The 56,009-nt window shown below is 76.5% G+C and carries 64 protein-coding genes and 1 riboswitch (2 of these 65 cut by a window edge); of the genes, 23 read left to right on the forward strand and 41 right to left on the reverse strand.

Annotated elements, in window-relative coordinates; translation table 11 throughout:
• The 4 genes from AB8M62_RS09815 to AB8M62_RS09830 form a co-directional block, all read right to left on the reverse strand.
• Positions 1-287 carry the 5' end (the start) of a CARDB domain-containing protein gene (locus tag AB8M62_RS09815; protein ID WP_369069401.1) on the reverse strand. It extends 619 nt beyond the left edge of the window, so 287 of the gene's 906 nt are visible here — the first part of the coding sequence; it begins with the start codon at positions 285-287; its stop codon lies off the left edge, out of view.
• A 176-nt stretch (positions 288-463) separates the two neighbouring features.
• Positions 464-1,018, reverse strand: a complete 555-nt coding sequence (locus AB8M62_RS09820) for a hypothetical protein (protein ID WP_369051805.1) — start codon at positions 1,016-1,018, stop codon at positions 464-466.
• Between the two features lie 63 nt (positions 1,019-1,081).
• Positions 1,082-1,270 carry a hypothetical protein gene (locus AB8M62_RS09825; RefSeq protein WP_369069403.1) on the reverse strand — a complete coding sequence of 63 codons (189 nt, stop codon included), beginning with the start codon at positions 1,268-1,270 and terminating at the stop codon, positions 1,082-1,084.
• A gap of 9 nt (positions 1,271-1,279) precedes the next feature.
• Positions 1,280-2,047 (reverse strand): phosphotransferase family protein, encoded by a 768-nt coding sequence (locus tag AB8M62_RS09830; RefSeq protein WP_369069404.1) that lies wholly within the window; start codon positions 2,045-2,047, stop codon positions 1,280-1,282.
• 92 nt (positions 2,048-2,139) lie between these two features.
• Between AB8M62_RS09830 and AB8M62_RS09835 the strand changes: the two genes are divergently transcribed.
• The 11 genes from AB8M62_RS09835 to dhaK all read left to right on the forward strand — a co-directional run bounded on the left by AB8M62_RS09835 (position 2,140) and on the right by dhaK (position 13,882).
• Complete coding sequence (locus tag AB8M62_RS09835) at positions 2,140-4,875, forward strand: helix-turn-helix transcriptional regulator (RefSeq protein WP_369069405.1); 2,736 nt, start codon at positions 2,140-2,142, stop codon at positions 4,873-4,875.
• A 112-nt stretch (positions 4,876-4,987) separates the two neighbouring features.
• Positions 4,988-5,812 (forward strand): alpha/beta fold hydrolase, encoded by an 825-nt coding sequence (locus tag AB8M62_RS09840; RefSeq protein ID WP_369051809.1) that lies wholly within the window; start codon positions 4,988-4,990, stop codon positions 5,810-5,812.
• A gap of 80 nt (positions 5,813-5,892) precedes the next feature.
• Complete coding sequence (locus AB8M62_RS09845; RefSeq protein ID WP_369069407.1) at positions 5,893-6,717, forward strand: alpha/beta fold hydrolase; 825 nt, start codon at positions 5,893-5,895, stop codon at positions 6,715-6,717.
• Between the two features lie 5 nt (positions 6,718-6,722).
• Entirely contained in the window at positions 6,723-7,607 is an 885-nt protein-coding gene (locus AB8M62_RS09850) for an alpha/beta hydrolase (protein WP_369069408.1), read from the forward strand.
• 6 nt (positions 7,608-7,613) lie between these two features.
• Positions 7,614-8,402, forward strand: coding sequence for an MBL fold metallo-hydrolase (locus tag AB8M62_RS09855; RefSeq protein ID WP_369069410.1), 789 nt, complete (start codon positions 7,614-7,616; stop codon positions 8,400-8,402).
• 33 nt (positions 8,403-8,435) lie between these two features.
• Positions 8,436-9,188 carry an HAD family hydrolase gene (locus AB8M62_RS09860; RefSeq protein ID WP_369069411.1) on the forward strand — a complete coding sequence of 251 codons (753 nt, stop codon included), beginning with the start codon at positions 8,436-8,438 and terminating at the stop codon, positions 9,186-9,188.
• A 73-nt stretch (positions 9,189-9,261) separates the two neighbouring features.
• Positions 9,262-10,428, forward strand: a complete 1,167-nt coding sequence (locus AB8M62_RS09865) for a LuxR C-terminal-related transcriptional regulator (RefSeq protein ID WP_369069412.1) — start codon at positions 9,262-9,264, stop codon at positions 10,426-10,428.
• Positions 10,429-10,546: 118 nt separating this feature from the next.
• Positions 10,547-11,407, forward strand: a complete 861-nt coding sequence (locus AB8M62_RS09870) for a class II fructose-bisphosphate aldolase (protein WP_369069414.1) — start codon at positions 10,547-10,549, stop codon at positions 11,405-11,407.
• The gene (locus AB8M62_RS09875) at positions 11,404-12,198 is read left to right on the forward strand and encodes an HAD-IA family hydrolase (protein WP_369069415.1); all 795 of its coding nucleotides are present in this window, start codon (positions 11,404-11,406) and stop codon (positions 12,196-12,198) included. The genes AB8M62_RS09870 and AB8M62_RS09875 overlap by 4 nt, the downstream gene beginning before the upstream one ends.
• Positions 12,195-12,890, forward strand: coding sequence for a dihydroxyacetone kinase subunit DhaL (gene dhaL / locus AB8M62_RS09880; protein WP_369069416.1), 696 nt, complete (start codon positions 12,195-12,197; stop codon positions 12,888-12,890). The genes AB8M62_RS09875 and dhaL overlap by 4 nt, the downstream gene beginning before the upstream one ends.
• On the forward strand, positions 12,887-13,882 hold the full coding sequence (dhaK, locus tag AB8M62_RS09885; protein WP_369051818.1) for a dihydroxyacetone kinase subunit DhaK: 996 nt from the start codon (positions 12,887-12,889) through the stop codon (positions 13,880-13,882). Before dhaL ends, dhaK begins: the two co-directional genes overlap by 4 nt.
• Positions 13,883-13,905: 23 nt before the next feature.
• On the opposite strand, the gene AB8M62_RS09890 is transcribed toward dhaK, so the two are convergent.
• Complete coding sequence (locus AB8M62_RS09890; protein ID WP_369069417.1) at positions 13,906-14,316, reverse strand: hypothetical protein; 411 nt, start codon at positions 14,314-14,316, stop codon at positions 13,906-13,908.
• The gene (locus tag AB8M62_RS09895) at positions 14,313-14,750 is read right to left on the reverse strand and encodes an Asp23/Gls24 family envelope stress response protein (RefSeq protein ID WP_369069418.1); all 438 of its coding nucleotides are present in this window, start codon (positions 14,748-14,750) and stop codon (positions 14,313-14,315) included. Before AB8M62_RS09895 ends, AB8M62_RS09890 begins: the two co-directional genes overlap by 4 nt.
• Before the next feature lie 243 nt (positions 14,751-14,993).
• Between AB8M62_RS09895 and AB8M62_RS09900 the strand changes: the two genes are divergently transcribed.
• Both AB8M62_RS09900 and AB8M62_RS09905 read left to right on the forward strand, forming a co-directional pair.
• Complete coding sequence (locus AB8M62_RS09900) at positions 14,994-15,167, forward strand: CsbD family protein (RefSeq protein ID WP_369051821.1); 174 nt, start codon at positions 14,994-14,996, stop codon at positions 15,165-15,167.
• A 240-nt stretch (positions 15,168-15,407) separates the two neighbouring features.
• Entirely contained in the window at positions 15,408-16,226 is an 819-nt protein-coding gene (locus AB8M62_RS09905) for a phosphotransferase (RefSeq protein WP_369051822.1), read from the forward strand.
• A gap of 44 nt (positions 16,227-16,270) precedes the next feature.
• Here the strand turns inward: AB8M62_RS09905 and AB8M62_RS09910 are convergent, their stop codons facing one another.
• A complete protein-coding gene (locus AB8M62_RS09910; protein WP_369051823.1) occupies positions 16,271-17,050 on the reverse strand; it encodes a phosphotransferase enzyme family protein in 780 nt (259 codons plus the stop codon).
• A gap of 65 nt (positions 17,051-17,115) precedes the next feature.
• Complete coding sequence (locus AB8M62_RS09915) at positions 17,116-17,490, reverse strand: hypothetical protein (RefSeq protein ID WP_369069419.1); 375 nt, start codon at positions 17,488-17,490, stop codon at positions 17,116-17,118.
• 89 nt (positions 17,491-17,579) lie between these two features.
• Between AB8M62_RS09915 and AB8M62_RS09920 the strand changes: the two genes are divergently transcribed.
• A complete protein-coding gene (locus tag AB8M62_RS09920; protein ID WP_369069420.1) occupies positions 17,580-18,080 on the forward strand; it encodes a GNAT family N-acetyltransferase in 501 nt (166 codons plus the stop codon).
• A gap of 4 nt (positions 18,081-18,084) precedes the next feature.
• On the opposite strand, the gene AB8M62_RS09925 is transcribed toward AB8M62_RS09920, so the two are convergent.
• The 3 genes from AB8M62_RS09925 to AB8M62_RS09935 all read right to left on the reverse strand — a co-directional run bounded on the left by AB8M62_RS09925 (position 18,085) and on the right by AB8M62_RS09935 (position 20,493).
• Entirely contained in the window at positions 18,085-18,960 is an 876-nt protein-coding gene (locus AB8M62_RS09925; RefSeq protein WP_369069421.1) for a hypothetical protein, read from the reverse strand.
• Between the two features lie 88 nt (positions 18,961-19,048).
• On the reverse strand, positions 19,049-19,660 hold the full coding sequence (locus tag AB8M62_RS09930) for a hypothetical protein (RefSeq protein WP_369069423.1): 612 nt from the start codon (positions 19,658-19,660) through the stop codon (positions 19,049-19,051).
• A gap of 143 nt (positions 19,661-19,803) precedes the next feature.
• A complete protein-coding gene (locus AB8M62_RS09935; protein ID WP_369069424.1) occupies positions 19,804-20,493 on the reverse strand; it encodes an SDR family oxidoreductase in 690 nt (229 codons plus the stop codon).
• 76 nt (positions 20,494-20,569) lie between these two features.
• Between AB8M62_RS09935 and AB8M62_RS09940 the strand changes: the two genes are divergently transcribed.
• A complete protein-coding gene (locus tag AB8M62_RS09940) occupies positions 20,570-20,986 on the forward strand; it encodes a MerR family transcriptional regulator (protein WP_369069425.1) in 417 nt (138 codons plus the stop codon).
• Between the two features lie 124 nt (positions 20,987-21,110).
• Here the strand turns inward: AB8M62_RS09940 and AB8M62_RS09945 are convergent, their stop codons facing one another.
• Complete coding sequence (locus AB8M62_RS09945) at positions 21,111-21,674, reverse strand: zinc-dependent metalloprotease family protein (RefSeq protein ID WP_369069426.1); 564 nt, start codon at positions 21,672-21,674, stop codon at positions 21,111-21,113.
• Between the two features lie 450 nt (positions 21,675-22,124).
• Entirely contained in the window at positions 22,125-22,694 is a 570-nt protein-coding gene (locus AB8M62_RS09950) for a GNAT family N-acetyltransferase (RefSeq protein WP_369069427.1), read from the reverse strand.
• Between the two features lie 127 nt (positions 22,695-22,821).
• Between AB8M62_RS09950 and AB8M62_RS09955 the strand changes: the two genes are divergently transcribed.
• Positions 22,822-23,913: a hypothetical protein gene (locus AB8M62_RS09955; RefSeq protein WP_369069428.1), complete on the forward strand. Its 1,092-nt coding sequence runs from the start codon at positions 22,822-22,824 to the stop codon at positions 23,911-23,913.
• Positions 23,914-24,052: 139 nt separating this feature from the next.
• Here AB8M62_RS09955 and AB8M62_RS09960 read toward each other — a convergent pair whose 3' ends face one another.
• The 7 genes from AB8M62_RS09960 to AB8M62_RS09990 all read right to left on the reverse strand — a co-directional run bounded on the left by AB8M62_RS09960 (position 24,053) and on the right by AB8M62_RS09990 (position 31,653).
• Positions 24,053-25,498 carry an LLM class flavin-dependent oxidoreductase gene (locus AB8M62_RS09960; RefSeq protein ID WP_369069429.1) on the reverse strand — a complete coding sequence of 482 codons (1,446 nt, stop codon included), beginning with the start codon at positions 25,496-25,498 and terminating at the stop codon, positions 24,053-24,055.
• The gene (locus tag AB8M62_RS09965; protein WP_369051834.1) at positions 25,495-27,135 is read right to left on the reverse strand and encodes a dipeptide ABC transporter ATP-binding protein; all 1,641 of its coding nucleotides are present in this window, start codon (positions 27,133-27,135) and stop codon (positions 25,495-25,497) included. The genes AB8M62_RS09960 and AB8M62_RS09965 overlap by 4 nt, the downstream gene beginning before the upstream one ends.
• Positions 27,132-28,016, reverse strand: a complete 885-nt coding sequence (locus tag AB8M62_RS09970) for an ABC transporter permease (RefSeq protein WP_373694902.1) — start codon at positions 28,014-28,016, stop codon at positions 27,132-27,134. The genes AB8M62_RS09965 and AB8M62_RS09970 overlap by 4 nt, the downstream gene beginning before the upstream one ends.
• The gene (locus AB8M62_RS09975; protein WP_373694903.1) at positions 28,013-29,050 is read right to left on the reverse strand and encodes an ABC transporter permease; all 1,038 of its coding nucleotides are present in this window, start codon (positions 29,048-29,050) and stop codon (positions 28,013-28,015) included. The genes AB8M62_RS09970 and AB8M62_RS09975 overlap by 4 nt, the downstream gene beginning before the upstream one ends.
• Entirely contained in the window at positions 29,031-30,665 is a 1,635-nt protein-coding gene (locus AB8M62_RS09980) for an ABC transporter substrate-binding protein (RefSeq protein ID WP_369069431.1), read from the reverse strand. The genes AB8M62_RS09975 and AB8M62_RS09980 overlap by 20 nt, the downstream gene beginning before the upstream one ends.
• A 79-nt stretch (positions 30,666-30,744) precedes the next feature.
• On the reverse strand, positions 30,745-30,897 hold the full coding sequence (locus AB8M62_RS09985; RefSeq protein WP_369051837.1) for a putative leader peptide: 153 nt from the start codon (positions 30,895-30,897) through the stop codon (positions 30,745-30,747).
• Positions 30,857-30,967, reverse strand: a riboswitch (SAM riboswitch). It overlaps the preceding gene by 41 nt.
• A 161-nt stretch (positions 30,968-31,128) precedes the next feature.
• Positions 31,129-31,653, reverse strand: coding sequence for a DUF6584 family protein (locus tag AB8M62_RS09990; RefSeq protein ID WP_369051838.1), 525 nt, complete (start codon positions 31,651-31,653; stop codon positions 31,129-31,131).
• Between the two features lie 113 nt (positions 31,654-31,766).
• Here AB8M62_RS09990 and AB8M62_RS09995 point away from each other — a divergent pair, with 113 nt between their 5' ends.
• Together AB8M62_RS09995 and AB8M62_RS10000 are read left to right on the forward strand one after the other, a co-directional pair.
• Positions 31,767-32,594 carry a nucleotidyltransferase family protein gene (locus tag AB8M62_RS09995; RefSeq protein ID WP_369069432.1) on the forward strand — a complete coding sequence of 276 codons (828 nt, stop codon included), beginning with the start codon at positions 31,767-31,769 and terminating at the stop codon, positions 32,592-32,594.
• Between the two features lie 79 nt (positions 32,595-32,673).
• Positions 32,674-33,132, forward strand: a complete 459-nt coding sequence (locus AB8M62_RS10000; RefSeq protein WP_369069433.1) for a PH domain-containing protein — start codon at positions 32,674-32,676, stop codon at positions 33,130-33,132.
• 33 nt (positions 33,133-33,165) lie between these two features.
• Here the strand turns inward: AB8M62_RS10000 and AB8M62_RS10005 are convergent, their stop codons facing one another.
• The 9 genes from AB8M62_RS10005 to AB8M62_RS10045 form a co-directional block, all read right to left on the reverse strand.
• Positions 33,166-34,587 (reverse strand): AMP-binding protein, encoded by a 1,422-nt coding sequence (locus AB8M62_RS10005; RefSeq protein WP_369069434.1) that lies wholly within the window; start codon positions 34,585-34,587, stop codon positions 33,166-33,168.
• A complete protein-coding gene (locus AB8M62_RS10010; RefSeq protein ID WP_369069436.1) occupies positions 34,584-35,708 on the reverse strand; it encodes an MSMEG_0565 family glycosyltransferase in 1,125 nt (374 codons plus the stop codon). Before AB8M62_RS10010 ends, AB8M62_RS10005 begins: the two co-directional genes overlap by 4 nt.
• Positions 35,705-36,586, reverse strand: coding sequence for a carbon-nitrogen hydrolase family protein (locus AB8M62_RS10015; protein ID WP_369069437.1), 882 nt, complete (start codon positions 36,584-36,586; stop codon positions 35,705-35,707). The genes AB8M62_RS10010 and AB8M62_RS10015 overlap by 4 nt, the downstream gene beginning before the upstream one ends.
• Before the next feature lie 27 nt (positions 36,587-36,613).
• Entirely contained in the window at positions 36,614-38,032 is a 1,419-nt protein-coding gene (locus AB8M62_RS10020) for an MSMEG_0569 family flavin-dependent oxidoreductase (RefSeq protein WP_369069438.1), read from the reverse strand.
• 9 nt (positions 38,033-38,041) lie between these two features.
• Positions 38,042-38,992, reverse strand: a complete 951-nt coding sequence (locus tag AB8M62_RS10025; protein ID WP_369069440.1) for a carbon-nitrogen hydrolase family protein — start codon at positions 38,990-38,992, stop codon at positions 38,042-38,044.
• A complete protein-coding gene (locus tag AB8M62_RS10030) occupies positions 38,989-40,410 on the reverse strand; it encodes an MSMEG_0567/sll0787 family protein (protein ID WP_369052081.1) in 1,422 nt (473 codons plus the stop codon). Before AB8M62_RS10030 ends, AB8M62_RS10025 begins: the two co-directional genes overlap by 4 nt.
• Before the next feature lie 29 nt (positions 40,411-40,439).
• A complete protein-coding gene (locus tag AB8M62_RS10035) occupies positions 40,440-41,546 on the reverse strand; it encodes an MSMEG_0568 family radical SAM protein (protein ID WP_369069442.1) in 1,107 nt (368 codons plus the stop codon).
• 9 nt (positions 41,547-41,555) lie between these two features.
• A complete protein-coding gene (locus tag AB8M62_RS10040) occupies positions 41,556-42,107 on the reverse strand; it encodes an MSMEG_0572/Sll0783 family nitrogen starvation response protein (RefSeq protein ID WP_369069443.1) in 552 nt (183 codons plus the stop codon).
• Between the two features lie 97 nt (positions 42,108-42,204).
• Positions 42,205-43,026, reverse strand: coding sequence for an amidohydrolase family protein (locus AB8M62_RS10045; protein ID WP_369051848.1), 822 nt, complete (start codon positions 43,024-43,026; stop codon positions 42,205-42,207).
• 164 nt (positions 43,027-43,190) lie between these two features.
• Between AB8M62_RS10045 and AB8M62_RS10050 the strand changes: the two genes are divergently transcribed.
• The 3 genes from AB8M62_RS10050 (at position 43,191) to AB8M62_RS10060 (ending at position 45,208) form a co-directional block, all read left to right on the forward strand.
• A complete protein-coding gene (locus tag AB8M62_RS10050) occupies positions 43,191-43,805 on the forward strand; it encodes a TetR/AcrR family transcriptional regulator (RefSeq protein WP_369069445.1) in 615 nt (204 codons plus the stop codon).
• Complete coding sequence (locus AB8M62_RS10055; RefSeq protein ID WP_369069446.1) at positions 43,802-44,368, forward strand: dihydrofolate reductase family protein; 567 nt, start codon at positions 43,802-43,804, stop codon at positions 44,366-44,368. The genes AB8M62_RS10050 and AB8M62_RS10055 overlap by 4 nt, the downstream gene beginning before the upstream one ends.
• 105 nt (positions 44,369-44,473) lie before the next feature.
• On the forward strand, positions 44,474-45,208 hold the full coding sequence (locus tag AB8M62_RS10060) for a TspO-related membrane protein (protein ID WP_369051851.1): 735 nt from the start codon (positions 44,474-44,476) through the stop codon (positions 45,206-45,208).
• A gap of 469 nt (positions 45,209-45,677) precedes the next feature.
• On the opposite strand, the gene AB8M62_RS10065 is transcribed toward AB8M62_RS10060, so the two are convergent.
• From AB8M62_RS10065 to AB8M62_RS10115, 11 genes are all read right to left on the reverse strand, one after another.
• The gene (locus AB8M62_RS10065) at positions 45,678-45,902 is read right to left on the reverse strand and encodes a DUF4287 domain-containing protein (protein WP_369069447.1); all 225 of its coding nucleotides are present in this window, start codon (positions 45,900-45,902) and stop codon (positions 45,678-45,680) included.
• 115 nt (positions 45,903-46,017) lie between these two features.
• On the reverse strand, positions 46,018-46,992 hold the full coding sequence (locus AB8M62_RS10070) for a bacteriorhodopsin (protein ID WP_369069449.1): 975 nt from the start codon (positions 46,990-46,992) through the stop codon (positions 46,018-46,020).
• Positions 46,993-47,106: 114 nt separating this feature from the next.
• Positions 47,107-47,667, reverse strand: coding sequence for a pyridoxamine 5'-phosphate oxidase family protein (locus tag AB8M62_RS10075; RefSeq protein ID WP_369069450.1), 561 nt, complete (start codon positions 47,665-47,667; stop codon positions 47,107-47,109).
• A gap of 78 nt (positions 47,668-47,745) precedes the next feature.
• Entirely contained in the window at positions 47,746-48,831 is a 1,086-nt protein-coding gene (locus tag AB8M62_RS10080; RefSeq protein WP_373694904.1) for a PDDEXK nuclease domain-containing protein, read from the reverse strand.
• A gap of 48 nt (positions 48,832-48,879) precedes the next feature.
• Complete coding sequence (locus tag AB8M62_RS10085; protein ID WP_369051854.1) at positions 48,880-49,218, reverse strand: hypothetical protein; 339 nt, start codon at positions 49,216-49,218, stop codon at positions 48,880-48,882.
• Complete coding sequence (locus tag AB8M62_RS10090) at positions 49,215-49,580, reverse strand: YciI family protein (RefSeq protein ID WP_369051855.1); 366 nt, start codon at positions 49,578-49,580, stop codon at positions 49,215-49,217. Before AB8M62_RS10090 ends, AB8M62_RS10085 begins: the two co-directional genes overlap by 4 nt.
• 101 nt (positions 49,581-49,681) lie before the next feature.
• Complete coding sequence (locus AB8M62_RS10095; RefSeq protein WP_369051856.1) at positions 49,682-50,350, reverse strand: GAP family protein; 669 nt, start codon at positions 50,348-50,350, stop codon at positions 49,682-49,684.
• A gap of 42 nt (positions 50,351-50,392) precedes the next feature.
• Complete coding sequence (locus AB8M62_RS10100; RefSeq protein ID WP_369051857.1) at positions 50,393-50,803, reverse strand: DMP19 family protein; 411 nt, start codon at positions 50,801-50,803, stop codon at positions 50,393-50,395.
• A 46-nt stretch (positions 50,804-50,849) separates the two neighbouring features.
• On the reverse strand, positions 50,850-51,449 hold the full coding sequence (locus tag AB8M62_RS10105; RefSeq protein ID WP_369051858.1) for a TIGR03086 family metal-binding protein: 600 nt from the start codon (positions 51,447-51,449) through the stop codon (positions 50,850-50,852).
• Between the two features lie 83 nt (positions 51,450-51,532).
• Positions 51,533-52,153 (reverse strand): L-threonylcarbamoyladenylate synthase, encoded by a 621-nt coding sequence (locus AB8M62_RS10110; RefSeq protein WP_369051859.1) that lies wholly within the window; start codon positions 52,151-52,153, stop codon positions 51,533-51,535.
• Between the two features lie 66 nt (positions 52,154-52,219).
• A complete protein-coding gene (locus AB8M62_RS10115; protein WP_369051860.1) occupies positions 52,220-52,930 on the reverse strand; it encodes a GNAT family N-acetyltransferase in 711 nt (236 codons plus the stop codon).
• Positions 52,931-53,060: 130 nt separating this feature from the next.
• Between AB8M62_RS10115 and AB8M62_RS10120 the strand changes: the two genes are divergently transcribed.
• Together AB8M62_RS10120 and AB8M62_RS10125 are read left to right on the forward strand one after the other, a co-directional pair.
• Positions 53,061-54,464 (forward strand): OFA family MFS transporter, encoded by a 1,404-nt coding sequence (locus AB8M62_RS10120; protein WP_369051861.1) that lies wholly within the window; start codon positions 53,061-53,063, stop codon positions 54,462-54,464.
• A complete protein-coding gene (locus AB8M62_RS10125) occupies positions 54,461-54,628 on the forward strand; it encodes an MFS transporter small subunit (protein WP_369051862.1) in 168 nt (55 codons plus the stop codon). The genes AB8M62_RS10120 and AB8M62_RS10125 overlap by 4 nt, the downstream gene beginning before the upstream one ends.
• Positions 54,629-54,668: 40 nt before the next feature.
• Here AB8M62_RS10125 and AB8M62_RS10130 read toward each other — a convergent pair whose 3' ends face one another.
• Positions 54,669-56,009 carry the 3' portion of a hypothetical protein gene (locus tag AB8M62_RS10130; protein ID WP_369069451.1) on the reverse strand. The gene runs 606 nt beyond the window's last position, so the window shows 1,341 of its 1,947 coding nt (coding positions 607-1,947); its start codon lies beyond the right edge, outside the window; its stop codon occupies positions 54,669-54,671.

Genomic DNA, 56,009 nt, shown 5'->3' on the forward strand with positions numbered 1-56,009 from the left:
CGCTGACCGGGCTGCAGGGTTCCGCGGAAGTCGTCGGACCAGGTGCGCAGCACCCCGTCGACCTGGAAACCCACGCCGTGGACCACCCCGGCGGGCGTCGCCGCGTTCCCGCGGTTCTCGATCGTGGCCGTGAACCGCACCTGCTGGCCGGCCACCGGCGCCGTCGGCGCCCACGTCACAGCCGTCACCACGAGGTTCGGCTGCGGGGCGGCCGCGCTGCCCGGCGCCGCCGCCACCACCGTGCTCGTCAGGACCGTCGCCGCCGCGAGCGCGGCAGCCCCCGTCACCTTCATCTCGTCCCCCCGGACTCGTCGGTGCGCGCACCCCCCGGTGATCGCGCGAGCGACACCGTAGACCCCCGGCTGCTCCGTCCGGGTGAAGATCAGCGATCCGGTGCGCCGGGCGCCGGCCGCGCGGGGGAGGAGCGCGCAGCGGGTTCCGGCACGCGGGCGCCGCTTCCGTCTCAGGGTTCCCCGTCGCCCCCGGTCGCCGGAACCCGTGCCGCGGGTCCCCCGCGCAGGGCCATGTGCCCGCCGAGGAACCCCGTGCCCGCCACGACGAGGTTCCCGGCGGCGGCGAGCCCCGCGCCCAGCCGGTGCCCGCCGCGCAGGCGGGCGACGAGGGAGCCGATGAACAGGAACGTCGCGACGTCCGCGCCGAGGGCGTGGACGGCGCCGGTCCGGCGGTCCCGGCCCGACGTGACCGCCCAGTCACCGGCACCGGCGAGCGCCGTCGGCACCGCCGCCACGACCCCCGCTCCGGTCAGCAGCGTCGCCGCCCGCCGCGACCCGGGCCCGCCGGCGGCGTCGAGCAGCGAGGTGCTGAGCCAGAACCCCGTCGTCACGTCGGTCAGCGGCGGGTGCAGCGAGTGGCCGAGCGCGTCGGTGCGCAGCGGGCTGCGCACCACCCGGTCGATGAGGGGGCCGTACGCCAGTTCCTGCGCGCGGGCGAGCCGTTCGGACAGCGGGCTCTCGCCGACCGCCCGCACCGCGCGCTGCAGGAGGGGCACCATCGCCACCCGTCCACGGTACGCCCGCGGCGCCCTCGCCGGGAGGGGCGGCGGAACTTCCTCCCGCCGGCGTCAGTGCTGCCCGGGCGGGCCGTTCGGGTCGCGCCCCAGCTTCGCGAGGACCACCGCGGCCGCGGCACCGGCCGCGACGGCCACGAGGATCAGGAGGGCCCGCGGACCGCTGCCGGCCACCGCCCCCGACGCCACGAGGGCGAGGACCGCCACGACCGCGAGCGCGTACACGTTCCTCCGGCGGATCATCCGCCGACCCTAGCCGGGCCCCTCGCGCGATCCGGCCGCGCGCACCACGTCGACCTCGCACCCCGGTGCGAACGGGTCGAAACCGTGTGCGAGCAGCCACCGCGTCGCCGTCAGGGCGCGCCACGCCCACCAGCCGCGGACCACGTGCAGGTCCACCTCGCGGTCGGCGACCGCGCCGTGACCGGTGAGGACGTCGCCGAGGCGGTCGGGGTGGCCCATCGTCAGGACGGCGACGTCGGCCAGGGCGTCCCCGCGCGCCGCCTCCGACCAGTCGAGCACCCCGGTGACCTCGTCCCCCTCGACGAGCACGTGCTCGGGCTGCAGGTCGCCGTGGACGAACACCGGTTCCCACGGCCGCAGGACGGCCTCCGCGACCCGGCGGGCGCGCGCGACCAGGTCCGCCGGCAGGACGCCCTCGTCGACGAGACCGCGGCACTCGGTGTCCAGGAGCATCGCCAGCTCGTCGACGGAGCGGCCGGGCCACGGCGGCAGCGGCGCCCCGTGCAGCCGGCGCAGCACGGCGCCGGCCGCGGCCCACGCCGCCGGCGGGGCGGTGGTCGGGTCCCCGAGGCGGCCCAGGGGCGCGCCGGGCACGGCGGCCAGGGCCAGGGCGGGCGGCCGGTGCCACAGCACCGTCGCCGTGGGCACCGGCGCCAGGGCCATCGCGGCGACCTCGCGCCCGGTGCGCGCCGGGTCGGCGTCGACCTTCAGGAACACCCCGCCCACGCGCAGGGTCGCGCGCTCGCGGTGCGCGACGACGACCTCGACCCCGTCCACACCGGTCATCGTGGCGGGCGCCGGCCGCAGCGTCGCCGGGATTCCCCGCCGGCCCTGGTCGCGCTCTCACGACCTGGCTACAGTCCCGGCCCGTGGGCAGCCCGGGGCTCCTCGGCCGTGACGGCGAGCTGCAGCGCGTCGGTGAACTGCTGGGACGGGCCCGCAACGGCCGCGGCGGTGCGCTGCTGCTGACGGGCGAGCCGGGCATCGGCAAGACCGCGCTCCTGCGCGCGGCGACCTCGAACCCCGCGGGCGCGCAGCTGCTGCGCGTCGACGGCTACGAGGCCGAGGCCACGCTCCCGTTCGCCGCGCTGCAGCGCCTGCTGACCCCGCTGCGCGCCCACCTGGCCGCCCTGCCGGAGCAGCACCAGCGGGCCCTGCGCGTGGCGGCGGGCACCGCGGAGGGACCGCCCCCCGACCGGTTCCTCGTCGGGCTGGGCGTCCTGGGCCTGCTCGCGGCGGCGGGGGAGGAAGCGCCGCTGGTGTGCGCCGTGGACGACGCCCACCTGCTCGACGAGGAGTCCGCGGACGCGCTGGCCTTCGTCGCCCGCCGGCTGCGGGCCGAGTCCGTGGCGCTCGTGGTCGCCGCCCGCGACGACCCGGCCCTCGTCGCGCGGACGGCCGGGGTGCCGGTGCTGCGGCTGGAGGGCCTGGCCCCCGACGCGGCCGCCGCCCTGCTGCGCTCCTCGCTGCCGCGGGCCATCGACCCGGCCGCCGCGGCGCGGATCGCCGCGGCCACGGGCGGCAACCCGCTCGCGCTGATCGACCTGGCCGGCGAGCTCGGCGTCCGGGACCTGACGGAGTCCAGCTTCGCCGAGGAACCCCTGCCGGTGGGGCGGCACCTGGAGGCGCACTACCTGCGCCGGGTGCGCGACCTGCCGGCGCACGTGCAGCGCTGGCTCCTGGTCGCCGCCGCCGACTCCACGGGTGCCGTCGACGTCATCACCGCGGCCGCCCGGGAGCTGGACCTGCCGGCCACCGCCGCGGAGGAGGCCGAGGCCGCCGGCCTGGTGGAGCTGGGGACCCTGGTGAGGTTCCGGCACCCGCTGGTGAAGTCGGCGGCCTACAACGCCGCCGCCGGGGCCGAGCGCCGCCGCGTGCACCGCGCCCTGTCCACGGCGACGGCGGTGAGCGGGCTGGTGCACCTGCAGGCCTGGCACGCCGCCCGGGCGACGCTGGGCACCGACGCGGCGGTCGCCGACCAGCTGGAGCGCGTCGCGGACCTGGCCGGTCGCCGCGGAGGGCTGTCCTCGCGCGCCAGCGTGCTGGCGCGCGCCGCGGAGCTGACACCGGCCGGCGCGCAGCGGGCGGCCCGGCGGGTCGCCGCGGCGGAGGCCGCGCTGGGCGCGGGCGCCGCCCGCCGCGCGCAGGACCTGCTCGACGACGTCGACGGGGACGAGGTGGACCAGGTCGCGCGCGGCCGGTCCCTCACGGTCCGCGCCAGCCTCGCCATGTTCACCGCCGACCCCGCGCTGACCAGGGCGGGCGCCGACCTGCTGGCCGCCGCGGACTGCTTCCACGGCCACGACAGCGCGGCCGAGCAGCTCGCCCTCGTCAAGGCCTTCGACTGGACGCTGCCCGCCGAGCGGATGGCGCGCGGGGTGAGCCGGCGCGAGCTCGGCGAGCGCCTGCGCGCGGGGGCCGGGCTCGCGGACGGGACGGCCTCGGTGGTCCTGCACGCCCTCGGCGCGCTGGTGCTGCTGCCGCACCGCGAGGCGGTCCCCGCGCTGCGGCGCGCGGTCGAGGAGGTCAGCCGCCTGCCCGACGAGCAGCTGCTGCTGTACGGCCCGACCAGCGTGGCGCTGACCACGGCGCTGTGGGACGCGCCGGCCCGGCGGACCCTGCTGGAGCGCACGGTCGCGGCGGCCCGCGACGCCGGCTCGCTGCAGCTGCTGGACACCGGCCTGTGGATCCTGTCCTCCGCCGAGCTGCAGGGCGGCACCCCGCGCCGCGCCGCGGAGTGCATCGAGCAGGTGCGCGAGCTGCGGCGCGCCATCGGCTACGACGCCGAGCACGTGGTCAACGTGGCGCTGCTGGCGTGGTCGGGCGCCCCGCGCGAGCAGGTCCTGGCCGTCGCCGAGGGCGCGGGCGCCGCGGGTTTCGGCGGCGTCCAGGCCGCCGGCACCACCGCGCTGGGGATCCGGGCGCTGGCGGAGGGCCGCTACCGCGACGCGTACGCCGTCCTCGCGCCCCTGGTCGACGACCCGTTCCTGCACGTCACGCCGCTGGTCCTGCCGGACCTGGCCGAGGCGGCGGTGCGCAGCGGGCACCGCGAGCGGGCGCAGGAGGTGGTCGGGGAGCTGGAGGCGGTCGCCGCCGCGAACGGCTCGCTGTGGGCGCGGGGGACGGCCCTGCGCTCGCGGGCGCTGCTGGAGGACGAGCCGGAGGAGTTCTTCCGCGGGGCGGAGGAGGCCCTGGCCGCGTGGGACCTGGAGGTGGAGCTGGGCCGCGCCCACCTCCTGCACGGCGAGCACCTGCGGCGGATCCGGCGCCGCGGCGCCGCGAAGGAGCAGTTGCGCCGCGCCGCCGCGCTGTTCGAGGAGGCGCGGGCGCCGGTGTTCGCCGAGCGCGCCCGCCGCGAGCTGGCCGCCCTGGGTGAGGACCCTGCGAGCCCGGCGGGCAGGACGGGCGGGGCGGGCGCGGACCTGACCGCGCAGGAGGCGACGGTGGCCCGGCTGGCCGCCTCGGGAGCCACCAACGCCGAGATCGGCGCGTCGCTGTTCCTCAGCGTGAACACCGTGGACTACCACCTGCGCAAGGTCTTCGCGAAGCTCGGCGTCTCATCGCGCCGCCAGCTCGCCGACCGCCTCGGCGACCCGCGCGGCTGAACCGCCCCGGCCACCGGGCGCGTGGGGGACCACGTGCTCCACGTGGTCCGCGCGCCGGGTGCGCGGCGGGAGGCTCCGGTGCCGACAGACCCGGACGTCCGAGGAGGAACCCGTGCCCCACATCACCGTCGACGACGGCGCGCAGATCTTCTACCGGGACTGGGGGTCGGGCGGCTCACCGGTCCTGCTCAGCCACGGCTGGCCCCTGAACTCCGACGCCTGGGAGGCCGCCGCCCGCTTCCTCGCCGAGAACGGCCACCGCGCCGTCGCCCACGACCGCCGCGGCCACGGCCGCTCCACCCAGACGTGGCACGGCAACGAGATGGACACCTACGCCGACGACCTGGCCCGCCTCGTCGAGGCCCTCGACCTGCGCGACCTGACGCTCGTGGGGCACTCCACCGGCGGCGGGGAGGTCGTGCGCTACCTCGCCCGGCACGGCAGTTCCCGCGTGGCCAAGCTGGTGCTGGTCTCCGCCGTGCCGCCCCTCATGGTCCGCACCGACGACAACCCCGAGGGCCTGCCCGCGCAGGTGTTCGACGACATGCGCGCCGCCGAGGCCGCGGACCGCTCCCAGCTGTACCGGGACCTGGCCGACGGGCCGTTCTTCGGGCACAACCGCAACGGCGACGTCAGCCGCGGGTTCCGCGACGCGTTCTGGTCGCAGGGCACCGCGTGCGGGCACCGCGCCGCGTACGAGTGCATCGCCGCGTTCTCGGCCACCGACTTCCGCGAGGACCTGCGCGGCATCGACGTCCCCACCCTGGTCGTGCACGGCGACGACGACCAGATCGTCCCCTTCGCCGTCGGCGGGCAGCGCTCCGCCGCGATGGTCCCCGGCGCGACGCTGACCGTCTACGAGGGTTCCGGGCACGCGCTGCCCGACACCGACCGCGAGCGCCTGCACGCCGACCTGCTCGCCTTCGTCGAGTCCTGACCCGCCCGCACCTCCCGCACCCCCGCCGCACCCCCGCCGCACCGCCACCGGAACCGCCCACCCGTGAGGAGCTGACCCCCGTGAGCGCCACCCCCGACGACTCCGCCCGACCCGCCCGCCGTCCCCTGCTGGCCGCGGCCCTGGCCGCCCCGCTGGCCGCCGCCGTCGGCACCGCCGCCCCCGCGGCGGCCCGCGACCGCACCCGTCCCACCGTCGTGCTCGTGCACGGCGCGTTCGCCGACGCCTCCGGCTGGAACGGGGTCGTCGAGCGCCTGCAGCGGCGCGGGTGCACGGTCATCGCCCCCGCGAACCCGCTGCGCGGCCTGGCCTCCGACGCCGAGTACCTGCGCACGTTCCTGTCCACCCTCACCGGCCCCCTCGTGCTCGTCGGGCACTCCTACGGCGGCGCGGTCATCACCAACGCCGCCACGGGGAACCCGCACGTCACCGCCCTCGTCTACGCGGCCGCGTACGCGCTGGACGAGGGGGAGTCCGTCGCGGCGGCCAACTCCCTCGGCGGCGGGCACAGCGACGTCGTCGACAACCTCGTCCTGCGCCCCTACCCCGGCGGCGGTGAGCAGGACGCCGACGCCTACGTCGACCCCGCGCAGTTCCGGCGCATCTTCGCCGGCGACCTGCCCGAGCGGCAGGTCGCCGTCATGGCCGCCACCCAGCGGCCCGGGGTGCTGTCCTCGCTGGTGGAACCGTCCGGCCCGCCCGCCTGGCGGTCGATCCCGTCCTGGTACGTCGTCGCCACCCGCGACGGCCTCATCCCCGTGCCGGCGCAGTTCGCGATGGCCGAGCGCGCGGGAGCCACCACGCGCAAGGTGCGCAGCTCGCACGTGGTGATGACGAGCCACCCCGACGAGGTCACCGACGTCGTCCTCGACGCGGCGGGCAGGTGAGCGCGGTGACCACCTCCTCCGCGCCGGGTGCCGGTGGCACCCGCACGATCGTGTTCGTCCACGGCCTGTGGCTCAGCTCCGCGTCCTGGCGAGCCTGGCGCGAGCGGTTCGAGGCCCGCGGCCACACCACCCTCGCCCCCGAGTGGCCGGGCATGGAGGAACCCCTGCCCGTGCTGCGCGAGCGCTACCGCGGCACCGGACGCCGCAGCGACGTGGGGCTGACCGAGGTCGTCGACGCCTGCGCGCGGGTCGTCGCGGGCCTGCCGGAGCAGCCGGTCCTCGTCGGGCACTCCTTCGGCGGCCTCGTCGTGCAGCTGCTGCTGGACCGCGGCCTGGGATCGGCCGGGGTGGCGATCTCCCCGGCGTCCGTCAAGGGCGTCAACCAGCTGCCGCTGAGCACCCTGCGCAGCGGCTGGGCGGTGCTGCGCACCCCGGCCAACCGCCACCGGACCGTGGCGCTGACGAAGGCGCAGTGGCACTACGCCTTCGCGAACACGCTGTCCCGCAGCGCCTCCGACGCGCTGTGGGAGGAGCACTGGGCACCCACGCCCGGCCGGCCGCTGTGGCAGGCCGCGACCGCCGCGCTCAGCTCCCGCCCCGCCAACGCCGTGGACCTGACCGCGCGGGACCGCCCGCCGCTGCTCGTGCACGCCAACGGCGCCGACCACACGGTGCCCGCGTCCCTGAGCCGCGCCGTGCACGCGGTCCAGAGCCGGACGGGCGCCGTCACCGAGATCCACGAGTTCCCCGGCCGCCCGCACCTGTCCGCCCTCGTCGACGGCTGGGAGGCGGTCGCCGACGACGCCCTGGAGTGGGCCCTGCGGTTCCCCGTCCGCCCGGGCGGCGCTGGCCGCGCGGGGCTGAGCGGCGCCCGGCGCGCGGGCGGGTAGGGCACCGTGCGCGCGCGCCGGGTGCGCGAGGGCGACGTGGTCCTGGCCCGCCTCGGCGGGCCGACCGTCCTCGTCGAGGTCCACGGCTGGCGGTTCCTCACCGACCCCACGTTCGACCCGCCCGGCCGCCGCTACGCCTTCGGCTGGGGGACCGGCTCGCGCAAGCGGTCCGGTCCCGCCCTGGACCCCGACGAGGTCGGCCCGGTGGACGCGGTGCTGCTCAGCCACGACCACCACGCCGACAACCTCGACGACCTCGGCCGCGCGTCCCTGGAGCGCGCGCAGCTGGTCGTCACCACCCGGCCCGGTGCCCGCCGCCTGCGCCGCGCGGGCACCGGGCCGGTCGTCGGCCTCGCGCCGGGGGAGCGCGTCCTGCTGCGGGCACCGGGCCGGCCGCCGGTGCGCGTGAGCGCCACGCCCTGCCGGCACGGTCCCCGGTTCAGCCGCCCGCTGGCCGGCGCCGTCGTGGGGTTCGCGCTCTCCTGGGACACCCAGCGGCACGGCGTCCTGTGGATCACCGGCGACACGGTGCTGCACCCGGCGCTGGAACGCGTCGCCCGGGACCTGGTGGTGGACACGCTCGTCCTGCACGCCGGCGCCGTCCGCTTCCCCGTCACCGGCCCGCTGCGCTGGACGATGGACGCCGCCGAGGCGGTCCGCCTGTGCGCGCTCGCGCGGCCGCGCGCGGTCGTGCCGGTGCACGTGGAGGGCTGGTCGCACTTCACCGAGGGCCGCGACGCCCTCGACCGGGCCTTCGCCGCGGCGCCCGGCGACCTGGCCGCCCGGCTGCGGTGACCGCTCCCGGCGTCCCTGACGCACGATGGCACGGTGACCGCACCCGACCCCGCCCCCGCCCGCCCCGCCGAGCGGGGGTTGCGGGCCGTCGTCTTCGACCTCGACGGGACCCTGTTCGACCACCCCTCCGCCGCCCTCGCCGGCCTGCGCGCGTGGGTGGCCTCGCTGGGGCGCACCAGCAGCGCGCAGCTGGAGGAGGCGTGGCTGCGCGCGGAGGAGCGCTGGTTCCGCGCCTGGCGCGAGGGCGAGGTGGACTTCGCCGGGCAGCGGCGCGGCCGCCTGCGCGACGTGCTGCCCCTGCTGGGGCTGCCGGTCGGCGACGACGACGCGCTGGACGCCCTGTTCACCGGCGGTTTCCTGCCCGCCTACGAGCGGGCGTGGGCCGGGTACGACGACGTGGCCGCCGCCCTGGACGTCCTGCGGCGCAGCGGGTTGCGCACCGCGGTGCTGACGAACGGCCCCGGCGACCAGCAGAACGCGAAGATCGCCGCGATCGGCCTGGCCGGCCGGCTCGGCCCGGTCCTGACCGCCGTGGAGCTGGGGTTCGCCAAACCCGACCCGCGCGCGTTCCACGCCGTCTGCGAGCGCCTCGGCCTGGCGCCGGCGGAGGTCCTGTACGTCGGCGACGACCACGAGGTCGACGTCCTGGGCGCCCGCGCGGCGGGGCTGCGCGCCGCGCACCTGGACCGCACCGGCGCCGGGCCGCTGGACGAGCCGGACCGCCTGGAGAGCCTGCACGACCTGGCCGCGCACCTGGGGGAGGGCGTCCGGCCCGCCGGTCCGTAGCCGCTGCCGGGTGCCCGCCGCCCGATCCCGCGGAACCGTCGCGGGCCGGCGGGCGCCGACCTATGCTCCCCGGGTGCGGCTCGACGACGAGGCCACGCGCGCGGAGGGTCCACCAGCGGGCACCGGTGCGGCGCTGGAGCGCGCCGTCGGCCGCGTCTACGGCGAGCACGACCTGGCCCCCGTGCTGCGGGCCCTGCTGAGCACCAGCCGCGAGGTCGCGCGCAACGTGGCGGGCAGCATCTCCGTGGTCGACCCGGCCACCCACACCTACCGCAAGGTCGCCGAGCACGGCGTGCTGTGCCAGCTGGGTCGGACGTTCTCCCTGGACGAGGGCGTCACCGGCCGCGCCGTCGCCAGCCGGCGGCCCGTGGTCGTCGACGACTACAGCGCCCTGCGCGGCGGTCACCTGCCCGCCCGGCACCCCGCCAGCCGCGGGGCGGCGGCGGCCGTGCCGATCTGGTGGCGCGGGGAGGTCATCGCCGTCAACGTCGCCTTCGCCGGGGCGGGCGGCCGCTGGAGCGGCGAGGAGGTCGACGCCCTGGAGGCGCTGAGCCAGGCGGGGGCGGGGGCCATCGTGCGGGCCGGCGCCTCGGACCCGTCGCTGGCGGCGCTGATCCGCGCCCGCTTCGACGCGCACGAGGGGCTGGGCCGGGTCGCGGCCACGGTCACGGAGGCCGGTGCCGCGGGACCGCTGGACCCCGCGGTGGCGCGGGCGGCGGCCGACGTGGCCGGGGTGGCCGCGCAGGTGGCGCTGGCGGCCTCCGGCGGCTCGTCCCGGCTGCACGTGGCGGTGGTGCACCGCCCGCAGGGGGTGCGGCTGCTCGTGCAGGACGAGCCCGCGGGCGCGGGGACGGCCGCGGACGGCGGCCCGGACCCGCTGGGCCTGGGCGCGCGCACGTGGGAGGAGCTGCTGCGGGCGGCCCCGGGTGCCGTCGCGGTCGAGCGGGTCGCCGGGTGGGGCACCCTCGTGCGCGCCGACGTCCCCGCCCCGGCGGCCGGCCGGGACCGCGCCGCCGCCCCCGCCGAGCGGCCGCCGTCCCCGCTGACACCCCGGGAGCACGACGTCCTGGACCTGCTGGCGCGGGGGCTGACCGACCGGGAGATCGCCGCGCGGTTGGTGCTCTCGCCCAAGACCGTGGAGAAGCACGTGGGCGCGGTGCTGCGCAAGACGCGCACCGCCGGGCGCACCGCCGCGGTCGTGCGCGCGCTGGACCTCGGCTGGGTCACCGGCCCGCGCTGAACCCCCGGTCGCGACCGCCGGGTTTGGGGGATGTCCCCCATCCCGGCGGCCGCGGCCGTCACCTTCACTGGCAGGGCGCGCCGGACGGTGCGCGAGGCGCGTCTCGAGGAGGAACCGCGTGCCCGTCGTCCCGCTCAAGGAGGTCCTGGACCGGGCGTTCGCCGAGCGCTACGGCGTCGCGGCCATCAACGTCGTCAACGACCTCACGATCGAGGCGGTCCTGGCCGCCGCGGTCGAGGAGGACTCCCCGGTCATCCTGCAGACGTCGGTGAAGACGGTCCGCTCCTACGGCCGCGACCAGCTGCACGGGGTGTTCCGCTCCCTCGTGCGCGACGTGCCCGTGCCGGTGGTCCTGCACCTGGACCACTGCCCGGAGCGCTCGGTCATCACCGACTGCCTGGAGGGCGGCTGGAACTCCGTCCTGTTCGACGCCCACGAGCTGGACGTCGCGGAGAACCTGCGCCAGACCACCGAGGTGGTCGCCGAGGCCCGCCGCCACGGCGCCCACGTGGAGGGGGAGATCGAGGGGATCCAGGGCGTGGAGGACGGCGTCGGCTCCGACGACGCGCCGGAGGTGCAGAGCCTGGAGGTCGCCGTCGACTTCATCCGGCGCACCGGCGTCGACTGCTTCGCCCCCGCCATCGGCAACGCCCACGGGCAGTACACGGCCGCGCCCCGGCTGGACCACCAGCGCGTCAGCGACCTCGTGGAGGCCACCGGGATCCCGATGGCCCTGCACGGCGGGACCGGCCTGTCCGCCGAGCAGTTCCGCGACCTCGTGGCCCGCGGCTGCGCGAAGGTCAACATCTCCACCGCGCTCAAGGAGAGCTTCATGAGGTCCGGCCTGGAGTTCCTGCGGCAGGCCGAGGAGAAGGGCAAGTGGGACCCGCCGTCGCTGTTCCGCCACCAGCGCGCCGCGGTCGTCGAGATGGCCCGCGAGCACATCCGGATCTTCGGCAGCGCGGGGCGTGCCTGGTGACGGCGCTCGTCCTGGACTGCGACGGCGTCCTCGCCGACACCGAGCGGTACGGGCACCTGCCGGCGTTCAACACCACGTTCGAGCGGTACGGGCTGCCGGTGCGCTGGAGCGAGGACGACTACGCGGTCAAGCTGCGCATCGGCGGCGGCAAGGAGCGCATGGCCAGCCTGTTCGACGACCCGGGTTTCGCGGCCGCGGCCGGCGTCCCCGACGACGAGGAGGGCCGGCGCGAGCTGCTGGCCCGCTGGCACCGCACCAAGACGGAGGAGTTCACGCGGCTGGTCGCGCAGGGCCGCGTCCCGCCCCGGCCGGGGATCGCGCGCCTGGTGTCGGCGGCCGTCACCGGGGGGTGGACGGTCGCGGTGGCCTCCACGTCGGCGGAGCCCTCGGTGCGCGCGGTGCTGACCACCGCGGTCGGCGCCGAGCTGGCGGGGCGGATCCCCGTGTTCGCCGGGGACGTCGTGCCGGCGAAGAAACCCGATCCGGCGGTCTACGAGCTGACCGTGGCGGAGCTGGGGCTGGACCGCGACGACACCCTCGTCGTGGAGGACTCCCGCAACGGGCTGCTCGCCGCGACGGGCGCGGGCCTGCCGTGCCTGGTGACCGTCAACGGGTACACGCGCTCGGAGTCCTTCGACGAGGCCGTGCTCGTCGTCTCGGAGCTGGGCGACCCGGGCCGCCCGCCGGTGGAGGTCCTCGCCGACCGCGCCGGCGTCGCCCCGGGCGAGCAGGTGGAGCTGGAGGACCTGCGCAGGTGCCTGCGCGGTCGCGGAACGGGGGGTGGGCGGTGAGCGCGGACGCGCAGCAGCAGGACGCGGTGGCGGCCGTCGAGCGGGTGGTGCGCGTCGTCGCCGAGACCGCCGTCGCCAACGAGCGGTACTTCGGCGACCTGGACGCCGTCGTCGGCGACGGGGACTTCGGGTACTCCCTCGCGCGGGGTTTCGAGAAGCTCCTGGAGGGCTGGGACGGCCTGGACCGCAGCGACCCCGGCACGTTCCTCAAGAAGGCCGGTGTCGTCATCACCTCCCGCATCGGCGGCACGTCCGGGCCGATCTGGGGCACCGCGTTCCTGCGCGCCGGCGCGACCGCCGGCGCCGGGCCCCTGGACGGCGAGCGGGTCGTGGCGGTGCTGCGCGCGGCCGCGGAGGGCATCGGGGCGCGCGGGGGCGCCGGCCTGGGCGACAAGACCCTGCTGGACGCGCTCGTGCCGATGACCGACCGGCTGGAGGTCGAACTGGCCGCCGGCGCCGGTCTGGCCGATGCCGCGCGAGCCGCCGCCGCGACCGCGCGCGAGGCCGCCGAGGCCACCCGGGAGCTCGTCGCCCTGCGCGGGCGCGCCTCCTACACCGGCGAGCGCAGCAGGGGGTCGGTGGACGCGGGCGCGATGGCGGTCGCGGTCATCGCCGAAGCCGTCACCGGGACCGGCGGCTCGCCCCCCGGGGACTCGACCACCACCACGGCCACCACGGAGGAGACGTCGTGAAGAAGTTCGTCAACGACCCCAAGCGGTTCGTCCCGGAGATGCTGGAGGGCCTGGCCCTGGCGAACCCGGACACGCTCACGTACGTGCCGGAGTTCAACCTCGTGATGCGCGCCGACGCCCCGCGCGAGGACAAGGTGTCGATCGTGCAGGGGTCCGGTTCCGGGCACGAACCCGCGCACGTGATGGTCGTCGGCAAGGGGATGCTCGACGCCGCCTGCCCGGGCGACGTGTTCGCCGCCCCGCCGATGGACTACGTGTACGAGACCGCGAAGCGGGTCGCCTCGCCCAAGGGCGTGCTGCTGCTGGTGAACAACTACACCGGCGACCGGATGGCGTTCGACATGGGCCGCGAGATGGCCGAGGCGGACGGCATCAGGGTCGGGGTGCTGACCATCGACGACGACGTCTCCGTCAAGGACTCCACCTACACGGTGGGCCGGCGCGGGGTGGCGGGGAACTTCTTCGTCATCAAGGCCGTGGGCGCGGCCGCCGAGCAGGGCGCCGACCTCGACGAGCTGCTGCGCATCGGCGAGAAGGTCAACTCCGTCACCCGCACGATGGGCGTCGCCCTCACCGCCTGCACCCCGCCGGCCAAGGGGTCGCCGCTGTTCGAGCTGGGCGAGGGCGAGATGGAGGTCGGCGTCGGCATCCACGGCGAACCCGGCCGCGAGCGCCGGGAGCTGCAGGCGGCCGACGCGATCGTCGACGACCTGCTGGAGGCGATCGTCCCCGACCTGCCGTACCGCTCCGGCGACCGCGTCGCCCTCATGGTGAACGGGCTGGGCGGCACGCCGATCAGCGAGCTGTACCTGCTGTACCGGCGCGCGCACCAGCAGCTCGCCGGGCGCGGCATCACGGTGGGCCGCAGCTACGTCAACGAGTACTGCACGTCCCTGGACATGGCCGGCGCGTCCCTGACGCTGGTGCGGCTCGACGACGAGGTCGAGGCGCTGCTGGCGGCACCGGCCGAGGCGGCCGTGCGGGTGTTCTGACCCGGGCCGGCCGCCCGCAGGCCTCAGGTGAGGCTGCGGACGAGCTCGGCGATCCACGGCAGGGCGTCGCGGGTGCGGTCCACCGCGGCGTCGGCCGTGGCCACCAGCGGCCACAGCGACGCGGCCAGCGAGGTCAGCCACGCGAGGACGACGAACGTCCACGCCGGCGCGGCCCGCCGGACGGCGTACGCGCCGGCCGTGCAGGCGACGGCCACGAGGAGGCCCGCGGCCACCGCCAGCGCCGAGGCGAGGTACGGCACGTCCAGGAGGGGGCCGGCGCCGGCCGCGGCGCCCACGAGCCCGAGGACGGGCAGCAGGACGGCCACGACGTTCAGCAGCACCAGGGCCGCCGCCGTCCCGGCGCGCACGAGGCGCGCCCGCCGGACGCGCGCCGGGGCGGCGGAGCGGTACGTCGCGCGGGCCACCGCGCTCACCCCCCGTCCCCGGTCGGCACGTGCACGTCGACGACGCGCAGGTCGACGCGGGTGACGCGCAGGTCGGTCATCCGCTCCAGGGCGCCGCTCACGCCGCGGCGCACCGCAGCGGCGACCTCGTCGACGGGGGTTCCGTGCTCGACGCTCAGCTGGAGCTCGACGGCGGCCTCGCGCTCGCCGACGTCGACCCGCACGCCCGGCACGTGGTCCGGCAGCGCGCTGAGCGCGCGGTCCGCGCTCGTGCCCAGCGCGTGCACGCCGGGGACCTCGGCGGCGGCCAGGGCGACGATCTTCGCGATGACCGCGCCGGTCGTGCTCGTGGCGCCGTGGTCGGTGGTCAGGTCGGTGGTCAGGTCGGTGGTCAGGTCGGTGGTCAGGTCGGTGGTCAGGTCGGGGGTCGCCCCGGTGGTGGGGCGGTCGCCGGTGTCGCTCACGGGTCTCCCTCCGCGTGGTGGGCGGCTCGCCGCCGCCGCGTCGGCCGGTTCACAGGAGTGGTGGAGGTCCGGCGCGGGCGATCGTCACGCTCGACGGGCGTGGTTCTCGTCACCCGCCACAGGTGTGACACAGGTCACGCTTGTGGCGGCGTGAGGTTCCGCGGGTACCCCTCTCCACCACGACGTGAACGGAATGACCCGGCCGCACGGTGCGGCCGGGCGGTCGTCCGAGGAGGAGGAGCCGTGGGCATCGCCGACAAGGCCAGGAACACCGCCGAGAAGCTGACCGGGCAGGTTGAGGAGGCCCTCGGGAACGCCACCAAGAACGAGGAGCTGGCCGCGGAGGGCCGCAAGGACCAGGGCGCCGCGTCCGCCAAGCAGGCCGGGGAGAACGTCAAGGACGTCTTCCGGGGCTGAGGCCCGCCCGGGTCCCCCGAGGGCCCGGTCCGGCCCGCCGCGCACCGGCGGGCCGGTGCACGTCGGGGGCGCGACGCCACGACCGCTGCGGCCGTGGCGTCGCGGCACGTCCGGGCCCGGTCGCTCCGGCCGGGCAGTTCCCCCGCGTCGACGGCGACGCGTGCCCACCTGCTCCGGGTCGAGGAGCGGCAGCCCTCGGCCCTCCCTGCCGCAGCTGCCGCGGGTCTAGGCTCCCCGGTCGTGGAGGAACGCCTGCCGGGCGGCCGCAACGACGGCGCCGTCCGGGTCGGGGACACCGTGCGCCGCCGCGCCGGCGACCACTCGCCCGCGGTCCACGCCCTGCTGGACCACCTGCACCGCAGCGGGTTCCACCGCGTCCCGCGGGCGCTGGGGTTCGACGAGCAGGGCAGGGAGGTGCTGAGCTTCCTGCCCGGCCTGACGGTGGGGGAGCAGCGGCCGTGGCCGGCGTGGGCCCGCGGGGACGCCGCCCTCGTCGCCGCGGGGGCCTGGCTGCGGGAGTTCCACGACGCCGTCCGCTCGTTCGTCCCGCCGGCGGGCGCGCGCTGGGGCGGCGACCACGACGAGGTGCGCCTCGGCGAGGTGGTGGGCCACCACGACGCCGCCCCGTACAACGCGGTGTGGCGCCCGCTGCCCGCGGCCGCGGACCCGGACGCGGGGGAGCTGGTGGGGTTCGTCGACTGGGACCTCGCCGCCCCCGCACCGCCGCTGCGCGACCTGGCGTTCACCGCCCTGGCGTGGGTGCCGCTGAGCGCCTGCGACGTCGCCGCGGCCGACGGCTTCCCGGGCGGCCCGCAGGTCGTGGCCGAGCGGGCGCGGCGGCTGCGCCTGCTGCTGGACGCCTACCGCTGGGAGGGGGACGTCGCGACCGTGCTGGCGGCGGTGGAGCGCCGCGCGCGCGAGCACGCCGACGGGCTGCGCGCCGCGGCGGCGGACGGGTACGGACCGGCGGTCCGGCTCGTGGCCGAGGGGGTCGCCGACGACTTCGACCGCGCCGCCGCCGAGGTCGCGGCCGACGCCCCGCTGCTGGCGGCCCGCTGAGCACGGCCGCGCGACCGTCGGTCGTCGACCGCCTGAGCCGCGCCTCACCCGGGAGCGCGCGGGTGTCCGCGAGCCACCGCCGCACGCAGGTCGTCGAGCCACTGCCCGCCCAGCCGCCGCCCGTCCGGGAACCGGTCGTCGCGGTCCCAGCGCCACGTGGTGACGAGAGCCGTCACCAGCAGCCGGCACCGGTCCAGCAGCACCGGGTCGAGCCCCGGGTACCGGTCGGCCACCTCCTCGGGGGCGTGGGCGACGTCGAACTCCACCGGCCCGCGGCAGCACGTCTCGAGGTCCACGAGCACGGGGCCGCCCGCCGCGGCCAGCAGGTTGCCCGGGTGCGGTTCGCCGTGCAGGACCTGCTCGGGGGTGCCGCTCGCGGTGACCTCGCGGCCCAGCAGCCGCACCGTCCCGGCGAGGAACTCGCGGTCCGCCTCGGCCAGGTCGGGGGTGCGTCCGCGGTCGGCCAGCAGCCGCTGCGCCTGCTCGACCCGCTCCGTGAACCGGGGGACGGCGACGTCGAGCCCGCGCGCCGCGGCGTGGAAGCGGGTCAGCGCCGCGGCGTACCGGCCGGGTGCCACGTCCTCCGCCGCGGCCGGGTGGTGGGTCCACAGCGTGACGGTGAACCCGTCCACCTCGTGCACGTGCGTGCCGGCGCGCGGGTCGGGGACGGCGACGGGGGCGCCGCGCTCCGCCAGCCGCACCGCGAGGTCCACCTGCAGCTGCGCCGACCGCCGCCCCCCGCGCGCGACGCGGGCCACGACGTCGCACGGCAGGAGGCGGACGGTCAGCGCGTTCGAGGCGTGCAGGACGACCGCGTCGTCCACCCGCAGACCGCACGAGGCGGCCGCCGCGCGCGCCGCCCGCAGCGCCCCGGGTCCCTCCGCCGCCGTCACACCCGCGTCCCGGGACCGTCGGCGGTGCGGACGGTGACGAGGAACTCCCCGGCCCGCGCGGTCAGCACCTCACCGGTCCACGGCGCCTCCAGGTGGCCGTCGTCGTGCGGGTCCCAGCCCGTCAGCGCCTGACCGCTGGGCACGCGCAGCACCTCGCGCGCGACGCCGTCCTCGACGACGTGGAGGTCGACGACCCGCCCGCGCACCCGCTCGCCCGCGTGGACGCCGGTGTCGTGGTGCGACTCGACCAGGTGCACCCGACCCGCCGGGTCGGTCCACCGGATGCAGCGCAGGTCGACCACCTGGTCCCGCTCGACGGCCCCGCCGCAGCAGTCGTGCTCCCAGCCACCCACCTCGACGACGACGTCCACGGGGCGACGCTGACCGGTCGCGGGGTCGCGGGTCAACGGGTTTCGTCCGCCGTCGCGGCGGGCGGTGATAGTGCGGCACGCTGGGACCCGTGAACGGCCTCGTCCTCGTCCGGCGCGCCGGAGCTGCCGACCTGCCGCTGCTGCCGGCGGTGGAACTGGCCGCCGACCGCCTGTTCGCGGCGGCCGGGATCGACCTGCCCGCCGGTGCCGCGGACGTCGCCGAGCTCGCGGCGGCCGCCTGCGTGCTCGTCGCGGGCCGCCCGCCGGTGGGTTTCGCCCGCCTGGAGGTCCTCGACGGGAACGCCCACCTGGAGCAGCTGTCCGTGCACCCGGACCACGCCCGCCGCGGCCTGGGGACGGCGCTGCTGGGCGCCGCGGTCGCCCGGGCGCGGGCGGAGGGGTTCGGGCGCCTGACCCTGACGACGTTCGACGACGTGCCCTGGAACGGGCCGTGGTACCGCCGCCGCGGGTTCACCGACGCGCGGCCCGGTCCGGAACTGCTGCGGCACCGGCGGGCCGAGCAGGAGTCGGGGCTCGACGACCTCGGGCGGCGGGTGTGCCTGGAACTCCTCCTCGACCCGCCGCCCTGACCCCTCAGCGCACGAGGTCCAAGTCCTCGCAGGCGCCGTCCAGGACGCTCGTCGCGTCCGCCTCGACGACCACGCACGCCGACTCCGCGCCGCGCACCCGGACCGTGATGAGCCGCACCGGCTGCCCGGTCTCCCGGGAGAGGGGCAGGTCCTCGACGGGAGTGGCCCTCCCGTGCGGTCGCGAACCGCCCATCCCCGAGGTGACGTCGTCGGAGAGCACCAGCGCCCACTCCCCGGTCCGGAGGTCGCCGTCGGCCCCGGCCCGTTCGACGGCCTCCCGGGTCGCCTCAGCCAGTCCGGTCGCCCCACCAGCGGTGGCCACCTCCGGCGTGTCGTCCAGCGCGACGAGGTCGAACGGCGCGGCGGGGCGGAACGTCAGCCACACCAGCGCGGCCACGGCCGCCACGCCCAGCAGCGCTACCGCCGGAGCCGCCCGGTGCGGAACGACCAGCGCCAGCACCGCCGTCCCGGTGCCGACCAACGTTCCCGCCGCCAGACCGACCGGCACCAGGAGCGGCCAGAGCCAGCCGACGTCCTCGGAGTAGAAGGCGACGTCGAGCAGCACCGCCGCCACCAGACCCAGCCCGGCGCCCGCGGCGGCGTGCCGGCCCACCAGCCCAGCGTCGTGCGCGGACCCGCTGACCAGCCGCGAGAGCAGCACCCCGGCGTACGTGCACGCCACGACGAGCAGGGCCCAGAACCCGGCGTCGCGGTCGGTGCCGTCCAGACTGGTCGCCTGGCCCAGCGCCGCGAACGCCAGCGCCAGCACGGCCACCACCCCCGCCCCGGCCAGCCGCCGCCACCAGCGGGCCGCACCCGTCCCGAACCCGTCGGTGCGCGCGCGGGAGGAGGTGGTCGTGCCAGCGCCGGTCGTGCTCACCCCACCAGCGTCCTCCCGCGACGGCGCTGCTGCCACGGCCGGACGGGTCTCAGCGGTGTTCCGTGCGCCACAGCGGCGGGACGGCTGCTCACCGCGGTTCCCAGACCGGCCGTGCGCGCGCAGCGGCGTCCAGGAACGGCTGCGCGTCCAGGTCGTGCGTCGTCGTGGCGATGCCCTGCTGCGGCCACTGCAGGACGACCCGCAGGCGCCCGGGCGGCGGCAGGGGCCACAACCAGTGGTCGCGGTCGACCGACCGCGGGCCGCCGCCACCGCCCTGGCCGCTGAGGACAGGACGGTCGGGACGCCACGTCTCGTCGTTCCAGGCGCGGTCGTCGTCGCCCCAGACCGGCGGGTCGACGTTGGTGGCGCGCCGGCCGTCGGCGAACTCGAAACCCCACTTCAGGCGTTCCGCCTGCCACTGCTCGCCCGTGTCGTGGTGGTAGGGGCCGTCGAAGACCTCGGCGTGCAGGTCCCGGAACCCGAGGGGTCCGCGCACCCGGACGCCCAGGTTCATCGCCAGCCCCTCGGGGAAGGCGCGGAACCCCGTGAGCAGGACCGCGGTGCTCGACGAGCGGGCGAGGAGCATTTCCACCGGCACCACGCCGGGCAGCACGTCGTCGGGGGCACCGGACCAGACGGGTGCGCGGTGCTCCTCGGGGCCCTCCTCGTGCGGCGGCGGGGGGTCGGGGAAGAAGTCCACGGTCTCGTGCCTCCTGTCTCGTTCCGGCGCGGCCCCGCCGTGGGCACGGGGTGCCGGTGCGGGGCGTCCCCAGCGTGCCGCACCCCGGCCCCCTGCCGCGAGCGTCTTTCGGCACGCCGCCGGGTGCCGCCGGGGGTCGTGCGTCAGGCGGGCAGGTACGCGGCGTAGAACTCCCGCGGGTCCCGGGCCAGGGACGCCTTGACCACGGCGCTCCAGTCGTCGACGACGACCTCGAACTCGCCTGCGTCGACGGCGTCCAGCGTGCGCCGGGCGACGAGCGCCGGGTCGGTCTTCGGGCCGTCGATCCCCGCGGCCATGTCGGTGTCGGCCAGGCCGAGGTGGACGGAGACGACGTGCGTGCCCTGCCCGGCCAGTTCCAGGCGCAGCGCGTTGCTCATGGCCCAGTTCGCCGCCTTGGACACGGCGTAGGCGCCGGCGCCGGGGGCGGCGAACCAGGACAGCGCGGAGGCGATGTTCACGACCGTCCCGCCGCCGTTCGCGGCGAGGACGGGCGCGAACGCCCGCACCACGGACAGGGTCCCCCAGAAGTTGACGTCCAGTTCCGCTCGCACGCCGTCCAGGTCGCCGAGCAGCGGAGAACCGGTGGAGACGCCGGCGTTGTTGACGAGCAGGTCCACGTCACCGGCCAGTTCGGCGGCTGCGGCGACCGCGTCGGGATCGGTGATGTCGAGGGCGAGCGGCCTGGCGCCGGGCAGGTCGACGGTCTCGGGGCGGCGGGCGGCCGCGTGGACGGTCGCGCCGCGCGCCAGCAGTTCGAGGGCGAGGTGGCGGCCCAGGCCGCGGTTGGCTCCGGTGACGAGTGCGGTGGTCATGCGGCGTACGCTAGGACCTGACGCTGACGTGAGGGTCAAGTCCTGACGTCGAGGGAGTCCGGACCGGGAGGTCGGTGTGCGCATCGGGGAGGTCGCCGAGCGGGCGGGGGTCAGCGTCCGCGCGCTGCGCTACTACGAGGAGCAGGGTCTGCTGAGCTCCGAGCGCACCACCGGTGGGCAGCGCCGCTACCCGGACTCGGCGGTCGAGCGGGTGCGGTTCATCCAGAACCTCTACGCCGCCGGGCTCGGCAGCAAGGCGGTCCTGCGGATCCTGCCGTGCGTGGAGAACGGCGTCCTCACCGACGAGATGCACGAGCGGCTGCTCGCCGAGCGCGCCCGCGTGCAGGCGCAGCTCGACGAGCTGACCGCCACGCGCGACAAGCTCGACGACGTCATCCGCGCCGGGCAGGCGAACCGGCCGGGGGCGGCGGGACGCGGCCGGCGCCGTGGTTCCGCGGCTCAAGCGTGTGCGGACGGTTTCCAGCCGGTGTAGTCCAGCACCAACGCCCCTGGGGTGGTCGTGGCAGTCGTTCTTCGTGCCAGTGTCGCTCGGACTGCCACACCCGTGCTCGTATACGAGGCTCGGAGCGGGTCATCAGCAATTGCTGGAACCTCCGTCAAGCGCCGGAGCAGTTGTATGGACCAGGCGCTGGAGGCGTCGGGTTCGTGCCTCGCAAGGCCCACGCCCAGACGTGGGCTAGAGCGTCCACATCGCACTGCGACAGGACCGGCTCGGTCCGGCGGATCATCCAGCCGTACCCCATGAGATCTTCGCTCTGGCTCAAGTTCGTCGCGTGACCTAGACCCAGAGCATGTCCGATCTCGTGCATGGCTGTGTGGTAGATCCCACTCAGTCCGACCGGCTGGAAACCCAGCCCGCTGGGTCCTTGACCGCTGACGATGACGTTCTGGCACGCCCCCTTGCGGCACTTCGCGCGCCCCGAGAAGTTGGCTCCTCCTGCTCGGGCCTCGAAGTGCACCACGATGTCGGCTTCGCGCCTGCTGTGTACGCGCGTCAAGGAGACCTGACCACCGAGGCAAGCTCGTAGGACGGAGTCCCACTGGTCGACCGCTCGATGCAGCGCCGCGAGTTCATCGGTACTCGCTCCCGGGTACGCCTCGACCACCACGGTCAGTGCACCGTGGTCCCACCAATGCTTATCCGCGAAGTGGTCGTGCATGATTTCCAGGGCCTCGGCATCCGACGTGGGTCGTGCGCACGTCGCGGGGACCCGTGTTCCCACGGACGTGGCGCTCGGACCGGGCGCAGGCGCGGCGACCGCCGCCTGGACCGGAGCCACCAGTGCTGAGGCGAGCAGTGCAGCACTCGCCGCAGCGACTCGTCGTCGACCCACGATGCCTCCCGAGGCGAGAACCGACCTTGGTGCTCCTGCACAGTGTGGCGCAGTGGGACCTCCCGCGTCTGCCGATCACCAGATCGCGCGCGGCGGGGACTCCCACCACGCGGAGCGACACCGACCCGCTGGGTGCTGGGTGGCCTGCGGTGATGGATGCGGTCTCGTCAGGAGGTCGACACGGGGGAGGACGAGACTGGTGCGCCTGACGCTCGAGGGCGGACGTGCCGCCAACCTGCTCGTGCGACAGGTGGTTGGTCACCGTGCACGAGGTGGTCACCCGGCAGGGTGATGGTCCGAGCTTCGTCGGACGGCATGCGCAGGATCGGCTCCCGGGTCCAGCAGCTGGAACATCACGTGGTCGCGCCACTCACCCGCGATGCGCAGGTACCGGGGGGCGAGCCCGTACCGCGTGAACCCGTTGCGCCGCAGCACCCGCTGCGAGCGGACGTTGTCCACCAGCGTCTCGGCCTGCACCCGGTGCAGGCCGAGCTCCCCGAAGGCGATCGACGTCAGGCGGGCCGCGGCGGCGGTGGCCGTGCCCCGGCCCCCGGCGCGCTCGGCGATCCAGTACCCCAGGCTGGCGGACTGCAGCGCCCCGCGGACGATCCCGGACAGGGTGGCGCGGCCGATCACGGCGCCGTCGTCGTCGAGGACGACGTGGGGCAGGCAGGTGCCCCGCGCGTGCTCGTCCAGCGCCGCCTCGACGGCCGCGCGCTGACCGGCCGCGGTGGACCACGGCTCCTCGCGCAGCGGCTCGTACGGCGCCAGGAACTCGCGGTTGTCCACGACCAGGCGCGCCAGGACCTCGGCGTCGCCGGTCTCGACCAGGCGGGTGGTGACCACCGCGGCAGCCTGCCAGCCCCGCCCGTGCCGCCGGCGGGGGACTCGATCGGGTCACGGTGCGGCGCGACGCCCCCGGTCGGCGTCCCCGGGAGGCACGCTGGAGGGGACGGCTGCGGGAGGGGGAGGCGTGCGCGGACGACGGACCGTGCTGGCCGCTGGGCTGCTCGCGCTGGCGGCCGGGTGCGGGCAGCAGTCCGCGCCGCCCTCCACGTCCCCCGACCCCCGGGCGCTCGACGCCTCCGCCGCCGTCGAGCGCGCCCGCGCCGACCTGCTGGCCGGCTGCTCGCGGGAGGCGCGCGCCGTGCCCGGCCCGGAGGCGGTCGACGAGGGCTGGGCCGCGGAGATGGAGTTCACCACCGAGCGGGCCGTGCTGTTCCTGCGCGAGCAGCGGGAGGCGTTCGCGCTCGACGCCTGGGCGCGCTGCACGCTCCCCGACGCGTACGCGGGGTTCCGCGTGAACGAGCAGGACGTCATCGAGGGGGGAGCGCCCTACGGGGCCGTCCTGTCCGTGACCGCCGCCGCGGGCCCCGACCCGCTGGCCGGCGCGCCGCTGGACCTGCTGGCCGGGCACGTCGAGGTGGAGCGGGTGCCGTTCTCCCACCTGCAGCTGGTCGCGCTGGCCGACAGGGTGGACCGGGTGCTCGCCGCGTGCGACGACCTGCCCGACGTGGCGCGGCCGTCGGCGATGATCGACCTCGACGGCTACACCCTCGTCAGCAGCGACGGCGACGCCGTGGAGGGGTGCCTCGACGCCGCCGACGAGCGCGGCGAGCTCGGCCGCGACCCCGGCCGGGCCCAGGTCCGCGTGGAGGACCTCGGTTCCGACGTGTCCGTCGTCGACGGACCGGTCATCGTCAAGACGGGGTCGCAGGGCGCCTACGAGGACTCGGCCACCTTCGGCCGCGTGGAGCTGGTCGAGGGCTGCCTGCTGCTCGTGGACGACGCGACGGGGCCTTTTGGAGCGTCCGTCCTCGTGTGGGACGAGGGCACCACGTGGGACGGGGAGCGGCAGGAGGTCGTCCTCGCCGACGGCGTCCGCGTCCCGCTGGGCACCCGGGTCCTCGCCGCCGGGGCCACGGAGTCCGACCTGCGCAACGTCCTCGGCCCGGAGGGCGAGCGCGCCGCCGTCGCCTGCGGCGGCAGCGGCACCCCGGCCGACGGCGGACTGGCCGTGCGGGCCGGGTCCCGCCCCGAGGGGGAGCCGTACCCCGGCCCGTGAGCGCGCTGCGGCACCCGGCACCCACGGCTGACAGCCAGCCTGCAGGCACTGCACCGCCGGCGGCGTGTCGCGCCCTCCTGCACGGCGTGTCGCGCCGTGCCCGCAGGCTGGCTGTCAGCCCGGGCCGAGGTCGCCGGCTCTACGAGGTCCGGACCTGGTCCACGGGGCGCGCCGGGGCCGGCACCGCGGCCGCCCCGGGGTCACCGCCCGCACCGCGGCCGGGACCGAAGGCGCCGCGGTAGCGGGCGGCCGGGTGCCGCTCGTTGAGCCGTGGTGCGCCGAAGAGCTTCTGCCGCAACGGGCCCTCCGCGTACTCGCGCTGGGCCAGGCCCCGTTCGCGCAGGACGGGCAGGACGTGGTCGCCGAACTCCTCGAAGGAACCGGGGATGACCCAGTTGACCACGTTGATCCCGTCGACGCCCGCGTCGCGCCACTCCTGGAGCCGGTCGGCGATCTGCTCGGGCGTGCCGACGAGGCGCTGGCTGGTGGCGCGCTGGCGTGCCAGGTCGGCCACGACCGGTTCGCGGTCGGTGATGTGCTTGGACAGCCACTCGGCGAACCCGCGCGCCCCGTCGGTCCGCACGTCCTTCAGCGGGGTGTCGGGCGGGTAGACCCGCCCGGTGCGGTCCACGACGGCCGAGTGGGCCAGGTAGCCGTCGACGCTGATGTGCTCGTCGTGCTCGGCGGCCTTGGTCCGCGCCTCCTCCTCGGTGGAGCCGACGACGAAGCTGAGCCCCTGGTAGAACGTCACGTCGCCCGGCTCACGGCCGGCCTCGACCGCCAGCGCGCGGGTCTCGGCGATCTGCTCGGCGGCCAGGGCGGGGGAGGGGGAGACGAGGAAGACCGCCTCCGCGTGCCGGGCGGCGAACCGGCGGCCCGACAGCGACGAGCCGGCCTGGAACAGCAGCGGGGTGCGCTGGGGCGAGGGGGAGGGCAGGTGCGGTCCCTCGACGCGGTACCGCTCGCCCCGGTGGTGGATCTTGTGGACCTTGCCGGGCTCGGCGTGCACGCCCCGCTCCTTGTCCTGGACGAGGGCGTCCTCGTCCCAGGAGCCCTCCCACAGCTTGTAGACGACGTCGACGTACTCCTCGGCCCAGCGGTACCGCTCGGAGTGCTCCGTCACCCGGTCGTGGCCGTAGTTGCGGGCCCCGTTGTCCTGCATGCCCGTCACGACGTTCCAGGCGATCCGGCCGCCGGAGACGTGGTCCAGCGTGGAGATCTGCCGGGCGAAGTTGAACGGGTGGTTCTGCAGGACGTTGGAGGTCGTGGCGAAGCCGAGGTGCTCGGTGTTGACCGCCAGCGCCGACAGCAGGACGGTGGGGTCGTTGGAGGGGATCTGCAGCCCCTCGCGCAGGTAGACGTCGAAGTCGGCGTCCGCGTCGCCGTACAGGCCGCTGACGTCGGCGAAGAACATCGTGTCGAACTTCGCCGCCTCCAGGGTGCGGGCGAGGTCGATCCACGCGCGGACGTCGTTGAAGCGGTGCTGCTGCGCGTCCGGTCGGCGCCACTGCCCGTGCTGGATGTGGGAGGTGGTGTTCATCACGAAGGCGTTGAAGCGCAGCGGCCCCGTCGTCGGGTGGCTCATCGGGTCTCCTCCGGTGCGGCCAGGCCCAGCCGGGGCAGGGCGCTGACCAGTTCGCGGGTGTAGGGCTCTCGGGGGTGCTCGAAGACGTCGGTGGCGGTGCCGCGCTCGACGACGACGCCGTCCTTCATGACCAGGACGTCGTCGCTGACGTGGTAGACGACGCCCAGGTCGTGCGAGATGAACAGGTAGGCGAGCCCCAGGGTCCGCTGGAGGTCGGCCAGCAGGTCCAGCACCTGCGCCTGCACCGAGACGTCCAGGGCTGAGACCGCCTCGTCGAGCACGACGATCGACGGTTCCGGCGCCAGCGCCCGGGCGATCGAGACGCGCTGGCGCTGGCCCCCGGACATCGTGAGCGGGAAGCGTCCGAGGACGTCCTCGCCCAGCCCGACCTGGTGCAGCAGCTCGCGGACCCGGGCGCGGCGGCTCTCCCGGTCCCCGCCGGAGGACCGCGGGAGGGCGTCGAGCAGGATCCGCTCGACGGTCCAGCGCGGGTCGAAGGAGCTCAGGGGGTCCTGCTGGACGACGGAGACCTCCCGGCGCCGGGCCCGGCGCTCCCTCTCCGGTGCCGCCGACCACGGCCGGCCCAGGAGCTCGACGGTGCCCTCGTCGGGCGTGGTCAGGGCGAGCGCGAGGCGGGCGGTGGTCGACTTGCCCGACCCCGACTCCCCGACGACGCCCAGGGTGCGGCCGGCCCGCAGGGCGAAGGAGACCCCGTCGACGGCGGTGTGCGTGCCGCGGCCGGTGGCGTACCGCTTCACCAACCCCTCGGCGCGGAGCACCACCCCCGTGCGCTGCTCGCGCCGGGGGGCCGGCAGCGCGGCGCGGGGGGCGGGGCTCAGGCGCTCGCCGCGGGTGTGCTCGCCGGGCACGGCGGCGATGAGGGCGCGGGTGTACTCGTGCTGCGGTGCGTCCAGGACGTCGGCGGTCCGGCCGGCCTCGACGATCCGGCCCCCGGACACGACGAGCACCCGGTCGGCCAGGCGGGCCACGACGGACAGGTCGTGGCTGATCAGCACGATCGCCACCCCCTGCCGCTTCTGCTCCTCCAGCAGGTCCAGCACCTGCGCCTGGACCGTCACGTCGAGGGCGGTGGTGGGCTCGTCGGCGATGAGCAGCTCGGGCTGCAGCGCGATGGCCGAGGCGATGAGCGCGCGCTGGCGCAGACCGCCGGACAGCTCACCGGGGCGCTGCCCGGCGCGGGTGCCGGCCGAGGGGATCCCGACCGCCGTCAGCAGTTCCACCGCCCGGGCGCGGCGCCGGCGCCGGGAGGTCCAGCCGTGCAGCCGCAGGGCCTCCTCGACCTCGGCGCCGACCGGGCGCAACGGGTCCAGGGAGACCAGGGCGTCCTGGGCGACGAACCCGATGCGGGCGCCGCGGGTGCGGCGCCAGTCGCGGCCGGTGAAGGTGCGCACGTCCGCGCCGTCGAAGTCCAGCCGACCGGCCCGCACGCGAGCCCCGGGGCCGCTCAGGCCGACCAGCGCGCGGGCGGTGACGCTCTTGCCGGACCCGGACTCGCCCACGACGGCCAGGCACTGCCCGGCCTCCAGGTCGAAGGACACGTCGTGGACCACGTCCCGGGTGGCGCCGCCCCGCGGGGCGAACCCGACGTTCAGGTCCCGGACGCTCAGCACGCTCACGACTCCCGCCTCTCCAGCAGGGACTGCAGGTGGTTTCCCAGGGTGGTGGCCGCCAGGGCCAGGGCGACGATGACCAGACCGGGGACGACGGTCAGCCACCAGGCGTGGGCGACGTAGGGGCGCCCGGCCTCCAGCAGCGCCCCCCACTCCGAGCTGGGCGGAGCCACGCCCAGACCCAGGAACGACAGGCTCGAGGCCCACACGATGGACTGACCGATCGACAGCGCCATGATCGCGACCAGGGGGCGCAGGGCGTTCGGCAGGACGTGCCGGCGCAGGATTCGCGCCGGGGAGTGCCCCAGGGCCACGGCGGCCTCGACGTAGGCCGAGCCCCTGGCCGACAGGACCTGCCCGCGGACCATCCGCGCGTACCCCGGTGCGGTGCCGACCCCGACGGCCACGGCCTGCGTCAGCGCCGAGGGGCCCAGCAGCGCCACCAGCAGCAGCGCCAGCAGCAGGCTCGGGAAGCTGAACAGCACCTCCACGAGGCGGTCGACGGCCGGGCCCACGACCCGGCCGCCCAGCGCCGCGAGGGAACCCAGGACGACGGCCAGGCTCAGGCTCACCGCGCTGGCGCCGGCGCCGATGGCCAGCGAGGGGCGGGCGCCGTGCACGACGCGGCTCCACAGGTCCCGCCCGGCCTCGTCGGTGCCGAACCAGTGGCCCGGCCCGGGCGCCTGCAGCGCCTGGGACAGGTTCAGGGCCAGCGGGTCGGTGGTGTCCAGGACACCGGGGGCGGCGACGGCCACCAGGAAGAACAGGGCCGTGCCGGTGGCCAGGTACACGCTCCAGGGCCGCGGCCGCCGGGTCCGGCCGCCCGGGCGGCCGGTGCGCGCGGGACGGGGGGCGCCGGGTGCGGCGTCCGTCAGGACGGTGCTCACGAGGTGGTTCCCTTCGCCAGCCGAGGGTCGATGAGGACGTGCGCGGCGTCGACCAGCAGGTTGGCCACCACGTACAGGGCGGCCACCAGGACGACGACACCGGTGACGATGGGCAGGTCCTGGTTGTTGACGGCCGTCACCAGCACCCGCCCGATGCCGGCGCGGGTGAACACGGTCTCCACCACGACCGCCCCGGAGATGGTGGCGCCCAGCGCCCAGCCCGACAGGGTCACCGCCGGCAGCGCGGAGTGGCGCAGCACGTGCCGCACCCTGACCCCCAGGTCGCTCATGCCGCGCATCCGTGCGGTCAGGACGAACGGCTGGGCCAGGGAGCGCTCGAACTCGGTGCGGGTGGCCTGGCCCATGAAACCCGCCAGCGGGACGGCCAGGGTCAGCGCCGGCAGCAGCAGCCCCGTCGCGGAGCCGTCGCTGATGACGGGGACCCAGCGCAGCTCGAGGGCGAACACCAGCAGCAGGACGACACCCAGCCAGTAGTGCGGCAACCCGGCGCTGACGGTGTCCACCGCCGCGCCGAACCCGGAGGTGCGCCGGCCGCGGCCGGCGGTCGCCGTCACCCAGAGCACCGTCAGCAGCCAGGCCAGCGCGATCGCCGAGGCCGTCAGCACCAGCGTGGCGCCCAGCTGCTCGCCGATGATCGCGGTGACCGGGCGGAACTGCTGGTACGAGTTGCCCAGGTCCCCGCGCACCAGGCCGGACAGGTAGTCCAGGTACTGCTGCAGGACGGGCAGCTGGAACCCGTACTGGGCGTTGATGGCGGCCAGCTCCTCGGGCGTCCGCTCGATCGGCTGCCCGGCGCGGATGTTGAAGATGATCGTGGCGCGGTCGCCGGGGAGGGCTACCTGGGCGGCGAAGGCCACGGTCGCGGCCCCCCACAGCACCAGCGCCGCGCCGAGGAGGCGCCGCAGCACGGCTGCGCCCCAGCGGCCGGCCCGGTGCGCGGTGTTCTCGGCGGGTCCTGCCGAGAACCTCACGTCCACCGCGTCGCGGCGGGTGTCAGCGGACGAAGTGGGCATCGTAGAACACCGGTCCTCCCTGGGCGTTCTCCTGCCACACGTCCTTCAGCGCCGGTGTCACCGCGAGGGTGCTGAGCCGGTCGTAGAGGCCGATGGACAGGGCGTGGTCGGCGATGTGCTCCTGCGCCTGGCGGTACAGGGCGTTCTGCTCCTCCACGTCGGCGGTCTGGTTCGCCCGGTCGATCAGGTCGCCGAGGAACTCGTCGGTGGTGAAGGCGGCGTTGTTGCCGTTCGGCCACTCCTCGCTGATCGGCCGCCAGTTGATCCAGAGGATCCCCGCGGTCACCGAGGTCCAGTACCCGGCGGCGATGTCGCGCTCCTCCGGCTGCGTGTACAGGCCGGAGAAGAACCCGCTGGGCGGGACGGTGACCAGGTCGACGGCGAACCCGGTGGCCTTGGCCTGCTCCTGGACGCCCTGGAGGATCGAGGCGCCGTCGGCGTTGACGATGGTGCCGGAGTTGTAGGGCAGCACGACCTCCAGGCGCTCCCCGTCCTTCGTGCGGACGCCGTCGACGTCGCGGCCGGTCCAGCCGGCCTCGTCGAGCAGGCGGTCCGCCCGCTCGAGGTCCAGGTCGTACGCCTCGGCGGCCTCCTCGCTGTACCCGGGGGTGGACTGGGAGACCGCTCCGTTGCCCTCGTAGGGGATGACGCCCTGACCGATGGTCTCCACCAGGGACCGCCGGTCGAGGCTGTGGGCGAACGCCTTGCGGACGCGCTCGTCGGTGAAGGGGCCCTGCTGGGTGTTGAACGCCAGTTGCTGCGGGCGACCGCCGGTGATGTACCTGAACATCTCGTAGCCGTCGTCCTCGAGCCCGCCGTAGTCGATGGCCGGCACGTCGTAGACGGCGTCGGTCTCGCCCGCCCGCAGCGACGCGACCCGGGTGGTGGCGTCGGCGACGAACCGCCAGACGACCCGCTCCACGTACGCGGGGCCGGTGTGCCTCGCGTTGGCCGGCGGTGAGGTGTAGTCCTCGTTGCGCCGCAGCACGATCTGCTCGCCGCGGTCCCAGTGGTCGACGACGAAGGCTCCCGAGCCGACGGGCTGCTCGCAGTTCTGCTCCGCGGTGCGGGTCTCCAGGGCCTCCTGGGACTGGATGCCGGTGTACCCCTGGGCGAGGTTCTCGGCCAGCCGCGGGTAGGGCTTGCTCAGGTGGACCTGCAGGGTGAGGTCGTCGACGGCCGTGGCGCGGTCGTAGTACCCGTCGAGCCACACCTTGGCGGTGGAGTTGCCCCCGTCCATCCAGTGGTCGAAGTTGTGGGCGACGACGGCGGCGGTCAGCTCGCTGCCGTCGGTGAACCGCACCCCGTCCTTCAGGTGGAACGTCCACGTGAGGCCGTCGGCGGAGGTCTCCCACGACGTGGCCAGCCAGGGCACGACCTGCCGGTCGGTGTCGAGCGAGGTCAGCGCGTCCAGGACCTGGGTGGACAGGTAGGCCTGCTCGATCCACCCGCCGAAGACGCACGCGGGTTCCTGCTGGTGGCCGTAGACGATCGTCCCGCCGGGGACGGGTCGGGCGTCGGGCGCGGGGCGCGGCGCGGCGGCCGAGCCGGCGCAGCCGGTGAGCAGCAGGGCCGCGAGACCGGCTGTGAGGGTTCTCCGGGGGCGTGCGGGCATGCGGACGGAACTCCTGTCGGTGCGGGTGCCGAGGGGGAGGGAGAGGGGGAGGGAGAGGGGGAGGTGCGGAGTGGAGTCGTCAGGCCCGACAGGTGGCGCTGCTGGTGCGCACGAGGTCCACGTGCCGGCGCGCGACGAGCAGCACCGTGCGAGAACCCCGCCCGCGCTCGTCGATCACCTGGTTCTCCTCGGTTCCGCGCTTGCCGAGCACCTCGCCCGACCGGGTCGTCACCTGGGGCACCCCGCCACGGGAGGAGGGTTGCCGGACAGCTAGCCAGGGCTCACAGCTGCCACTCTTGACCTGGTCCGAAACTACGAGCCCCCGCGACGTGCTGTCAACCTCCGCCACCGGCGGTCCCCGGAACCGCCCGGGTGGTGCGGGCGCCGTCGCCGGCCGCCGGTGCCCGTCGCGGACCCCGGAACTCCGCACCGGTGGAACTCCGGGCCGGCGGCGGGCTTCCCGTCACGTCAGCCAGTCCCACACCGTCCGGGCGCCGGTGACGACCAGCCAGCCCAGGCCCACGACCGCCAGTCCGAGCACCGCCAGCACGAGCGCCACGGCGAGCAGTTCGCCGGCCCGCTGACCCGGCGTGAGCACCGGTTCCGGCGCGCGCGGGTCCCGCCAGGACACCGGCGCACCGGCGATCCGCTCGGCCTCCTCGCGCAGCGCCCGCAGGCGCGCGGCCGCGCCCGGCCCCGCGCTGTCCTCGTCGGTGCGCCAGCACAGGGCCCGCATCCGCGCGAAGGGGTCGCCGCAGGTGCGCTCGAACGCGGCCACCTCGCGCTCGTCGCGGTGCTCGCCCAGGTAGGACCAGCGCCCGGCCTGGGCGAGGTCGCCCTCGCGGCGGTAGGCGCCGGCCAGCTGCTCGCGCACGTCGAGGCGGTCGGGGAACGAGCCGACGAGGCCGCGCAGGCGCTGCCGGGCCAGCCCGGTGCGCCCCGCGGCCAGGTCGGCGGCGGCCCTCGTCAGCGTCTCCTCGACCGGCACCCGGTGATGGTCGCCCACGCGGGGCCGCGCGCGCCGCCGGGTTTCCGCAGGGGGCGACCGCGCGGACGGAAAACCGCCTGGGCAGGCGGGGCGGGGTCCGCCACGCTGTCCGGGTGCTCAGCGACGCGGACCTGCGGGACCTGGCCGGACGCCTCGTCCGGGTGCCGGGCGTGGAGGCGGTCGCCCTCGGCGGCAGCCGCGCCCGCGGCGAGCACTTCCCGGACTCCGACGTCGACCTGGGGCTCTACTACCGCCCGCCCCTGGACGTCGACGCGCTGCGGCGCCTGGCCCGCGAGGTCGCCGGTCCCGGCGCCGACGTCACCGTCCCCGGTGCGTGGGGGCCGTGGGTGGACGGCGGGGGGTGGCTGAGGGTCGACGGCACCGCCGTCGACTGGCTGTACCGCGACCTCGACCGGGTGCGGCGCAGCTGGGAGCAGGCGCAGCGGGGCGAGCTCTCCTGGCACGTGCAGGCCGGGCACCCGCTCGGCGTGCCCGGTCACGCCTACGCCGGGGAGGCGGCGCTCGCCGTCGTCCTGGCCGACCCGGGCGGTGAGCTGACGGCGCTGCAGCGGGCCGCCCGCACCTGTCCGCCGCTCCTGCGGGACGCGGTGGTGGACGGTCTGTGGGAGGCGGAGTTCCTGCTCGCCGGGGCGCGCAAGGCCGCGCCCCGCGGCGACAGCGCGTACGTGGCCGGCTGCCTGTTCCGCGCGGTGCTGCTGTGCGCGCACGCGCTGCACGCGCACGCCGGGCGCTGGGTGGTCAACGAGAAGGGCGCGGTCGCCGCGGCCGGGCGGCTGCCGAGCGCACCGGTGGGTTTCCGCGAGCGGGCCGACGCGGTGTTCGCGCCGGCCGGCGGGGCGGACGCGCTGGGCGCGGCGCTGGACGCGGCGCAGCAGCTGGTCGAGGAGACCGCGCGGTCGTGCTCGTCCACGCCCGCTTGACCCCAGCGGCCGGGGACCTCGGCGACCTCACCCGTGCGGAGGTGTCCCGGTGCGGTGACCCGCTGCCAGGCTGGGCCGGGTGCCGCACGAGGACGACAAGCTGCGCCGGGCCGGGCTGCGCCCGGTGTACACGGCGACGGCGGTGGGGCTGGGCCCGCCGTGGCTGTGGCCGTCGCTGACCGCGGCCGCGGTGGTGCTCGCGCTGGTGCAGCTGGTCGTGGCCGACGTGTGGCAGCAGCGGGTGGTGCCGCTGCTCGTCCTGCTGTCGCCGCTGTCGCTCGTGGCCGTGCGGCGCTGGCCACCCCGCACGTACGTCGAACCCGAGGGGGTGCGGGTGCGCCGGGGTGTGCCGCGGGGCCGGCTGGTCGCGTGGAGCGATGTCGCCGCGGTGCGCGTGCAGGGGCGGTGGGACGACTTCAGCACCCTGAGCACCCGCGAGGGCCGCACGCTGACGCTGTACGGCGTGGAACCCGTGGACGCCGAGCGCCTGCGCGCGGTGGTGACCGCCCGCGGGGGAGGGGCCGGCGAGCGCACGTGACGTCCGGTCCCGGCCGGCGGAACCGCGGGGAGCTCACCCCCGCGGGGCTGGGCCGGGAACTCCGTCGTCGCGCCAGAGCCCGCGCCGCACCTTGCCGGTGTCGTCGCGCAGGGGGCCGGTGACGAACCGCCAGCACGCCGGTCGCTGCCGCGGGGGCAGCCGCGCAGCGACCCAGGCGTCCAGCTCCTGCTCGTCCACCCCCGAACCGTCCACGACGGCGCGGACCCGCTGCCCCAGCTCCTCGTCGGCGACGCCGACCACGACGGCCGAGCGGACCCGGGGGTGCTCCTCCAGCACCGCCTCGACGTCGGCGGGCACGACCACCTCCCCGCCGCTGACGACGACGTCGTCGATCCGGTCGCCCACGTGCAGGTAGCCGTCGGCGTCCAGCCACCCGGAGTCCCCGGAGGCGTGCCAGCCGTCGCGCAGCGGCGGTTCGGCACCGAGGTAGGTGTAGGTGGGCACGTCGCGGCGCATCAGGACCTCGCCGACCTCGCCGGGGCGGCAGTCGGTCAGGTCCGGCCGCACCACGCGGAAGCGCGAGCCGGGCAGGGGCCGGCCCACGGACCCGGGGTGGCGCAGCCAGTCCGCGCCGTCGATGAACGTCAGCCCCTGCGACTCGGTGCTGGCGTAGACCTCGTGGACCCGCTCGGCGCCGAGCCAGCCGATCCAGGCGCGCTTGAGCCACGGCGCGCAGCGGGCGCCCAGGTGCAGCACCGACTCCAGGCTGGAGACGTCCGCGGCCGCTCGCGCCGGGTGCCGCCAGACGCGCAGCATCGTCGCCGGCACGAGCAGCCCCCAGGTGACGCGCGCGGCGGCCACCAGTTCCAGCCACCGCCCGGCGTCGAAGCGCGGCACGACCACCAGTTCGTGGCCCGTCATCAGCCCGCGCATCGCGTAGGTGAACGGCGCGGCGTGCGAGAGCGGGCCGGCCACGAGCTGCACCGCCCGCAGCGGGACGAAGGGGGCCACCGGCGCTGTCGGGTCGACGCGCGCCGGCGCCGCGGCCCGGACCACCTTCGGGCGGCCCGTGCTGCCGCTGGAGGTCGGCGCCTTCCACGAGGAGGCCGCCAGGTCGGGCAGCTCGCCGTCGTCCACGCCGACGGTCAGCGCCGTGAGGTCGCCCAGCGCGGCGTCCACCACCAGGGCGGGCCGGGTGAGGGCCAGGACGGCTTCACGCTCCTGCTCGGGCAGGCGGGGGGAGAGCGGTTGCGGGGTCGCGCCCGCCTTCCAGGCGGCCACGTGGGCCAGCACCGCGTCCACCCCGTTCGGCAGTGCCACGGTGACGACGTCGTCGGGGCGCACCCCCTCCTCGATCCAGCGGCGCGCCAGGGCGTTGGTGCGCCGGTCCAGCTCCTCGCGCGTGAGGACCCGCCCCTCGCACCGCACGGCCACCGCACCGGGCGAGCGCTGCGCCAGCCACGTGAGCGCCCTGCTGATGCTCGGGCTGCTCACCGCACCGGCTCCGCCGCGGCCAGCGAGCGGTACAGCGCCAGGTGGGCGTCGGCCGCCGCCGCCCAGGTGTGCCGGGCGACCAGTTCCGCCCCGCGGGCGCGCCGCGCGGCCGCCGCACCGGTGTCCGGTGCGGTGGTGAGCGCCGCGTGCAGGGCGTCGGCGGCCCCGGCCGGGTCGCGCGCGAACGCCGCCGCGCCGTCGAAGACCTCGCGCAGCACCGGCAGCTCGCGCACCACCAGCGGCACCCCGGCCGCCAGCGCCTCCATGGCCGCCAGCCCGAAACCCTCCTTGGTCGACAGGAAACCCATCGCGCCGGCGGCGGCCACCAGGGACGGCAGCTCGTCCTGCGCGACCGGGCCCAGGACGTGCGGGTGGACCCCCAGCTCCCGCGCCAGGGCCTCGAAGCCCGCGCGGTAGTCGCGGTGGTCGAACAGCGTCTCCCCGCCGGCGACGACGAGCTGCACGTCCGGCAGCCGCTCGCGCAGCAGCGCCACCGCGCGCAGCAGGTCCGTGCTGCCCTTGCGGGGTTCGATGCCGCCGACGGCGAGCACGTAGCGCCCGAACCGCTCCCGCCAGCGGGCCCGCGCCGCCCGCGCGCCCGCCGTGCCCGCCGCGGCGGCGGCGAACGGCGCGGCGTCCACGCCGTTGGGGACGACGAGCGGCTCCAGGCCCCACCCGGCACGCAGCTCCTCGGCCACGGCCCGCGAGACGCACACGTGCGCGTACGGCTCGACGATCGCCCGCTCGTGGCAGGCGGCCAGCTCCGGGGTGGTGAACGTGTCCAGGTGGTGGACCGTCCGCACGCAGCGGCCCACCGCGTTGGCGCTGATGCAGTCCTGGGCGTGCACGACGTCGTACCCGCTCGGGTCGAAACCCTCGCGCAGCACGTCCACGGACCGCAGGATCCGCGCCCCCACGTCCTCGCCCTCGCGGGCCGCAAACTCGACCACGCGCACGTCCACGCGCGCGTCGACGGGCCGGAAGAACGCCCGGTCGCCGCCGCGGCCCAGCGTCCACACCGACACCTGCGCGCCGGCGTCGACGAGCGCCTCGGCCAGCGCCAGCGTGTGCACCACCCCGCCGCGGGGTTTGGTGGAGTAGGTGGTCAGCGCGATCCTCACCGGACCGCCCCCGCCCGGCCGGGCGACGCGGCCCCCAGCTCGTCCAGCAGGCCGCGGTACGCGCCCGGGCGCCGCTCGCGCAGGTGGTGCAGCGTGCGGCGCGCGCGGGCCACCTCCGCCGCGACGTCCACGTCCACCACGGCCATGCCTCCCTTGCCGCCGGTGCGGGCCAGCACGTCCCCGCCGGGGCCGACGACCTTCGCCTGCCCCAGGAACCGCAGGCCGCCGAGCACCCCGGTCTGGTTGGCCGAGACGAGCACCACCTGGTTCTCCGCGGCGCGCGCCCCGTCGTAGAGGTCGAACAGGCGCGACTGGCGGTCGTTGGCCAGCCGGGCGGCGCGGTCGGTGACGCTGGCCGGCCACGCCGAGGGGCAGCACAGCACCTGCGCCCCGTCCAGGGCGAGGGTGCGGGCGGACTCGGGGAACGTCTTGTCGAAGTCGATGAGCATGCCCAGCCGGCCGGCGGGGGTGTCGAACGCGGTGAACGAGCCGCCCGCGGCGTAGGAGCCCTCCTCGCCGGCCGTCAGGTGGACCTTGCGGTGCCGGCCGAGCACCCGCCCGTCGCCCACGCACAGCGCGGTGCTGCACCGGCCGCCGGCCACGGCCTCGGTGTAGCCGAAGCAGACGGTGAGGCCCCGTGCGACCTCGGCGATGCGCCGCACCGGACCGGCGTCCTCCGGCAGCGCCGGCGGCAGGTCCGCGGGGCCGGGGGAGCGCAGGTCGCCCAGGTAGCCGCCGAGCACGGCGTGCGGCAGGACGAGCAGGTCCACCCCGCGCGAGCGCGCCTCGACGACGATCCCCTCGGCCTTGGCGACGCAGCGCTCCACGTCCCGGCCGAAGTGCGCGGCGACGGCGGCGACGCGGACGGGCCGGGTCACGGGTGGCGTCGCGGGACCGGGCACGGTTCAGCGCGCGGGGGTCAGGGCACCGGCCGCTGCCCGGGCGGGCGGCGGACCGGCAGGGGCGGAACCGGCCGGGGCGGAACCGGCCGGAGCGGAACCTGCCGCGCGGGAACCGCCGCCGGTCCCGGCGCCCAGCCGACCGGTGATGCGGTCGGCGAGGAACTCCGCGTCCCGGGCGATGCCCGCGAACCGGCCCGAACCCCACGTGTGCATCCACGGCAGGCCGAGGAACGACAGCCCCTCGGTGGCGGTGACCCCGCGGGTCTGGCGCGGGCGCCCGCGGCCGTCGAAGACGCCGACCTCCACCCACCGGTGGTCGGCCCGGTAGCCGACGCTCCAGACGACCGAGGTGATCCCGGCCGCCACCAGGTCCAGCTCGGTGGTCTCCCGCTCCGGCCGCCACACGGGCGTGTACCGCTCCTCGACGGGCGCGGCGATCCCCCGGGCGGCGACGTGCCGGTCGATGGCGTCCTTGATGGACTCGGCGACGGAGTCGGCGTGGTCCAGCGAGCGCTCCAGCGTGGGGGCGAAGCGGGCGACGCCGCGCCGGACGTCGGTCAGCCGCCCGTACAGGTGCATGCCCTCCCGCGCGAAGGCGCGCAGGTCGATGTCGCGCCCGCCGTCGCGGCCGGTCATGTAGTGGTTCGTCTTCTCCTGCGCGGCAGCGCCTCCGGGGACCTCGGCGGCGGTGACGTCGTAGGTGCCCATCTCCTCCAGCCACGCGATGCAGTCGCGGCCGCGGTAGGTGCGCGCGCAGCGCGGGGCGTCGCCGACGGCCAGGTGCACCTGGCGGCCGGACAGGTGCAGGTCCTCGGCGATCTGCGCGCCCGACTGCCCGGAGCCGACGACGAGGACGGCCCCCGCGGACAGCCGGCCGGCGCTGCGGTACTGCGAGGAGTGCAGCTGCTCGACCTCCTCGGGGATCCGGCCGGCGGCGGCCGGCACGACCGGCAGGTGGTAGCCGCCGGTGGCGACGACGACCTCGCGGGCGCGGAACGCGCCCGCGCTCGTGGACAGCTCGAACGCGGCGCCGTCCCCGGCCGGGTCGTCCCCGTCCGCGGTGCGGCGCAGCCCCGTCACCTCGACGCCCTCGCGCACGGGGGCGCCGAAGGAGGCGGCGTAGGAGGTGACGAAGCGGTGCACCTCGTCGCGGGGCATGAAGCCGTCCGGGTCGTCGCCGCCGAACTCCCCGGTGTAGGACCACCCCGGCAGGCGGCACTGGAAGTTCGGGGTCACCAGGGTGAAGGCGTCCCAGCGCCCGTCGCGCCACTCGTGCCCGACGCCGGCGCGCTCGAGCAGGACGTGGTCGACACCCCGCCGGGTCAGGTACCAGCTCAGGGACAGACCGGCCTGCCCGGCGCCGACGACGACGACGTCGTGGTGCTCGGCGAGCTCCTGCTGCGGGGCGTGCGCGTGGTTCATCGGGTCTCCTCAGGCGAGGCTGGGTTCGCGGCGGGGCGCGTGCGCGTTGGCGGCCACGACGGTGGTGTAGGTGTCCGGACGGCGGTCGCGCAGGTTGAACATCGACCGCCGGGCGGCGGCCAGCTCGCCCTCCACGTCGACGTCGGCGACGGCCACCCCGGCGCCCGTGCCGGTCGCCGCCAGGACGTCGCCGCCGGGCCCGACGACCTTGGCGCTGCCCACGTACCGCAGCGCCCCGAACGTGCCGGCCTGGTTCGCGGCGACCCACACGACCTGGTTCTCCAGGGCGCGCGCCCGGTCGTACAGGTCGAAGCGCTTCGTCCAGCGGTCCTCGGCCAGGTCGGCGGCCGCGGCGGTCCGCGAGGCGGGCCAGGCGGAGACGCTGACGACGATCCGCGCGCCGTCCAGCGCCAGGGCGCGCGCCGCCTCCGGGAACGCCTTGTCGTAGCAGATCTGCATGCCCAGGCGCCCGACCGGGGTGTCGAACGCCTCGAAGCGGTCGCCCGCGGCGTAGGACAGGTTCTCGCCCAGCGGCTGGTGCACCTTGCGGTGCACGCCGAGGAGCCCGTCGCCGGTGAGCGCGACGGCCGTGTTGTAGCGGTCCGCGCCGCCGTCCTCGCAGAACCCCAGGACCACCACGACGTCCCCGGCCATCCGCTGCACGCGGCGCAGCTCCGGCCCGTCCAGGCGCAGCGCGGGCGGTCCCGGCCGCTCCCGCCGCGACCGCGCGGTGCCGCGGTCCTCGGCCGCGCCGAGGCCGGACAGGTACCCGCCCAGGCACGCCTCCGGCAGCGCCAGCAGGTGGGTGCCGGAGGCGTGCGCCTCCTGGAGCAAGCGCCCGATCGCGGCGAAGTTCTCCTCCAGGTCGCGGCCGAACCCCTGGGCCACCGCCGCCACGCGCGTCGTCGCCGAGCGGGTCGTCGCGGGCGCCGCCGCGGTGCTGGTCGTGGTGCTGCTCATGCCCGTCCCCATCCCGTCACGGCGTCCCGGACCACCCGGGTCACCTCCCCGTCGGGCCAGCGCAGGCCGACCCCCTGCCCGGTGGTGAGCCGGCCCACCGCCGCGGTGACGGCGGGCCCGGCCGGGGCCGGCCGCCGGTCCGCGGGCGCGGCGCTGACGACCGCGAACCCCGGGAAGCACGTGAACCAGTCGCCGGTGCTGACCCCGGCGGGGCGGGGCACGGCCGCCACGTCGATCTCCGCGCCCGTCCCGCACGCCTCGGCGAGCATCCCGACGGTGCCGGCCAGGCCGGCCATGCTCACGTCCTTGGCCGCCGCCGGGCGCGAGCGCGCCACGGACGAGGCCATCGCGCGCAGCTCGTCCCCGGTGCGCGTCGAGGTGGAGTCCCACTGGGTGCCGCGGTAGCCGGGGCGCCAGCCGCCGCCGAGGTCCGCCGTCAGCGACAGCACGTGCCCGGCGCGGCCGCCGCCGGCCGGGACCGGGTGCCGGGTGCGACCCAGGGCGGTGACCGACAGGGCCGCCGGGACCCCCAGCTGGGTGTGCCCGCCCAGGACGGGGACGCCCCACGCGCTCGCGGCCGCGCGCAGCCCCGCGACGACCCGCGCGGCCGCGGCGGCGTCCCGGGCGGCGAGGGCGTCCAGCAGGCCCACGGGTTCCGCGCCCATCGCCGCCAGGTCGTTGAGGTTCACCAGCACCGCGCACCACCCGGCCCACTCCGGGTCGCGCTCCACCATCGAGGGCAGGACCGCGTCGCACGCGGCCACCAGGTCGCTGCCCGGCACGGGAGCGCCGTCGTCGCCGCGGAACCCGATCCCGCCCAGGGCTCCCGGCGCGCCGCCCAGCCCGGCCAGCAGACCCGCCAGCGGGGCCTTCGTCGCCTCCACCAGGCGCTGCACCCGGTCCAGCGGGTAGCGCACCAGCACGTGCGGCACCCCGCGCAGCGGCACGGCGCGCACGCGCTGCCACCCCAGGCGCCGGAACAGCACCTCGTTCGCGGCCTGGACGGTGGCCTCGAAGCGCAGGGCGCCGGCCTCCCCGGCGTGGGCGCAGGCCGCGCGCACGAGGGCCGCGCCCACCCCGCCGGCCGTGCGGGCCGCGGCGGCCACGACCAGCCGGCTGCCGCGCCACCACCCGAGGTCTGGCCCCGGCCCGGCCGGGGCCAGGCGCACGCCGCCCAGGACGGTGCCGTCCGGGGCCAGCGCGACGAGGACCCGGCGGCGGGGGTCCTCGTCCACCTCGTCGAGGTCGCTGCGCGCGAACAACCCCTGCTCGGTGACGAACACGTCGCGGCGCAGGGTCCGGTAGGCGCCCTCCTCGGCGGCGCCGGCGACCTCGACGCGGAAGGGCGGCACCGGGCGCGGCGCCCCGGCGATGACCCGCACGTCCAGCGGCGGCAGCCGGTGGTGGGGCGTGAGCATCCCCGGCGCCAGCGACGCCCCGGCGGTGCTCACGCGCCCAGGTCCTGCAGCACCGAGCACGCCCCGCACGCCGCGCAGCCGGCCCCCTGGTCGGCCCCGCGCATCCCGGCCGCGCGCAGGAGGTCCGCGACCCGGCGGGTCACGTCCTCCAGCACCGCCGGGTCGGGAGCCGCCGCCCCGTCGACGTCGACCGCGAGGGTCCCGGCCAGCGGCCGGAACGGGACCACGAAGGGGTAGACGCCCATCGCCACCAGTTCCGCTGCACCGGCGACGAGCTCGTCGGCGTCCTCGCCCAGCCCCACGAGCAGGTACGTGGAGACCCGGTTGCGCCCGAACACGCGCACCGCCTCCGCCCACGCCGCGCGGTAGGCGCTCAGCGGCACGCTCGCCTTGCCCGGCGTCCAGCGCCGCCGCACCGCCTCGTCGAGGGACTCCACGTGGATGCCGATGGAGGTGGCCCCCGCCTCCCGCAGCTCGCCGATCGCGGCGAGGTCGGCGGGCGGTTCGCACTGCACCTGCACGGGCAGGCCGGGCACGGCCCGCTGGACCGCCCGCACGCAGCGGGCCAGGTGGCGCGCGCCCCGGTCCGGCGCCGTCGAGGTGCCGGTGGTCATCACCACGTGCTTCACGCCGTCCAGGCGCACCGCGGCCTCGGCGACCTCCGCCAGGGCCGCGGGGGTCTTCACCGCCACGGTGTCACCGGCCTCCAGGGACGCCTCGACCGCGCAGAACCGGCACCGCTGGTCGGGGGCGTAGCGCGCGCACGTCTGCACCACCGTGGTGGCCAGCACGTCCCGCCCGTGCAGCCGGGCGATCTTCTCGTAGGGGACGCCGTCGGCCGTGCTCAGGTCGTAGAACCGCGGCCGCTGCACGGGGACGACGTCCACGCCCAGGTCGGTGACGGCCCCCAGCTCCTCCAGCAGCAGCCGGCCGCCGCGCACCAGGTAGGGGCTGTCCGGCCGCACCGGGACCGCCGCGGCCAGCCCGCCCAGGACGACGTGCCCGTCGTCGCTGGGACCGGCCCCGCCCGTGCGCCGCACGGGCGCGGCCAGCCGGACACCGCGCACCGCGACGTCGGCGCGGGTGGTGACCGCCCCGCCGGTGCCCCGGCCGGAGGTGGTGCTCGGGCAGCTCACGGCGCCGCCTCAGACCATGTAGGTGGAGTTGATGATGGCGCCCTTGCGGGCGTAGTGGATGATCGCGTCCTGCACGTCCAGCGGGTGGCAGGGGACCACGCCCTCGATGAGGTCCTCCTCGCGGTTGCCGTGCAGCGCCAGGCCGAACCGGCAGCAGTAGACGGTGCCGCCCTCGGTGATGAACGTCTCCAGCGCGCCGTTGACGTTCTGCTCGCCGGGGAACCCGGAGTCCCCGACGGTGGGGAACCCGCGGGTCGCGATGCAGTTCATCGCGCCGGGCCCGTAGAAGTAGATCGCCGACTCGAAACCCTTGCGCAGCGCGCGGGTGGCCTGCAGGACGGCGACGAAGCTGACCGACGACTCGTGGGCGATGCCGTGCACCAGGGTGAAGTAGCTCTCCCCGCCCTCGGCCCGGTAGTCGGGGAACACCTTGGTCGAGCCGTACAGGTTCTCGCCCTTGGCCTTGGACGGGTGGGGGACCTCGGCCAGCGACTTGGCGATGTTCGCCTTGATCTGCTCCTCGACCTCCGTGGTGGTGCCGGTGGTGGTGGTCGTGCTCACGGTGCTCTCCTGTCCCTGGTGGCCGGCCGCGCTGGTGCGCGGCGCGCTGGTGCTCCCGCCCGCGGGGGCGGTGTCCGTGGTCGGCTGCTCGCGCGGATCAGCCGTAGAGCGCGGAGAAGTTGTCCCGCAGGAACATCCGGGTCAGGTCGCCGTCGCCGGAGGCGGCGCGCATCCTCGCCAGCTCGCCGGCGTGGTCGCCCCAGGGCTCGTCGCTGGCGAACAGCACCCGGTCGGCGCCGGTGCCGCGGCGCTCGATCTCGGACGCCAGCCACCGCGGGGCGAAACCGATCGCCCAGCTGGTGTCGGTGTAGACCTTCTTGCCGGCCTCGATCCAGTCGAAGAAGCGGCCGGCGATGAGCTTGAGGTGACCGCTCATCCCGCCGCCCAGGTGCACCAGGTGGATGCGCACCTCGTCGCCGTAGCGCTCCACCAGCTCGCCGACCCGGTCGACGTCGGAGGCGGCGCCGGGGGAGGTGTGCACGTGCACCACGAGGTCCCGCTCGCGGGCCGTGGAGAAGATCCGCTCGATCTGCGGCTGCGACGTCGGGTCGTCCACGCCTCCGCCCAGCAGGAAGCTCGTCTTGAGCGCCACGACACCGCGCTCGCCCGCCAGGGCGAGCGCCCTCTCCGTCAGCTCGGCGTCCTCGGCGCGCGGCGACGTCCACAACCCGCACACGAACCGGTCGTCCTTCGCGGTGGTCTCCAGCACGAGCTCGTTGAGCGCGAAGGAGAGCTCCGCCACCGGCACGCCGTAGTTCGGCAGCAGCAGGGCCCGCTCGGTCCCCTCGCGGTCCAGGTCGTCCAGCAGGTCCGCGATCTGCTCGCGCGCGGTGGTGTCGGGGTTCACGGGCGGGCCCCCGTAGAACGGGAACGCCGGCAACCGGCCGAGGTGCCGGTGCGCGTCGTGGACTGGCGTCACAGGAGCAAGGGAACTCCCGGACTGTTTCGGGGTGGTTAAGCCCTGACTACGTCTGCGTGTTCGGGTTCCGGCTCGCGCCGCGAGCGGGCCTGCGTCGTGGGCCCGGGCTTGAACCCCACCGTTCGTTAATGTACGTTCGTTAACGAACGCGAGGAGGTGATGAGGTGGCACGACCCCGCACGGTCAGCGACGAGACCGTCTTCGACGCCACGGCGAGGGTGGTCCTGCGCCGCGGTGTCCAGGGCACCACGCTCGCGGCCGTCGCGGCCGAGGCGGGCCTGTCCGCCGCGGGCCTGGTCCAGCGCTTCGGCTCCAAGCGGGAACTGCTGCTCGCCTTCTCGCGCCGCGCCGAGGAGGCGACCGGGTCGTGCTTCACCGCCTGCCGGACCGGCGCGACCTCGCCGCTGGGCGCCCTGCACGCCGCCCTCGACCTGCTGACGGCCGGCCTGCACGACCGCTCCGACCTCGCGAACAGCCTGACCTTCCTCCAGCTCGACCTGACCGACCCGGAGTTCCGCTCCCTGGCGGCCGCGAACGCCGGGCGCGTGGAGGCGGAGATCGGGGAGCTGCTGCACGAGGCGGTGGTGGCGGGGGAGCTCGCCGCCACCGCGGACCCGGGCGAGCTGGCCCGCACCGTGCACCTCGTCCACAACGGCGTCCTGGCCCTGTGGCCCCTGACGGGGACGCGGCCCCTGCGCGAGGAGCTGCACGCCGCCGTCGACGCCGTCCTGCGCCCCGCACGAACGACGGACCGAGACCCGGAAGGTGAGAACCCGTGACCTCCAGCAGCACCCCCTCGACGACCCCCTCGCGCACCGCGCCGTTCACCGGCGCCGTCTTCATCGCCACCAGCCTCGACGGGTTCATCGCGCGCCCGGACGGCGACATCGACTGGCTCGTCCGCCGCGGCGCGGACGCCGGTGACACCGGGTACGATGAGTTCATCGGCGGTGTCGACCGCCTCGTGATGGGCCGCGGGACGTACGAGAAGGCGCTCACCTTCGACGCGTGGCCCTACGAGGGGCGCGACGTCCTCCTGCTCAGCAGCCGGGCCCCCGCGGACGCCGACCCCCGCGTGCGCGTCGTCCGCGACGTGCCGGCGGCCGTCGAGGCGATCACCGCCGCGGGCGCGCGGCGCGTCTACGTCGACGGGGGGCGGGTCGTGCGGTCGTTCCTCGCCGCCGGGCTGATCCACGAGATGACCATCACCACGGCGCCCGTCCTGCTCGGGCGGGGCCTGCCCCTCTTCGGCGCCCTCGAGCACGACGTCGACCTCACGCACGTCCGGACCGCGGTGCTCGGCGCGGGCTTCGTGCAGTCCACCTACGTCGTGACCTCCTGACGCGGCCCGCCGCCGGTCCGCTCCCGACGCTGGTGCGCGGTCCGTCGCGGGTGCACGCTGGACCCCGTCGCACCCGGGGCCGCGGTGCGGGCGGGGAGGTCCGGTGTGGGCGGGCGCGGGGAGTTCCGGGACGTCGTGCGCCAGGGCGCGGTGGTGCTCGCCCTGGCCGGAGGGATCATCAGCGGGGCCACCGGTGACTACGGGCGGGCGTCGGACAGCGCGAGTCCGGTGGTGCCGGCCGACTACGCCTTCACCGTCTGGGTGCCCGTCTACGCGGGTGCCGTGGCGTACGCCGCGCACCAGGCGCGACCCTCGCGTCGCGCCGACGCGCTGCTGCGGCGCACCGGCTGGCCGTTGGCCGCCGCGGTCGCGCTCTCGGGGACGTGGGTGCGCCTGCAGGACCCGCCGGTGCTGCAGCTGCCCGCCGTCGCCGCGACCACGTCCGCGGCGCTGCTCGCACTGGTGCGCGCGCAGCCGCGCAGCAGCGCCGAGGACGAGTCCACCGCCGCGCGCTGGCTGGTGCGCGCGCCCGTCGGGCTGCTGGCCGGGTGGCTGACGCTGGCCACCACCGCGGCGACGACGGAGGTCCTGCTCGCCAGCGGCGTGCCGACCCCGCGGTGGGGTTCCGACGCGACCGGGGCCCTCGTCCTGGCGGCGACCGCCGGTGCTGCGCTGGCCGCGGCGCGCCTGCCGCGCGTCGGTGCCTACGCCGCCGCGGTGACGTGGGGGCTGGCCGCCGTCGCGGTGCGGGGAGCACGCCGCTGGCCGGCCACCGCCGCGGTCGCCGCCGCAGGTGCGGGCGCCGTCGTCCTCGCCGCGACCGCGGCGCGGGACCGCTGACCGCTGAGCCCCGCACCACCCCGCCGCGTCACCCGGTCGGGCGATCGGAGCCCACCGGGAGCGACGTTCACCCGAGCGTCTCGTCCCACCACGCCGACAGCGGCCACGACCCGCTGCCGCGTCGCTCGGCCGGGCGCGCCGGACGGTTCTGCCAGCGCTGCACGACGGACCGCAGCACCAGCACGGTCAGCGGTGTCGCGGGCGGGCGCACCGCTGCCAGGTGGCACGCCCAGCACCCCGGCGGGCAGAGGACGGGTCCTCGGGCAGGACGTCTCAGGGTCGGGCGCACGGGTGCTCCTCCGGGTCGGCGCGGGGCGGCGGGTCGGCGCCGCGTCGACGCGGTCACGGGGACGACGGTGGCAGGACCGGGCCGTGCGGGTCACCCGGTTTTCCGCGGCGAGCCGTTCCGGCGCGGCCGTTCCGGCGCGGCCGTTCCGGCGCGGCCGTTCCGGCGCGGCCGTCCGGCGGGTCAGCCGCGCGCGTCCTCCGCGAGGGTCGCCGCCACCAGGGCGTTCGCGTGCCCGTGGCCCATCCCGTGCTCGGTCTTCAGCCAGGCCACCAGGTCCGAGTGCCGCGCGCCGGGGTTCCGGGAGCGCTGCTCGCGCAGCGCCCGCTGCCAGTGCGCGACCGGCTGGCCGTACTTCGCCTCGATCGAGGGGAAGTACGAGGCGGGGCCCTTCGGGGTGGTGCTCACAGGATCCTCCTGTCGAGGGGTCGTGGTGCTGTCGCAGGGACGACCCGGCGGTGCGCCGGAACTCATCGCCCCGCGCGCACCTGGGCGCGCCCGCCGCGAGGAGGTCGCGACCGGCTCACGGGTGCCGGGGTTCCCCGGTGGCCGTCGAGGCGTCCGCGACGTGCTGGCCGTGGCCGCTCGGGTCGACGGTGCCGGGGGCGCTGCCGGCGATCCCCTTCAGGACCGGCTGGACACCGTCGGACAGCTTCACCGAGGAGATCCACACGTCCTCCGGGTGGGTCTCCTCCCCGGCGCGCACGTCCTCGGCGGTGCGCAGCTTGGCGACCTTGTGGATCAGCGCGCCGAAACCGACCTTGGCGGCGATGTCGGCGAACGAGAACCCCACCTGGATGGTGGTGGTCCAGCCGGCGCCCGGCAGCCAGTTGTGGATCGCGTAGGCGATCGGGTACCAGCCCCACACGCTCAGCAGGAGGATCCCCGCGTTGCGGTAGGTGGCGTACGCCTGCGGTCCCATGGACCCCTTCGAGGCGCGCAGCACGCGGACGAGCAGGACGTGCAGGGCCGCGTAGAAGACGGTGCTGACCGCGCCCCACGCGAGCAGGGCGGTCTGGCTGGTCCCGCTGCCGACGACGGCGGCCCCCAGGAAACCGGTGAAGATCATCAGGAACGCCGCGGTGACCAGCGCCGCCCGCACGGCGCGGGCCCGGGAACCGGTCAGCGCCGAGACGGCGAGGAACTCCACCATCAGCAGCGGCACGGTGACCGACCAGTCCATGTACCGCGGGGTCAGGGTGCTCAGCGCCGCGGGGGTCGGGACGTAGCCGCCCCCGCTGTAGGCGTACCCCTGGTCGAACTTCACCACCAGGTAGACGTACGACAGGAACGCGACGCCGGTCACGCACAACGACGCCAGGAGGGCCGGCCGGTACCGGGCGCCGACCTCTCCGGTGGAGTTCCACGTTCGCACGAACTGGGCGAACAGCGCCAGGCCGGCGACGGTCAGCGAGTAGGAGATCAGGTCGTGCTGGCCGGAGGAGAGCGTGACGACCTCCGGTCGAGCCACGTCGGACAGGGACGGTGCGAGGAGCACGAGTCCTCCAGGGATCGCGCGGGGCGGGACCGGCGGGCTGCGGCCGCCGTCACGCTAGGGGGACCGTCGCGCCCGTGCACCCCGGCGACCGCCGGGACCGCCGGGACCACCGGGTCACGGACCTCGCAGGCCGGGCAGGCCGGGCAGGCCGTCGAGGCTGCGGGAGTTCTTCAGCTCCCGGTAGGCGTCCATGCCCTCCGGCCCCTTCTTCTCCGCGTTGCGGCGGATGAGGTCCCGCTCACCGGTGACGACCTCCATGACGGGCACACCCCACCCGCAGGCGTCGCTGACCCGCTCCACGTCGACCGTGATGACGGCGCGGGTGCTGGGGTTCTCCGGGTGCCGGGCCACGACCTCCGCGAACCCCGCCGTCCCCGGCAGGTGGACCTCGCCGCGCCCGTGCAGGCGCACGATGCGCGGGCGGTGGCCGAACGAGGCGAACATGACGCAGATCCGCCCGTTCTCGCGCAGGTGGGCGACCGTCTCGACCTCGCTGCCCGTGAAGTCCACCCAGCCCACGCGGTGCGGGCCCAGCACGGAGAAGGAGTCCCCGCCGCGCGGGGAGACGTTCACCCGGCCGTCACCGGCCAGCGGAGCCGTGGCCGTGAACCACACCGGCTGCTCCTCGATCCAGCGCCGCAGGTCGTCGTCGATCTCCTCGAACACCTTGGCCACACCGCGAGGCTAGCCGCGGCCACCCGCCGCTCCCGGTGCGCCGAGTGGTCCGAGGAGGTCCGCCGTCTGGACGGTCGGTCAGCCCGGGCCGTCCGCGTCCTCGCCGTCGTCGCTCGACCCGGGCGTCGGAGTGATGGCCGCGGCCAGGGTCGCCGCGTCGGGCAGCGCGGCCCGCTCCTCGGGAGGCAGCGTGTCGTACGTGTAGCTGGCCACCGCCACGGGTGCCGCGGTGCTGGCCAACGCGTACCGCACGGCCTGCTCACGGGGTGCCTGGGTGCACAGCAGGATCCCGACGGTGGGCGCGTGGCGCTCGGGGCGGCGCAGGCGCTCGTCGACGAGGGCGACGTAGGCGCCCAGCTGGCCGGTGTACGCCGGGGAGAAGGACCCCACCTTCAGCTCGACGACGACGTAGCGGACCTGCTCGATCGAGAACAGGAGCAGGTCGACGACCATCTCGGAGTCGTCGACGGGGAAGTGCACCTGACGGCCGACGAAGGCCATCCCGTGCCCGAAGGCGGTCAGGGTCTCCTGGAGGCGGTCCACGAGGGACTGCTCCAGCCGCCGCTCGGCGACCGGCTCGGTGAAGCCGAGGTGGTCGAAGACGTACGGGTCGCGGGTCAGGGCTTGAGCGAGGTCCGAGTCCGCCGGGGGCAGGTGGACGGAGAAGTTGGAGGGGGCGGCGCCGAGGCGGGTGTGCAGCCGGGTGGCGATCTGGTGCTCCAGGACACCGCGGGACCAGCCCTGCTGAGCGGCGCCGGCGGCGTACCACTCACGGAGGTCGTGGGCGTCGAAGCGGTCCAGCAGCAGACGCACGTGTCCCCAGGGCAGTTGTGCCACAGGCTGTGGCACGAAGTCGGCTTCCGTGGGCCAAGCGGCCGCTAGAGCGCGCATGTAGTGCAGGTTGCGCCGGGAGAAACCGCGGTGATCGGGAAAGGCTGCGCGCAGGTCGCCGGCCAGGCGATCGATGACCTTGCTGCCCCAGCCGTACCGGCGCTGCCGCTCGAGGATGTCGTGCCCGATCGACCAGTAGAGCCGGAGCAGCTCGGTGTTGGCCGCGCGGGCCGCTCGCACCCGGCTGGTGCGCACCCGCTCCTTCAGCGCCTCCACCAGTTCGGTGTACCCGGTGGGCACGTCGGCAGCGGGGGAGGAAGTCAGGTCGGGCACGGGACGGATCCTGCCGTCCGCCCCCGACACGGCCGGGGGTGGTCCGGCTCAGCCCGGACCGTCCGTCCCGTCCTCCTCCAGCTCCGCGAACCACGCCGCGTAGGGCGTCGTCCGCGCCAGGTGCCGGGTCAGGTCCGGCGCCCCGTCGTCCCACCACACCGGCCCGCGCTCGCCCAGCGCGTGCTTGGCCGCGTCCACGCGCTCCCGCGCCGCCTCCCGGGCCTCCTCGTCGCCCGCGCGCAGGGCCGCGCCCTTGGCCCGCCTCGCCGCCATCAGCTCGGCCACGAGGCGCTCGCGCTCGGCCGGGTCCAGGCGCGGGTCGCTGCGGCGCCACAACCGCCCGCGCACCACGAGGTAGCGCCCGTCGGGGGTCACGGGGTCCGTCACCCGGCCACCGTAGGCGGCCCCTCGACGAGGCCGCCGCTGTGCACGGGGCGGACCTCCACGCCGCCGCCCTCGCGCAGCACCGGGTTCGTCCGGGCCAGCGCCACCGCAGCGTCGAGGTCGGGCGCCTCCAGGACGTAGAACCCCGCGACCACGTGCTCGGCGTCCACGAACGGGCCGGGCGTCGTCGACCCGGCGCGCAGCGAGGTGGCCGAACCCCTCGGCGTCAGCGCGTACGCGAGGAGCATCGAGCCCTCCGCGGTCAGCTCGCCGGCGTGCTCGTCGCACGAGGCCGTGTCGGCGGCCGTCGCGTCCGGCGCGTGCGCGGAGTCGGTCGCGTAGATCAGGACGGCGAACTGGGCCACGGGCTGCTCCCCCCCGGCGGGTGGACGTGCGGTCGTGGACCGTCCTACCCCCGGGCACCGACACGGTGCCCGCTCGGCCGGAGCGGCTCCTGTCGCGACCCTCACAGGGTCAGGGCCACGACCAGGACGGCGACGGCCGCGACCCCCCACGCGGTGGCGGCGGGGACCGACCGGGGCACGGTGCGGGCCGTGCCGAACCGCTGGTGCAGCAGCCGCGACCACGCGGCGGTCCGCTCGCGCTGGACGAGCCGCACGGCCAGGAGGAGCAGGCACGGCAGGCAGTACACGAGGCTGTACGCCGCGAGGACGGCGATCCCGGTGCCGGTGGGCACCTGCGCGGCGGTGAGCCGCTCGACCGCGAGCAGGTACGGGAAGGCGTTGGGCAGGTCCGCCGCCGTGACGAGCACCCCCGCCGGGACCGCGCTCCACGGCCCGAACCACGACGGCAGCGAGAGGCCCGCGCGCCGGCGCTCGCGCAGCCGCCGCAGCCCGGTGACGGCCAGGGCGGTCGCTGCCAGCACGAGCGCGCCCCGGCGCACCCACAGCCCGCCGGTCTCGACGGCTCCGCCCACGGCGCCGGCGGTCGCGAACAGGGCGGTTCCCACGGCCAGCACCACCGCGTAGGCGCCGGCCACGTAGGCGAGCGCCGTCGGGCCGGGACGTCGCGGCGCGGCCACCAGGACGAGCACCACCCCGGCGAAGGTCGCGGCGTTGAGGGAGTCCAGCGCCGCCAGGCCGGCGATCGTGAGCAGGAGCGGGCCCGAGAGCACGGCACGAACGTAGCCCTGCCGGGACCGCGTCCGGCGCAGCCGTCAGCCCAGCGGGGCGAACCTGCCCGGCGACGCCTCCACCGCCGCGCGCGCCGCGGCGGACAGCGCCGCGTCGTCCAGGTCGTAGGAGCGGTCCACGCGCTCCTCCACCCGCCCGGAGCGCTCCTGGTCGTACGGCAGGGCCGCCAGCTCGACGTGCTCGCGGTGCGCGCGCTCGACGAGGTCCGCGGTGCGCCCCAGGCCCAGGGAGCGGTAGGAGCGGACCACCCGCGCCAGCGGGTACCCCTCGTCCCGCGCGTAGTTCTCCACCGCGTCGAGCAGCCCGCCGTTCACCACCGACCCGTGGAAGACGATGGCGTCGTGCAGCGCGGCGTCGCCCTCGTGGGTCCTGATCGCCGGCGAGTCCCACTGGCAGGCGCGGTTCCACAGCTCGTCGAACTCCTCGTCGCTCACGCCTGCGACGGTAGGGGCGGGCACCGACACCGGGGTGGGCGTCGGGTCAGCGCGGCGGCGCCCACGCCGGGTCGCGGCCCGTGAGCCCCACCAGCCGGTCCAGGGCGGGCGCGTCCTGCGGCACCGCGACGGGCGGGCCGAACAGCCCCGGCGCCCGCGGCACGTCGCGCAGGAACTCCAGCAGCGCGGCCACGTCCGCGTCGGCCGTCCGCAGCGGCAGACCCGCGGCGCGCGCCAGGTCCCAGCCGTGCACGACGAGCTCGTCGAGGACGAACATCCCGGCCGCGGCGGCGGGCAGCGGCACCGCGCCGGCCGTCGTCTCCCCCCGCCACGCGGCCGGGTCGGCCCAGGCGACGGCCAGGTCGCGCAGCGCCGCGGGCACGCGCTCGCGCCAGCCCGGCCGCAGCAGCGCGGCGTCGCTGTCGCGCAGCAGTTCCGGCGGGACCGGCCGCTTGCGGGCGGTGGACAGCATCCCCGCCGCCATCGCGTCCACGTGGTCCAGCAGGTCCCCGACCGCGTACGGCGCGCAGGGGGTCGGTGCGCGCAGGTGCTCCTCGCGCACGGCCGCCACCACGGCGGCCAGCGCCCCGGCGGCGGGCGCGAGGTCGTGCGGGGCGGGGTCGTGCGGGTCGCGGGTCGTGTCCACGGTGTCCTCCCGGGGGTGGGTGCCACCCGGTGGACCGCCGCGGCGCGCGGTTCTCAGCGGTCGCGGCCCTCAGCGCTCGCGGTTCACGCGAAGCGGGACGGGTCGCCCGCGCCCACGCGCACGACCTCCGGCGCGCCGTCGGAGAAGTCCACGACGGTCGTCGGCTCGCTGCCCGGCTCGCCCGCGTCCACGACCGCCTCGACGACGTGGTCCAGCTCCTCCTTCACCGTCCACGAGTCCGTCGGCGGCCGCTCCCAGCCGGGCAGCAGCAGCGTGCTCGACAGCAGCGGCTCGCCCAGCTCGCTCAGCAGGGCCCGCACGAAGGGGGTGCCCGGGATGCGCACGCCGACGGTCTTCTTCCTCGCGTGCGCGAACCGCTTCGGCACCTCCCTCGTCGCCGGGAGCACGAACGTGTACGGGCCGGGCGTGGCGGCCTTCACGGCGCGGAAGGCGGCGTTGTCGAGGTGGACGAACTGCCCCAGCTGGGCGAAGTCCAGGCACACGAGGGTGAAGTGGTGCCGGTCGTCGAGGTGGCGCACCCGCCGGATGCGGTCGGCGCCGGTGCGGCTGTCCAGCCGGCAGCCCAGCGCGTACCCGGAATCGGTCGGGTAGGCGATGAGGGCGTCCTCGCGCAGCAGCGCCACCAGCTGGGCGACCGCGCGCGGCTGCGGGTCCTGCGGGTGCACCTCCACGAAGCGGGCCACGCCGGGACGATAGGCCCGCCCGGGCGCCCCGTCGCGCCGGAGCCGCCGCACCGGGCGCGGGAGGGGTCAGGACGGCGCGCGCAGCAGGTGGAACGGCACCGCCCGGCTGCGCTCGAACCCCAGCGCCGCGTACAGGCGCAGCGCGGACGTGTTGTCCGCCGAGGCGTGCAGCAGCGGACGGTCCCCGCGCTCCAGGATCCCGGCCGCCACGGCGCGCACCAGCCGCGACGCGTAGCCGCGACCGCGCACCGACGGGTCGGTGCACACCGCGCTGACCTCCGTCCAGCCCGGCGGGGCCATCCGCTCGCCGGCCATCGCCACCAGGCGCCCGGAGGCGTCGCGCACGCCCAGGTAGCGGCCCAGCAGCCGGGTGCGCCGCCCGAACGGGCCCGGCCGCGTGCGCGCGACGAGGTCCAGCGCGTCGTCCACGTCGTCCTCGCCCAGCTCGACCGCCTCCGGGTCGGGCGCGGCCGCCAGGGCCGCGGTGGCGACCATCTGCACGCCCGGCAGCCGCTGCACCAGCTCCCACCCGGCGGGCACCTCCTCGGCGCCGGGCACCCGCACGTCGGCGCCCGGCCCGGCCAGCGCCGCCAGGTCGGCCCACGCCGCCGGGTCGCGCACGTCCGCCACGGCGGCGAACGGGGACACGTCGGCGGGGTAGCGGCGGGCCCGCCCGCGCACCTGCGCCAGGTGGGCGTGGGCACCGGCCAGGGACGCCCACGCCGGGTTCGCCAGGACGTCCGGACCGGTGGCGGGGGAGGAGGTCGGGTCGGGCACCGGCGCATCGTGGCAGGTCACGAGCGCGTGACGGTCCACCGTCCGGGCGCGTCCCGCGTGGCGAGTGGTGCCGGTCACACCTACGGTGTCGGCCAGTCGGGCCCGCAGTCGCCGTCGCGAAGGAGCAGAAGTGGCATCCGTCCTCGACCGGGAGCGCACCGTCGCCCCACCCGGTTTCAACCGGTGGCTCATCCCGCCCGCGGCCCTCGCCGTCCACCTCAGCATCGGCCAGGCGTACGCCACCAGCGTCTACAAGACCGCTCTCGTCGAGCACTTCCAGGTCTCCCAGACCCAGATCGGCATCGTCTTCTCCATCGCCATCGTCATGCTCGGGCTGTCGGCCGCCGTGATGGGCACCTGGGTCGACAAGAACGGCCCCCGCAAGGCCATGGCCACCTCGGCGCTGTTCTGGGTGACGGGGTTCCTCGTCGGCGCCCTGGGCATCGCCACCAGCCAGCTGTGGCTGCTGTACCTGGGCTACGGCGTCATCGGCGGCATCGGCCTGGGCATCGGCTACATCTCGCCGGTCTCCACCCTCATCAAGTGGTTCCCGGACCGCCCGGGCCTGGCCACCGGCATGGCCATCATGGGTTTCGGCGGCGGTGCGCTCGTCGCCAGCCCGCTGTCGACGCGGCTGATGTCGCTGTACGACCCCGAGTACACCGGTGCGGCGGGCACCGTGCCCTCCGGGCAGTCGGTCGCCCTGCTGTTCGTCACCCTCGCCGCCCTGTACGCCGTCCTCATGACGTACGGCGCCGCCACGATCCGCGTCCCGGCCGACGGCTGGAAGCCCGACGGGTTCGACCCGGCGTCGGTGCAGCGGAAGTCGATGGTGACCACCGCGAGCGTGTCGGCGAACAACGCCGTGCGCACCCCGCAGTTCTACCTGCTGTGGATAGTCCTGTTCTGCAACGTGACCGCGGGCATCGGCATCCTCGAGCAGGCCTCGCCGATGATCCAGGACTTCTTCCGCGCCGACGACGGCGTCTCCACCGTCGCGGTCGCCGCGGCCGGCGGTTTCGTCGGCCTGCTGTCGCTGGCGAACATGGCCGGGCGGTTCGTGTGGTCGTCCACCTCCGACGTCATCGGCCGCAAGCCGATGTACATGGTGTACCTGGGCGTCGGGCTCGTGACGTACTTCCTGCTCGCCACGTTCGGGCAGGTCAGCACCGTGCTGTTCGTCCTGTTCGCCGCGATCATCCTGTCGTTCTACGGCGGCGGTTTCGCCACGATCCCCGCCTACCTGCGCGACCTGTTCGGCACGTTCCAGGTCGGCGCCATCCACGGCCGGCTCCTGACCGCGTGGTCGGCCGCCGGCATCGCCGGCCCGCTCATCGTCAACGGGTTCCTCGACGCGCAGGGCACCCCCGGCGAGCTGACCGACGCCGCCTACCGGCCGGCGCTGTACACGATGGTGGCGCTGCTGGCGGTCGGGTTCGTCGCCAACCTGCTGGTGCGCCCGGTCTCGGAGAAGTTCCACGAGCCGTCCCGCGACAGCGGCGCACCGGCCCGCGAGGGGAGTGGTCAGCAGTGAGCACCGCGAGCAGGTCCACCGGCGGACCCGGTGGCGGCACCGGCGGCGCGGTCGCCGGCCGCTCCACCGGCCGCGTCGTGATCGGCTGGGCGCTGGTGGGGATCCCGCTGGCCTACGGCCTCGTCGAGACCCTCGTGCGGGCCTCCCGCCTCTTCACCGGCTGAGCGCCCGCCGGAGCACCACCCCGCCGGCCGGCGGGGCGGCTCACCAGCCGCCCCGCCAGCCGGCGAGCACCACCACCAGCAGCCACAGCGCCCACAGCTCCGCCGGGCGCGCCGGCGCGGGCACCCGCTCCACCACGCGGACCGTGCGCGTCCCCGCCGCCCGCGCCCGCAGCAGCGCCGCCCGCAGCGCCGCGGGCGTGCGCCAGCCCCGCCAGCGCTCCGGCAGCCACGCCTCGCCCGCCGCGTGCTGCTCCAGGCGCACCGGCCCGACGAGCGCGTCGAGCGCGTCGAGCGCGTCCTCGCCCTCCCGCTGGCCCTCCCGCTCGACCTCCCGCTCGACCTCCCCGAGCGCGTCCAGCCGCCCGGCCTCCCCGGTGCGCACCGTCAGCACCACGCCGGTGCGGCGGTCGGCCTCCACGTCCAGCAGGTGCGCCCACCCGTAGCGGCGCGACCGGCCCAGCACCCCCGTGCTGGTGAAGCCGTCGGCGTCCCACGACAGCCGCGGGCGCAGCTGGAACCGCCACGCCGCCTCCAGCGCCAGCAGCCCCAGCAGGGCCGCGGCCACCGCGGCGGGCACGGGCCGGCCCGCCAGCGCGCCCAGCAGGTCCGTCGCCCACTGCGCGCCCAGCGCCGTGACCACCAGCGCCGGAGCGACGACCAGGACGGCCAGGCGCCGCGGCACGCGGTGCTCGCCGCCCCCGCCGTCGCGGTCGGCGTCGGCCAGGTCCGCCACGGGGACCGCCATCGCCGGCAGCCCGTCCTCGTCCAGGCCGTCGTCGTCCGGGTCGAGGTCCAGCGGCGGGCCGTCCGCGGCGTCCCCGGCCGGGCCCGCCACCGGCAGCCAGACGCCGGCGCAGCGCACGGCGACCCGCGCGCCCGGCACGGGCGCGCCGGCCAGCTCCAGCGGCCGCACCGGCGGCAGGTCCAGCTCGTCGCCGTCCTCCGGCTCCGGCACGCCCAGCAGGCGGGCGCCGGCCGCCACGTCCAGGGGCACCGCGAGCACCGGCGCGTCCTCGCCGCCGGCATCGGCCGCGTGGACGAGGACGACCCCGGGCAGGACCCGGCCCTGCGCCCGCAGCAGGTGGGGGCCGGCCCCGTCCGGGCCGCTCGCGGGCGCGCGGGTGCCGCGGCGGCGCCGGGCCGCGGCGGCCAGGGCCAGCGCGGCACCCGCCCCCGCGAGCAGGGGCGCGCCCCACGCGTCGTACGGCTCGGCGACCAGGCGCACGCCGCCGCCCGGCAGCAGGCGCACCGGCTCGCGCGCGCCGACCGGGTGCTCGGCGGCGTCCAGCACCTCCACGGCCGGCTCGCGGCCGTCGGGCAGCGCCACCGCCACCACGAAACCGGCGTCGTCACCCACCTCCCCGGCGCCCGGGTGGGCCAC

Origin of the sequence: Kineococcus terrestris, assembly GCF_041020755.1 — a bacterium.
Lineage (GTDB): Bacteria > Actinomycetota > Actinomycetes > Actinomycetales > Kineococcaceae > Kineococcus > Kineococcus terrestris.

What these genes read in the sequence shown, in the direction of transcription:
- AB8M62_RS09980 (WP_369069431.1), bottom strand. Translation starts at nt 30,665, where the DNA reads ATGCCCGCACGCCCCCGGAGAACCCTCACAGCCGGTCTCGCGGCCCTG.
- AB8M62_RS09975 (WP_373694903.1), bottom strand. Translation starts at nt 29,050, where the DNA reads ATGCCCACTTCGTCCGCTGACACCCGCCGCGACGCGGTGGACGTGAGG.
- AB8M62_RS09945 (WP_369069426.1), bottom strand. Translation starts at nt 21,674, where the DNA reads ATGCACGACCACTTCGCGGATAAGCATTGGTGGGACCACGGTGCACTG.
- AB8M62_RS09960 (WP_369069429.1), bottom strand. Translation starts at nt 25,498, where the DNA reads ATGAGCCACCCGACGACGGGGCCGCTGCGCTTCAACGCCTTCGTGATG.
- AB8M62_RS09935 (WP_369069424.1), bottom strand. Translation starts at nt 20,493, where the DNA reads ATGACCACCGCACTCGTCACCGGAGCCAACCGCGGCCTGGGCCGCCAC.
- AB8M62_RS10030 (WP_369052081.1), bottom strand. Translation starts at nt 40,410, where the DNA reads ATGCTCACGCCCCACCACCGGCTGCCGCCGCTGGACGTGCGGGTCATC.
- AB8M62_RS09825 (WP_369069403.1), bottom strand. Translation starts at nt 1,270, where the DNA reads ATGATCCGCCGGAGGAACGTGTACGCGCTCGCGGTCGTGGCGGTCCTC.
- AB8M62_RS10020 (WP_369069438.1), bottom strand. Translation starts at nt 38,032, where the DNA reads ATGAACCACGCGCACGCCCCGCAGCAGGAGCTCGCCGAGCACCACGAC.
- AB8M62_RS10025 (WP_369069440.1), bottom strand. Translation starts at nt 38,992, where the DNA reads ATGAGCAGCACCACGACCAGCACCGCGGCGGCGCCCGCGACGACCCGC.